52 protein-coding genes and 2 tRNA genes (2 of these 54 cut by a window edge) are annotated in these 57,671 nt (G+C 40.8%); 23 read left to right on the forward strand and 31 right to left on the reverse strand.

What is annotated here, in order from left to right; translation table 11 throughout:
- Together R2Q66_RS16035 and R2Q66_RS16040 are read left to right on the forward strand one after the other, a co-directional pair.
- Window positions 1-1,488: the 3' portion of a DUF2207 domain-containing protein gene (locus R2Q66_RS16035; protein WP_316750789.1), read on the forward strand. The gene continues 459 nt to the left of window position 1, outside the view; only the last 1,488 of its 1,947 coding nucleotides appear in the window; its start codon lies off the left edge, out of view; its stop codon occupies window positions 1,486-1,488.
- An 89-nt stretch (window positions 1,489-1,577) separates the two neighbouring features.
- Entirely contained in the window at window positions 1,578-2,762 is a 1,185-nt protein-coding gene (locus R2Q66_RS16040; protein ID WP_316750791.1) for a DUF4419 domain-containing protein, read from the forward strand.
- Between the two features lie 127 nt (window positions 2,763-2,889).
- Here the strand turns inward: R2Q66_RS16040 and R2Q66_RS16045 are convergent.
- The 4 genes from R2Q66_RS16045 to R2Q66_RS16060 all read right to left on the reverse strand — a co-directional run bounded on the left by R2Q66_RS16045 (window position 2,890) and on the right by R2Q66_RS16060 (window position 4,636).
- Window positions 2,890-2,963, reverse strand: a tRNA-Arg gene (locus tag R2Q66_RS16045).
- A gap of 91 nt (window positions 2,964-3,054) precedes the next feature.
- Window positions 3,055-3,128: transfer RNA gene (locus tag R2Q66_RS16050), tRNA-Arg, on the reverse strand.
- Window positions 3,129-3,237: 109 nt separating this feature from the next.
- Window positions 3,238-3,702 carry a redoxin domain-containing protein gene (locus tag R2Q66_RS16055; protein ID WP_316750793.1) on the reverse strand — a complete coding sequence of 155 codons (465 nt, stop codon included), beginning with the start codon at window positions 3,700-3,702 and terminating at the stop codon, window positions 3,238-3,240.
- Window positions 3,703-3,721: 19 nt separating this feature from the next.
- Window positions 3,722-4,636 (reverse strand): SDR family oxidoreductase, encoded by a 915-nt coding sequence (locus tag R2Q66_RS16060; protein ID WP_316750795.1) that lies wholly within the window; start codon window positions 4,634-4,636, stop codon window positions 3,722-3,724.
- Window positions 4,637-4,875: 239 nt separating this feature from the next.
- Here R2Q66_RS16060 and atpD point away from each other — a divergent pair, with 239 nt between their 5' ends.
- From atpD to R2Q66_RS16130, 14 genes are all read left to right on the forward strand, one after another.
- Complete coding sequence (atpD, locus tag R2Q66_RS16065; RefSeq protein ID WP_265841116.1) at window positions 4,876-6,381, forward strand: F0F1 ATP synthase subunit beta; 1,506 nt, start codon at window positions 4,876-4,878, stop codon at window positions 6,379-6,381.
- A 22-nt stretch (window positions 6,382-6,403) separates the two neighbouring features.
- On the forward strand, window positions 6,404-6,646 hold the full coding sequence (gene atpC / locus R2Q66_RS16070; protein WP_265841115.1) for an ATP synthase F1 subunit epsilon: 243 nt from the start codon (window positions 6,404-6,406) through the stop codon (window positions 6,644-6,646).
- Between the two features lie 680 nt (window positions 6,647-7,326).
- Entirely contained in the window at window positions 7,327-8,217 is an 891-nt protein-coding gene (locus tag R2Q66_RS16075) for a branched-chain amino acid transaminase (RefSeq protein WP_316750799.1), read from the forward strand.
- 7 nt (window positions 8,218-8,224) lie between these two features.
- Window positions 8,225-9,922 (forward strand): dihydroxy-acid dehydratase, encoded by a 1,698-nt coding sequence (ilvD, locus tag R2Q66_RS16080; RefSeq protein ID WP_316750801.1) that lies wholly within the window; start codon window positions 8,225-8,227, stop codon window positions 9,920-9,922.
- 35 nt (window positions 9,923-9,957) lie between these two features.
- Entirely contained in the window at window positions 9,958-11,697 is a 1,740-nt protein-coding gene (ilvB, locus tag R2Q66_RS16085) for a biosynthetic-type acetolactate synthase large subunit (protein WP_316750803.1), read from the forward strand.
- Between the two features lie 9 nt (window positions 11,698-11,706).
- Window positions 11,707-12,324: an acetolactate synthase small subunit gene (gene ilvN / locus R2Q66_RS16090; RefSeq protein ID WP_316750805.1), complete on the forward strand. Its 618-nt coding sequence runs from the start codon at window positions 11,707-11,709 to the stop codon at window positions 12,322-12,324.
- 81 nt (window positions 12,325-12,405) lie between these two features.
- A complete protein-coding gene (gene ilvC, locus R2Q66_RS16095) occupies window positions 12,406-13,887 on the forward strand; it encodes a ketol-acid reductoisomerase (protein ID WP_316750807.1) in 1,482 nt (493 codons plus the stop codon).
- 58 nt (window positions 13,888-13,945) lie between these two features.
- Complete coding sequence (leuC, locus tag R2Q66_RS16100; RefSeq protein ID WP_316750809.1) at window positions 13,946-15,361, forward strand: 3-isopropylmalate dehydratase large subunit; 1,416 nt, start codon at window positions 13,946-13,948, stop codon at window positions 15,359-15,361.
- 11 nt (window positions 15,362-15,372) lie between these two features.
- Window positions 15,373-15,957: a 3-isopropylmalate dehydratase small subunit gene (leuD, locus tag R2Q66_RS16105; protein WP_316750811.1), complete on the forward strand. Its 585-nt coding sequence runs from the start codon at window positions 15,373-15,375 to the stop codon at window positions 15,955-15,957.
- On the forward strand, window positions 15,957-17,462 hold the full coding sequence (locus R2Q66_RS16110) for an ATP-binding cassette domain-containing protein (protein ID WP_316750813.1): 1,506 nt from the start codon (window positions 15,957-15,959) through the stop codon (window positions 17,460-17,462). Before leuD ends, R2Q66_RS16110 begins: the two co-directional genes overlap by 1 nt.
- A gap of 3 nt (window positions 17,463-17,465) precedes the next feature.
- Window positions 17,466-18,557 carry a 3-isopropylmalate dehydrogenase gene (leuB, locus tag R2Q66_RS16115; protein ID WP_316750816.1) on the forward strand — a complete coding sequence of 364 codons (1,092 nt, stop codon included), beginning with the start codon at window positions 17,466-17,468 and terminating at the stop codon, window positions 18,555-18,557.
- A 12-nt stretch (window positions 18,558-18,569) separates the two neighbouring features.
- Window positions 18,570-20,078, forward strand: a complete 1,509-nt coding sequence (locus R2Q66_RS16120; protein ID WP_316750818.1) for a 2-isopropylmalate synthase — start codon at window positions 18,570-18,572, stop codon at window positions 20,076-20,078.
- 1 nt (window position 20,079) lies between these two features.
- The gene (gene ilvA, locus R2Q66_RS16125) at window positions 20,080-21,330 is read left to right on the forward strand and encodes a threonine ammonia-lyase IlvA (RefSeq protein WP_316750820.1); all 1,251 of its coding nucleotides are present in this window, start codon (window positions 20,080-20,082) and stop codon (window positions 21,328-21,330) included.
- 213 nt (window positions 21,331-21,543) lie between these two features.
- Window positions 21,544-21,960 carry a hypothetical protein gene (locus R2Q66_RS16130; protein WP_316750822.1) on the forward strand — a complete coding sequence of 139 codons (417 nt, stop codon included), beginning with the start codon at window positions 21,544-21,546 and terminating at the stop codon, window positions 21,958-21,960.
- 39 nt (window positions 21,961-21,999) lie between these two features.
- Here R2Q66_RS16130 and R2Q66_RS16135 read toward each other — a convergent pair whose 3' ends face one another.
- From R2Q66_RS16135 to hemA, 13 genes are all read right to left on the reverse strand, one after another.
- The gene (locus tag R2Q66_RS16135; protein ID WP_316750824.1) at window positions 22,000-22,992 is read right to left on the reverse strand and encodes an ABC transporter ATP-binding protein; all 993 of its coding nucleotides are present in this window, start codon (window positions 22,990-22,992) and stop codon (window positions 22,000-22,002) included.
- An 88-nt stretch (window positions 22,993-23,080) separates the two neighbouring features.
- Window positions 23,081-23,881 (reverse strand): outer membrane beta-barrel protein, encoded by an 801-nt coding sequence (locus R2Q66_RS16140; RefSeq protein ID WP_316750827.1) that lies wholly within the window; start codon window positions 23,879-23,881, stop codon window positions 23,081-23,083.
- Window positions 23,882-23,904: 23 nt separating this feature from the next.
- Window positions 23,905-24,657: a hypothetical protein gene (locus tag R2Q66_RS16145; RefSeq protein ID WP_316750829.1), complete on the reverse strand. Its 753-nt coding sequence runs from the start codon at window positions 24,655-24,657 to the stop codon at window positions 23,905-23,907.
- A complete protein-coding gene (locus R2Q66_RS16150) occupies window positions 24,638-25,171 on the reverse strand; it encodes an RNA polymerase sigma factor (RefSeq protein WP_316750831.1) in 534 nt (177 codons plus the stop codon). The genes R2Q66_RS16145 and R2Q66_RS16150 overlap by 20 nt, the downstream gene beginning before the upstream one ends.
- Window positions 25,172-25,292: 121 nt before the next feature.
- On the reverse strand, window positions 25,293-25,838 hold the full coding sequence (gene hemJ, locus R2Q66_RS16155; RefSeq protein ID WP_316750833.1) for a protoporphyrinogen oxidase HemJ: 546 nt from the start codon (window positions 25,836-25,838) through the stop codon (window positions 25,293-25,295).
- A 67-nt stretch (window positions 25,839-25,905) separates the two neighbouring features.
- Window positions 25,906-26,928, reverse strand: coding sequence for a uroporphyrinogen decarboxylase (hemE, locus tag R2Q66_RS16160; RefSeq protein WP_316750836.1), 1,023 nt, complete (start codon window positions 26,926-26,928; stop codon window positions 25,906-25,908).
- 15 nt (window positions 26,929-26,943) lie between these two features.
- A complete protein-coding gene (locus R2Q66_RS16165) occupies window positions 26,944-27,459 on the reverse strand; it encodes a hypothetical protein (RefSeq protein WP_316750838.1) in 516 nt (171 codons plus the stop codon).
- Window positions 27,459-28,163, reverse strand: a complete 705-nt coding sequence (locus R2Q66_RS16170; protein WP_015809248.1) for a response regulator transcription factor — start codon at window positions 28,161-28,163, stop codon at window positions 27,459-27,461. Before R2Q66_RS16170 ends, R2Q66_RS16165 begins: the two co-directional genes overlap by 1 nt.
- 5 nt (window positions 28,164-28,168) lie before the next feature.
- Window positions 28,169-29,035 carry a HAMP domain-containing sensor histidine kinase gene (locus tag R2Q66_RS16175; protein ID WP_316750841.1) on the reverse strand — a complete coding sequence of 289 codons (867 nt, stop codon included), beginning with the start codon at window positions 29,033-29,035 and terminating at the stop codon, window positions 28,169-28,171.
- A gap of 30 nt (window positions 29,036-29,065) precedes the next feature.
- Entirely contained in the window at window positions 29,066-30,439 is a 1,374-nt protein-coding gene (hemL, locus tag R2Q66_RS16180) for a glutamate-1-semialdehyde 2,1-aminomutase (RefSeq protein ID WP_316750843.1), read from the reverse strand.
- Between the two features lie 11 nt (window positions 30,440-30,450).
- On the reverse strand, window positions 30,451-31,419 hold the full coding sequence (hemB, locus tag R2Q66_RS16185; RefSeq protein WP_265841092.1) for a porphobilinogen synthase: 969 nt from the start codon (window positions 31,417-31,419) through the stop codon (window positions 30,451-30,453).
- A 15-nt stretch (window positions 31,420-31,434) separates the two neighbouring features.
- Window positions 31,435-33,015: a hydroxymethylbilane synthase gene (gene hemC / locus R2Q66_RS16190; RefSeq protein ID WP_316750845.1), complete on the reverse strand. Its 1,581-nt coding sequence runs from the start codon at window positions 33,013-33,015 to the stop codon at window positions 31,435-31,437.
- A gap of 24 nt (window positions 33,016-33,039) precedes the next feature.
- Window positions 33,040-34,266 carry a glutamyl-tRNA reductase gene (gene hemA / locus R2Q66_RS16195; RefSeq protein WP_316750847.1) on the reverse strand — a complete coding sequence of 409 codons (1,227 nt, stop codon included), beginning with the start codon at window positions 34,264-34,266 and terminating at the stop codon, window positions 33,040-33,042.
- 173 nt (window positions 34,267-34,439) lie between these two features.
- Here hemA and R2Q66_RS16200 point away from each other — a divergent pair, with 173 nt between their 5' ends.
- Window positions 34,440-35,264, forward strand: coding sequence for an alpha/beta hydrolase family protein (locus R2Q66_RS16200; RefSeq protein WP_316750849.1), 825 nt, complete (start codon window positions 34,440-34,442; stop codon window positions 35,262-35,264).
- A gap of 179 nt (window positions 35,265-35,443) precedes the next feature.
- Here R2Q66_RS16200 and R2Q66_RS16205 read toward each other — a convergent pair whose 3' ends face one another.
- From R2Q66_RS16205 to R2Q66_RS16230, 6 genes are all read right to left on the reverse strand, one after another.
- Complete coding sequence (locus tag R2Q66_RS16205) at window positions 35,444-35,959, reverse strand: DUF2911 domain-containing protein (RefSeq protein ID WP_316750851.1); 516 nt, start codon at window positions 35,957-35,959, stop codon at window positions 35,444-35,446.
- A 57-nt stretch (window positions 35,960-36,016) separates the two neighbouring features.
- Window positions 36,017-37,984, reverse strand: coding sequence for a (E)-4-hydroxy-3-methylbut-2-enyl-diphosphate synthase (gene ispG, locus R2Q66_RS16210; RefSeq protein ID WP_316750852.1), 1,968 nt, complete (start codon window positions 37,982-37,984; stop codon window positions 36,017-36,019).
- Between the two features lie 63 nt (window positions 37,985-38,047).
- Window positions 38,048-38,668, reverse strand: coding sequence for an RDD family protein (locus R2Q66_RS16215; RefSeq protein WP_316750853.1), 621 nt, complete (start codon window positions 38,666-38,668; stop codon window positions 38,048-38,050).
- A 58-nt stretch (window positions 38,669-38,726) separates the two neighbouring features.
- Window positions 38,727-39,680, reverse strand: a complete 954-nt coding sequence (locus tag R2Q66_RS16220) for a LiaF transmembrane domain-containing protein (protein WP_316750855.1) — start codon at window positions 39,678-39,680, stop codon at window positions 38,727-38,729.
- A gap of 38 nt (window positions 39,681-39,718) precedes the next feature.
- Window positions 39,719-40,540, reverse strand: coding sequence for a PspC domain-containing protein (locus R2Q66_RS16225; RefSeq protein WP_316750857.1), 822 nt, complete (start codon window positions 40,538-40,540; stop codon window positions 39,719-39,721).
- Between the two features lie 33 nt (window positions 40,541-40,573).
- The gene (locus R2Q66_RS16230; protein ID WP_316750859.1) at window positions 40,574-41,263 is read right to left on the reverse strand and encodes an SDR family oxidoreductase; all 690 of its coding nucleotides are present in this window, start codon (window positions 41,261-41,263) and stop codon (window positions 40,574-40,576) included.
- A gap of 185 nt (window positions 41,264-41,448) precedes the next feature.
- Here R2Q66_RS16230 and R2Q66_RS16235 point away from each other — a divergent pair, with 185 nt between their 5' ends.
- From R2Q66_RS16235 to R2Q66_RS16245, 3 genes are read left to right on the forward strand one after another with little or no spacing between them, the layout of a single operon-like run.
- Window positions 41,449-42,183, forward strand: coding sequence for an MlaE family ABC transporter permease (locus R2Q66_RS16235; RefSeq protein WP_062547023.1), 735 nt, complete (start codon window positions 41,449-41,451; stop codon window positions 42,181-42,183).
- Window positions 42,180-42,932 carry an ABC transporter ATP-binding protein gene (locus R2Q66_RS16240; RefSeq protein ID WP_316750863.1) on the forward strand — a complete coding sequence of 251 codons (753 nt, stop codon included), beginning with the start codon at window positions 42,180-42,182 and terminating at the stop codon, window positions 42,930-42,932. Before R2Q66_RS16235 ends, R2Q66_RS16240 begins: the two co-directional genes overlap by 4 nt.
- A gap of 13 nt (window positions 42,933-42,945) precedes the next feature.
- A complete protein-coding gene (locus tag R2Q66_RS16245; RefSeq protein WP_265841081.1) occupies window positions 42,946-43,833 on the forward strand; it encodes a class I SAM-dependent methyltransferase in 888 nt (295 codons plus the stop codon).
- A 105-nt stretch (window positions 43,834-43,938) separates the two neighbouring features.
- Here the strand turns inward: R2Q66_RS16245 and R2Q66_RS16250 are convergent, their stop codons facing one another.
- From R2Q66_RS16250 to R2Q66_RS16275, 6 genes are all read right to left on the reverse strand, one after another.
- Window positions 43,939-44,967 carry a hemin-degrading factor gene (locus tag R2Q66_RS16250; protein ID WP_316750866.1) on the reverse strand — a complete coding sequence of 343 codons (1,029 nt, stop codon included), beginning with the start codon at window positions 44,965-44,967 and terminating at the stop codon, window positions 43,939-43,941.
- Window positions 44,968-44,972: 5 nt separating this feature from the next.
- Window positions 44,973-45,755, reverse strand: coding sequence for a heme ABC transporter ATP-binding protein (locus R2Q66_RS16255; protein WP_316750868.1), 783 nt, complete (start codon window positions 45,753-45,755; stop codon window positions 44,973-44,975).
- On the reverse strand, window positions 45,756-46,802 hold the full coding sequence (locus tag R2Q66_RS16260) for an iron ABC transporter permease (RefSeq protein ID WP_316750870.1): 1,047 nt from the start codon (window positions 46,800-46,802) through the stop codon (window positions 45,756-45,758).
- A complete protein-coding gene (locus R2Q66_RS16265) occupies window positions 46,799-47,659 on the reverse strand; it encodes a hemin ABC transporter substrate-binding protein (RefSeq protein ID WP_316750872.1) in 861 nt (286 codons plus the stop codon). The genes R2Q66_RS16260 and R2Q66_RS16265 overlap by 4 nt, the downstream gene beginning before the upstream one ends.
- 87 nt (window positions 47,660-47,746) lie before the next feature.
- A complete protein-coding gene (locus R2Q66_RS16270) occupies window positions 47,747-49,168 on the reverse strand; it encodes an HmuY family protein (RefSeq protein ID WP_316750874.1) in 1,422 nt (473 codons plus the stop codon).
- 22 nt (window positions 49,169-49,190) lie between these two features.
- On the reverse strand, window positions 49,191-51,467 hold the full coding sequence (locus tag R2Q66_RS16275) for a TonB-dependent receptor (RefSeq protein WP_316750876.1): 2,277 nt from the start codon (window positions 51,465-51,467) through the stop codon (window positions 49,191-49,193).
- A gap of 196 nt (window positions 51,468-51,663) precedes the next feature.
- Here R2Q66_RS16275 and R2Q66_RS16280 point away from each other — a divergent pair, with 196 nt between their 5' ends.
- Window positions 51,664-52,716 carry a hypothetical protein gene (locus R2Q66_RS16280; protein ID WP_316750878.1) on the forward strand — a complete coding sequence of 351 codons (1,053 nt, stop codon included), beginning with the start codon at window positions 51,664-51,666 and terminating at the stop codon, window positions 52,714-52,716.
- A gap of 89 nt (window positions 52,717-52,805) precedes the next feature.
- Here the strand turns inward: R2Q66_RS16280 and R2Q66_RS16285 are convergent, their stop codons facing one another.
- Window positions 52,806-53,282, reverse strand: a complete 477-nt coding sequence (locus tag R2Q66_RS16285; protein WP_316750880.1) for a DUF6702 family protein — start codon at window positions 53,280-53,282, stop codon at window positions 52,806-52,808.
- A gap of 71 nt (window positions 53,283-53,353) precedes the next feature.
- Between R2Q66_RS16285 and R2Q66_RS16290 the strand changes: the two genes are divergently transcribed.
- Together R2Q66_RS16290 and R2Q66_RS16295 are read left to right on the forward strand one after the other, a co-directional pair.
- Window positions 53,354-53,938, forward strand: coding sequence for a HupE/UreJ family protein (locus R2Q66_RS16290; RefSeq protein WP_316750882.1), 585 nt, complete (start codon window positions 53,354-53,356; stop codon window positions 53,936-53,938).
- Between the two features lie 47 nt (window positions 53,939-53,985).
- Window positions 53,986-56,313: a M1 family metallopeptidase gene (locus R2Q66_RS16295; RefSeq protein WP_316750885.1), complete on the forward strand. Its 2,328-nt coding sequence runs from the start codon at window positions 53,986-53,988 to the stop codon at window positions 56,311-56,313.
- Between the two features lie 316 nt (window positions 56,314-56,629).
- Here R2Q66_RS16295 and R2Q66_RS16300 read toward each other — a convergent pair whose 3' ends face one another.
- Window positions 56,630-57,671, reverse strand: the final stretch of a protein-coding gene (locus tag R2Q66_RS16300; RefSeq protein WP_316750887.1) for a DNA gyrase/topoisomerase IV subunit A. It continues 2,102 nt past the right edge of the window; 1,042 of the gene's 3,144 nt are visible here — the last part of the coding sequence; its start codon lies beyond the right edge, outside the window — the gene reads right to left on this strand; the stop codon is at window positions 56,630-56,632.

Consider the following 57,671-nt stretch of genomic DNA (forward strand, 5'->3'; position numbering starts at 1 on the left):
AGAAACTATGATGAGATTTACTGGAATGTTACGGGTAATGACTGGGATTTTGAAATAGAAAAAGCCTCTGCGACCATTGTCCTTCCTGAGGGAGCGCTACCAGGAAATACCGCTTGTTATACTGGCACTGGTGGTTCAACGGGCAAAAACTGCAGCATTACCATCAATCCCGACCATTCTATCAGCTTTCAAACTACAGAAAGTCTGCCCTCAGGAAGTGGATTCACTGTGGCCTCCGCTTTTACCAAAGGAATCATACACAGGCCCTCTAATTTCGAACTTTTTTACCAGGACTACCTGAAAATAACCCTGACACTACTGCTGCTGGTTGGTCTTGGAACTTACTATTACATCAGCTGGTCGCGTTATGGACGTGATCCTCAGGAGCCGGTTATCATTCCTAGTTTTAATATTCCAAATGATTGGTCCCCAGCCCTGCTCCGTTATTTTTACATCAAAAAAATAGATGATAAGTCTTTTGCCATCTCAGTCATCAATATGGCTGTTAAAAAAGTCATCAAGATCAGCAAAGGAGTGGCGGATCCTAAAAAAGAAGATTACGCTGTTGAAAAATCAACGGGTTCAACAGATGTACTGTCGAAAGAAGAAGATGCCATTTACGTTCGCTTCTTTAACAAAAGAAACAGGATATACATCAATAAATCGAATGGATCGACCATCAATGCCGCAAAAAATGCACATAGTGACCGATTGAAGCCACAGCTTGACTTAAAAAGTTTCTTCATTAGTTATAAAAAACATTTAATCAAATCGACGCTGATTACCCTGGCTGCATTTGTTGTATTCATGGTTTTTGTAGAAACTGGTACGCCTTTGATGATGCTTTTTTTCCTTCCATTTATCCTTATCGGAGGATTTTGCTTCTTTGGAGGATTCAAAATGATCCGCGAATCTATACCTGTAGGAATTTTCCTGATCATTTGGGGAGCAGGCTTCGGTGGTGCTCCGCTGTACATGCTGCTGACTAACCTGGGCAAATTGCCCATCGTTTCGCTCGTATTTATTGGCGTCAGCATAACGATGTATGTGTTATATATTTATCTGATCAAAGCCCCTACAACAATTGGAACCGATGCGATCAGTAAGATCAAAGGATTTAAAATGTATCTGGAAACGGCAGAGGAACATCGCTTAAACCTATTGAATCCGCCAGAACATACCCCGGAATTGTTTGAAAAATTCTTGCCTTATGCGCTTGCATTAGATGTAGAAAATGCCTGGGGAGCCAAATTTGAAGCACTGCTCAATGCCGCCGATTATTGTCCTGATTGGTATGAAGGCGACAAATTCTATTATCCTCAGATTACCAAAGGTTTTATGGTGCCATTTAGCAGCGCGGTCAGTGATAGTAAGCCCGATACAGGTTCTTCTTCCGGATCTTCTGGTAGTTCAAGCTGGAGCTCTGGAAGCAGTGGTGGCGGTTCTTCTGGTGGAGGAGGTGGCGGCGGAGGCGGCGGTGGATGGTAACAGATAAGTGGTCAGCGCTGAGAGTCGTATTTATTGCAAAAAAATATCCTTATGTTTAAATAACATTAACGCTTCACCAAATATTTGCAATGAACAAAGTTTACATTTTGATCCTCACTCTTACGCTTGCCGTTGGTAAGCTATACGCTCAATCGGAAACATATAAAATTGAAGAATTGAGTAAGGCCGAAAAATTACTAAGGGCAGTTCCCAGTAACAGTTTATTGTTCAAAAACACCAAAAAGAACCTGATAAAGATTTCGGACATGGATAACCTGGTGGATTTTGGAACACACCCGGTCATGGTAGGTTATTTACAATCTTACCAGAACCATTATCCGGTGACGATCAGTCCGGATATTGCCTGGTTATTGATTTGTCAGGGATTCGCCAATCATGTGAACAGTGATCCGGAGAAAATCAGAAAGCGATTGGTCAAGTTCAAAGGAAAAAAAACATTAATAGTGCAACGGAATATAGAAGGATTGAAAAGCCTGTCAGATTTCCCCTGGGACTCCGTATTCCCTGAATTTACCGCGCAGATTTCGGACTTTACGGGAAAAGAATTGATCGGGAACTTGTCGGCTGATTTTACGACGACCACAGCAACTTCCTTGGTGGCAAGTCAAATTACGATCATGGAGTCTATGAAGGAGTTTTTCAATTACAAGGTCGTAATGATGGGTTGCGGTATTTCTGAAGTAACCGTTGAAGGAAGTGTTAAAGACTGGGAAAAGATACTGACTCGCCTGGATTACCTGGCTAAATACGACCTGAAATGGTGGACATCGGAATTGAAACCCGTTATTCAGAAGATCATTGATACCAAAAAAGGAAATCTTGATAAGCAATTCTGGATGAATATGGTTAAATACCATACTGCCGGAGCATATGGTTCATATGATGGCATTGATGGTTGGCTATTAAAATTTTATCCCTATCATAAGGTCTCCCCTTCTTCAGCGCCAGCAGACTACTTCGCGAAGCATGGAGTTGTGCAGCCTAATCTTAATGTTACTGAAATTAACATTAATCCCCCTGGCGCTTTGTCTTTAGGAAGATCGGATTTCAAAGAGATTAAAAGCATCAATGTTTTACCAAGGGAGTTAGCCATTGTGCCGTTTATTTTCGAGATAAAGGATAATACCGGAACGATCCAGAAGACTTTAAAGATGGAATTCTGGGCCGGATTTATGGGTATTAAACAAGATAAAACTACGTTTAATGTGAAACCGGAAATTGGCTGGGCGGTGAATCAGTTAGCCGAAGAGTAACTGTACAATTTGTAACGGTTTCGATTTAGATCTGCCAATGTTCCAATCTCAGCTGTAGGAACACTGCAGATAACATCAAATACTATAAACGCAAAAAGCCTTAGATTTCTCTGAGGCTTTTGTTCTGTGCACTTGTAGGGATTCGAACCCCAAACCTTCTCATCCGTAGTGAGATGCTCTATCCAATTGAGCTACAAATGCAATTGTCATTTGTGTTGTATCGATATGGGTTTTACAACCTGTAATCGAAGAAGTCAACAAAAAAAACCTTAGATTACTCTAAGGTTTTTCGTGCACTTGTAGGGATTCGAACCCCAAACCTTCTCATCCGTAGTGAGATGCTCTATCCAATTGAGCTACAAATGCATTTCCTTTAAACGTTGTTTCGTTATTGGACTGCAAAAGTAGTGTTTGAAATTGAAAATACAAACTTTATTTAAAAAAAACTTCAAACACTACTTCTTAAAAACTGCGATTAGGCTTCAATTGAGCGTTTAATTGCGTCAAAATCAGGCATATTCCCTGCATCTTCCAATACTTCTGCATGGATAATTTTTCCTTCTTCATTGATGACAAAAGCTGCTCTTTTTGAAATTCCTTTCATATTAAAGGCGAAATCTTCGTAAAAAGCACCGTAAGCCTGCGATACTTCCTTGTTAAAATCAGAAAGTAAAGGGAACTGGTAGCTTTGATCTTCTTTAAATTTAGCCAGAGTAAAAGGAGAATCCACAGAGATACCAACTACATCTGCATTCATACCTTCATAATAACCGAAGCTATCTCTCATGGTACATAACTGTGCAGTACATACACCTGTGAAAGCCAATGGGAAGAAATGGATGACCAATTTTCTGCCTTTATAATCCGCTAAGGAAACTTCTTTCAGGTCTGAGCTGAATAATTTAAAATCCGGGGCTTGATCGCCAACTTGTAATGCCATAATGTATTTGTTTTATAGTTTAAACGGTTTCTATTGCTAGTAATTGTTGATTTAATAATTCCAGGCCTTCTTCAAAGCTGTGTGGTGCATAACCCAGGTCACGGATGGTTTTATCTAAGATAAAGCCTGTCTTTGCCGGGCGTTTAGCGGTTTGGTTTAAGGTTTCGGCAGAAATCTCTTTTATCAGCCCTTTATCAAGGTTCCAGAAATCAGCAACTTTAGCCACCAGCTCAGAGATACTCATCATATCTTTCCCTGAGGCATTATATATACCTTGCGCATTTTTTTCTACGGCAAGTAAGCAGCAATCGGCCAGATCTTCTGCGAGTGTTGGCATGCGCCATTGATCGTTGACTACATTAATAGGTTGTCCTTTTTCTAAAGCACCTTTAGCCCACAATATAATATTACTACGGCTCATGTCGCTCACGATACCATATACAATAATGGTTCTTAAAGCTGCCCATTTGATTTTAGACTGTTTTAATGCTTCTTCGGCTTCTACTTTGGTTTGTCCGTAATAACTTAGGGGGCAGGTAGGCGCTTCTTCATCGTAAGGGCCATTTAAACCATCAAAGACGAAGTCGGTGGATAAGTGTATCAACTGGACATCATACTTTTCACAAACGCCAATAAGTGTTTCCACTGCTGCCACATTTAGGGCATAAGCCTGCTCTTTTTGATCTTCGCAAGTATCCACATTGGTCATTGCTGCGGTATGAATGATGGCATCGGGTTTATATTTCGAAACAATTTCTTCCACATTTGCGGCATTCAGGATATCCATTTCTGCATAAATATATCCTTCTTTAATTGGGTAACGGTTCCCCCCTTTTGCGGTCGCAATAAGATTAAATTGTTTTGTTGCGAGCACTCTTTCCGTGATTTTCTGCCCTAAAAGGCCATTGCTACCCGTTACTAGTATTGTTTTCATGAATTTTTGCTATTTCCTGATGAGGTATAATCCGAGTCAGAAACTCTCTTTTTAACGTCAAAAAGGGCTTGTTTCTACCTTGATTTATACCCGCTAAAATATTGATTTAAAAACTGTGGAAAAACTTTTTATTTATATATGCAATTTATGTTGAAAAATCTTAACTTTGCAAACCGAATTGTGGGCTCTAAAAACGGCCTTTAACATTTTGATATTTATAATTTTACCCAAAACAATATATGCCTAACATTGGAAAAATAGCGCAGATTATAGGACCGGTAGTTGACGTGAGTTTTGCTGACGATGCTCATTTACCTCAAATTTTCTCTGCATTAGAGATTGAAAAAGAAAACGGTCAAAAGGTCGTTTTAGAAGTTCAACAACATCTTGGTGAAGACCGCGTACGTGCAATTGCAATGGACTCAACCGACGGTTTGGTTCGTGGCATGAAAGCAGTAGATACTGGCGCACCTATCAAAATGCCTGTTGGTGATCAGATTAAAGGTCGTCTATTCAATGTTGTTGGTGATGCTATCGATGGTATCAACACGATTGATAAAACTAACGGTAGACCAATCCACAATGCTCCGCCAAGATTTGACGAGCTATCAACTGAATCAGAAGTACTATTTACTGGTATCAAAGTAATCGATTTATTAGAGCCTTACGCTAAAGGTGGTAAGATTGGTTTATTCGGTGGTGCTGGTGTTGGTAAAACTGTATTGATCATGGAGTTGGTAAACAACATCGCGAAAGCGTATGCTGGTTTATCAGTATTTGCTGGTGTAGGTGAGCGTACACGTGAAGGTAATGACCTTTTACGTGAGTTTATCGAATCTGGTGTAATCAACTATGGTGAAGAGTTCCTTCATTCTATGGAAAAAGGCGGATGGGATTTAAGCAAGGTTGACACTGAAAAACTAAAAGACTCTAAAGCAACATTGGTATTCGGTCAGATGAACGAACCTCCTGGTGCTCGTGCTCGTGTAGCTTTATCAGGATTAACAGTTGCAGAATACTTCCGTGATGGTGATGGCGAAGGCGCTGGAAAAGACATTCTTTTCTTCGTTGACAATATCTTCCGTTTCACTCAGGCAGGTTCTGAAGTATCGGCACTTTTAGGTCGTATGCCTTCTGCGGTAGGTTACCAACCAACTCTGGCAACAGAGATGGGATTAATGCAGGAACGTATTACTTCAACTAAACGTGGATCAATTACATCTGTACAGGCTGTTTATGTACCTGCGGATGATTTAACGGATCCAGCTCCGGCTACAACGTTTGCCCACTTAGATGCAACTACAGTATTGTCTCGTAAAATCTCTGAGCTAGGTATTTATCCTGCGGTGGATCCATTGGATTCAACTTCAAGAATCTTATCTCCAGCGGTATTAGGTGACGAACACTATAACACTGCACAACGAGTGAAAGAAATCTTACAACGTTACAAAGAGTTACAGGATATCATCGCGATCTTAGGTATGGACGAATTATCTGAAGAGGATAAATTAATCGTTCACCGTGCGCGTCGTGTTCAACGTTTCTTATCTCAACCATTCCACGTAGCTGAGCAATTTACAGGCTTAAAAGGTGTGTTGGTTGACATTAAAGATACCATCAAAGCATTTAACATGATTATGGATGGTGAAGTTGATGAATATCCAGAGGCTGCATTTAACTTAGTAGGTGGTATCGAAGATGCAATCGAAAAAGGTAAAAAACTATTAGCTGAAGCAAACGCTTAATTAAAGCGCATACACTTTGAATATGACACTAGAAATATTAACACCAGATAAAAAAGTCTTTGAAGGCGAAGTAACAGCTGTTACTGTACCAGGTACCATGGGTTCATTTCAAATTTTGCATGACCATGCTCCTATTATCTCAACCTTAGAAGACGGTCCAGTAATTGTTAAAACTAATACAGGTACTCAAACCTTTAATATTAAAGGTGGCGTAGTAGAGGTTTTGAAAAACAAGATTATTGTTCTAGCCGAAGGGGTTGCTTAATATTTAAAGCATAATAAAAAAAAGGATGTCCGAAACGACATCCTTTTTTTTGTGCCCTGATTTTTGAGCAGCGGATTTTATGGGTTTACAATTTCTGCGGGCTATGGCTCTCCCCTGTTATAAAAATAGCTGTTTTTTGATCCGGTTATTTTAGTCTGGAAAGCCACCAATTTTTATTTGGTCACCTACCCATTTTTTAGTCGTATTTTCTTCAAATTTTTTGACCATTCTCCGATTTTAGGCAGAAAATGACCTGGAATACAATGCAAGCATAACACCCATACCGAATACCAATATCATAATTGGTATAGTAGCATCCACGTAAAGAAGTTAAAACACCTTATTTTCAGAAATTATATTTGTTTAATTAAACGAATACAAGAATTATATTTTTTTTCATTTATTTTTGTATAGCTATTGATAGTATAGATCACAACGACTAAATTGGATTTACAAAGCAACAACAAATAAAGCTGATTAATACAAGACCTAAAATGAACTTTAACATCACCGCCTTAATTATTGTCATTATTAATGTGATTCTTCTGCTGGTAATTCAGAAGGATAAGGCGCTGCAATAGAATATTTTAAATACAAAAATAAACTCAAGCGCCCCCCACAAGTGGCGCTTTTTTAATGAACCAATACCAGAACCAACACTATACCTAGAGCCTAAACCAATGAAATACTTTAATTCAAACACAGTGTTATACTTAGACGGCAAGTTCCACAAAGCCGCCAACACGACTGCCGATATCTACGGGCAATCGCTGCACTATGGTTATGCTGTATTTGAAGGAATCAGGGCCTACCAGACACATAACGGAACCAGAATATTTAAGGCCAGAGAACATTTCGAAAGATTGAAAAGATCGGCAGAATTGGTAAACATGCCTTTTCCATGGGATGTTAATGATTTGATTAAGCAAACGTATAAGTTACTTCAATTGAATAACCTGAAAGATGCTTATATCCGCCCATTGGTTACCTGTGCACCGAATATGTCGTTGGTTGCAGCTACAGAAGTCTCTATTATGATCTGTGCCTGGGAATGGGGTGCTTATTTAGGTAATGGCCAGTTAAAAGTTGGTATCTCCAGCTATGAACGTCCAAATCCAAAGTCCTCTCCTATTGAAGCTAAAGTAAGTGGCAACTATGTGAATTCCATCCTAGCCACTACAGAAGCAAAACGTAATGGATTTGATGAAGCCCTTTTATTAGATATGCATGGCAACATCGCCGAAGGTTCAGGCGCAAACATCTTCATTGAGAAAAACGGAAAATTATATACACCACCGCTGGGTAATATCCTTGCAGGAATTACCCGTGCTACTGTGATTGAGCTATGCCACATACTGGATATCGAAATCATAGAAAAACACTTGTCGGTAACTGACTTGAAACATGCAGACAGCGCTTTCTTCTGTGGAACCGCTACAGAGATTGCAGGAATTGCATCAGTAGATGAATATCAGTTCCCATTGAGATGGACTGATAGTGTTGGTGCCACTATACAACGCACTTACAAATGTTTAGTGTTAGAAAAACAAAATTACGAAGTAATCATATAATATTAATATGTCACAATCACCAGAATTAAACCGCTACAGTAAAGTATTCACGCAGGACCCAACCCAACCTGCTGCACAGGCCATGTTATACGGAATTGGCTTGACCAAAGAAGATATGGACAAAGCCCAGGTCGGCATTGCAAGTATGGGATACGATGGAAACACCTGCAACATGCACCTAAATGATTTAGCCAAAATTGTTAAAGATGGTGTCTGGGATAACGGAATGGTCGGTTTAACCTTCAATACCATCGGCGTAAGCGATGGTATGTCTAACGGTACAGATGGAATGCGTTATTCTTTGGTTTCCAGAGATGTGATTGCAGATTCAATTGAAACCATTTGTGGTGGACAATATTACGATGGCGTGATTGCATTACCAGGTTGTGATAAAAACATGCCGGGTTCTATCATGGCCATGGGCAGATTAAATCGCCCTGCGATTATGGTATATGGTGGTAGTATCCACTCCGGAAAATATAAAGGAAAGACTTTAAACATCGTTTCTGCTTTTGAAGCCCTTGGCGAGAAGTTAGCAGGAAATTTAGATGAAGAAGATTTCCAGGGTATCATTCGCAATACTTGTCCGGGCGCAGGTGCTTGTGGCGGTATGTACACGGCAAATACCATGGCTTCGGCTATTGAAGCTTTAGGAATGAGCTTACCTTATAGCTCTTCTTACCCTGCATTAAGCGAGGAAAAGAAAGCTGAATGTTTACATGCTGGTAAAGCCATCCGTGTTTTATTAGAGAAAAACATCCTTCCTTCGGATATCATGACGGAGAAAGCATTTCACAATGCGATTGTTACGGTGATGGTATTGGGCGGTTCTACAAATGCAGTATTGCATTTAATCGCGATGGCAAAATCAGTAGGATTAACCTTGAAACTGGAAGATTTCCAGGCGATCAGTAATTCTACTCCTGTATTGGCAGATTTGAAACCTAGTGGTCAGTATTTAATGGAAGATGTTCATGAGATTGGTGGTGTTCCTGCCATTTTAAAATATCTTTTGAAAGTAGGATTGATTCATGGCGACTGTATCACTGTAACTGGGAAAACGCTTGCTGAAAACGTTGAAGCGGCTTTAGACTTAAATTTTGATACTCAAAAAGTAATTCTTCCGGTAACTAACCCGATCAAAGCAACTGGTCACCTTCAAATGCTATATGGTAACATCGCAGAAAAAGGTTCGGTAGCAAAGATTTCTGGTAAAGAGGGAGAAAGATTTGAAGGTCCGGCGCGTGTATTTGACGGTGAGAAATCACTAATCGCAGGAATTCAAAGTGGTAAAGTGAAAAAAGGTGATGTGGTGGTGATCAGACAGGTTGGTCCTAAGGGCGCGCCTGGTATGCCTGAAATGTTGAAACCAACTTCTGCTATTATAGGTGCAGGTTTAGGAAAGTCAGTTGCTTTAATTACTGATGGTCGTTTCTCTGGTGGTACGCATGGTTTTGTGGTAGGTCACATTACTCCTGAAGCATGGGATGGTGGAAATATCGCTTTTGTGCACGACAATGATATCATCATTATTGATGCTGTAAACAACACTTTACACCTTCAGATTACGGAAGAAGAAATGGAAAACCGTAAAGCAGTCTGGAAACAATTGCCACCACCGGTAAAAGGCGGTGTGCTTTACAAATACCTGAAACAAGTAAGTGACGCCAGCGAAGGCTGTGTTACTGATGCCTACACTCACTAATCAATTTAAGAAACCCCATACTTAAAAGAAACACAATGGACATAGCACAAGAGGAAGCAACCACCTTAACGGAACCTAAGAAAACAGTAAATGTTTCTGGTTCTGTGGCTTTATTGGAAGGACTAATCGCAGAAGGTACGGATACCATTTTTGGTTATCCAGGTGGTGCCATCATGCCTATTTATGATGCGTTATACGATTACAAAGAGAAATTAAAACATATTTTAGTACGCCATGAGCAAGGCGGTACGCATGCCGGACAAGGTTATGCACGTACTTCTGGAAAAGTGGGTGTCGTATTTGCAACGAGTGGTCCGGGTGCTACCAATCTGGTAACAGGTTTGGCAGATGCACAGATCGACAGCACGCCGATGGTTTGTATCACCGGTCAGGTGTATGCACACTTATTAGGTACGGATGCTTTCCAGGAAACGGATGTGATTAACATTACCACTCCGGTAACGAAATGGAACTACCAGATTACGGATGCTAACGAGATTCCTGCGGTATTAGCGAAAGCTTTTTACATTGCACGTAGTGGCAGACCGGGTCCGGTTTTGATCGATATCACTAAAAACGCGCAGTTACAAATGTTCGATTACGCAGGATATGTTCCTTGTGATCACGTACGTAGCTACCGTCCAAAACCAAATGTTCGTAAAGAATATATTGAGGAGGCTGCTAAATTAATTAATGCCGCTAAAAAACCTTTCATCTTGTTCGGTCAGGGAGTTTCTTTAGGATTTGCAGAACAGGAATTTAAAGCTTTCGTAGAAAAAAGCGGTATTCCTGCGGCATGGACGATCTTAGGTGCTGGTGCGATTGCTACTGACCACCCTTTAAATGTTGGGATGTTGGGTATGCACGGTAACTATGGTCCTAATGTACAGACCAATTCTTGTGATGTACTAATTGCCATCGGTATGCGTTTCGATGACCGTGTAACCGGCCGTTTAGACAAGTATGCGAAACAAGCGAAAGTAATTCACTTAGATATTGACCCTGCTGAGATTGATAAAAACGTGAAAGCTGATGTTCCGGTTTGGGGAGATTGTAAAGAAACTTTACCGCTTTTAACTGCTTTAGTTGAGGAGAAAAAACATACCGATTGGTTGGCAGAATTCAGAGCTTTCGATAAAACGGAGCAGGAAGTTGTGATTGAACCGGAATTGAATCCTGGTACAGGAGAATTGACTATGGGTGAGGTGATCAATCAATTGAACATTTTGACTAAAGGGGAAGCTATTATTGTGACTGACGTTGGTCAGCATCAAATGGTAGCTTGTCGTTATGCTAAATTTAACCATACCAGAAGTAATGTAACGAGTGGTGGTTTAGGAACGATGGGCTTCGGCTTACCCGCTGCGATCGGTGCTAAATTTGGTGCTCCAGACCGTACTGTGGTTGCAGTAATTGGTGATGGAGGTTTTCAAATGACTTGTCAGGAATTGGGCACCATCATGCAGAGTGGCATTGATGTGAAGATCATGATCTTAAATAACAGATTCCTGGGCATGGTTCGCCAATGGCAACAATTATTCCATGAGAAACGCTATTCTTTTGTGGACATCACCAGTCCGGATTTCGTGAAACTTGCCGATTCTTATTATATCGCCGGTAAAAAAGTTTCTGAACGTGAAGATTTAGTGAGTTCATTAGAGGAAATGTTAAACCATAAAGGTTCTTTCCTTTTAGAAGTAATGGTAGCCCAGGAGCATAATGTGTTCCCTATGGTTCCTCAAGGTAGCAGTGTAAGTGAAATCAGACTTAAATAATTAAAGATCATGAGCAATTCCCAGGATATAGAAATAAATGAAAAACAGGAATTTACAATTACTGTATATACCGAGAATCAAATCGGGTTATTGAATCGTATTGCCATTATATTTTCGAGAAGAAAAATCAACATTGACAGCTTAAACACCTCCCCTTCGGAGATTGAGCACATTCACCGTTTCAACATCGTGATTACCGAAACGGAAGATGTGGTACGTAAACTGGCTCGTCAGATTGAGAAACAAGTAGAGGTATTGAAAGTATATTTCAATACGAACGAGGATATCATCTGGCAGGAAATGGCGCTTTATAAAGTGCCAACAGATACGATTGCAGAATTGGTATCGGTAGAACGTTTACTTCGTGAAAACGGTGCAAGAGCGGTAGTGATCCGTAAAGATTATACGGTTTTTGAAACTACTGGTCACCGTGAAGAAACGGATAAACTGATCGAAGTTTTACAACCGTTTGGCCTGATCGAATTTGTGAGAAGTGCAAGGGTAGCGATCATTAAGAACAGCGATGGTTTTAACCGCAAACTCAGAGAATTTGAGCGCAGAGAACCAGGACAGGAAGTGATTGAAAATGAATTCCTGGATGCCGAGAAAAATGTATTTAGCATGTAATGACCAAACTGATGCTTAGGCATCTTCATTAAAATAAACATAATTTAAAAAGAACCTTTACAACAAAATAACTATAAAAAGATGTCAAATTATTTCAACACGTTACCTCTTAGAGAAAAATTAAACCAATTAGGTGTATGCGATTTCATGGACAGTTCAGAGTTTCTGGATGGTGTGAATGCACTTAAAGGAAAAAAACTGGTGATCATCGGTTGCGGTGCACAAGGATTAAATCAAGGTTTAAATTTAAGAGATAGCGGTTTAGATGTTTCTTATACTTTACGTAAAGAAGCTATCGAAGGTAAAAGAGATTCCTGGAAAAATGCTACGGAAAACAATTTTACAGTTGGTACTTACGAAGAATTAGTTCCTACAGCAGATGTAGTGATCAACCTAACTCCGGATAAACAACACACAGCAGTAGTTACTGCAGTTATGCCATTGATGCAAAAAGGTGCTACTTTATTGTATTCACATGGTTTCAACATTGTAGAAGAAGGCATGCAGATCCGTGAAGACCTTACGGTAATTATGGTGGCTCCAAAATGTCCGGGTTCTGAAGTAAGAGCAGAATATGTACGTGGTTTTGGTGTTCCTACTTTAATCGCAGTACACCCTGTGAATGATCCGGAAGGAAAAGGTTTATTACAGGCTAAAGCTTATTGCGTTGGTACTGGTGGCCATAAAGCAGGTGTTTTAAAATCATCTTTCGTTGCGGAAGTAAAATCTGATTTAATGGGTGAGCAAACCATTCTTTGTGGTTTATTGCAAACTGGTTCTATCTTATCATTTGATAAAATGGTAGAAAAAGGAATCGATCCGGGTTATGCTTCTAAATTGGTTCAATATGGTGTGGAAGTGATCACTGAAGCTTTGAAACAAGGTGGTATCACTGCAATGATGGACAGATTAAGCAATGTAGCTAAAATCAAAGCTTTTGAAGTTTCAGAAGAATTGAAAGATATTATGCGCCCATTGTTCCAAAAGCATCAGGATGATATCATGAGTGGTGAATTTAGCCGTATCATGATGGAAGACTGGGCAAATGGTGATAAAAACTTATTGGGATGGCGTGCTGCAACCGGCGAAACTGCTTTTGAGAAAACTCCGGCAGGTGATGTTAAAATCGGTGAGCAGGAATATTTCGATAACTATACTTTAATGGTTGCTTTCGTTAGAGCTGGGGTTGAATTGGCTTTCGAAACTATGGTTGAAGCAGGTATCAAACCTGAGTCGGCTTACTACGAGTCATTACACGAAACTCCATTAATCGCAAACACGATTGCACGTAAGAAATTGTTCGAAATGAACCGCGTAATTTCTGATACTGCTGAATACGGTTGCTACTTATTTGATCAGGCTTGTAAACCATTACTTGCTGATTTCATGACTAAAGTAGGTACTGATTTAGTAGGTAAAAACTTTAATGAAGGTAAAGATGGTGCTGTGGATAACAGAGCATTAATTGCAGTAAATGAAGTGATTCGTTCACATCAGGTGGAACTTGTTGGTGCAGAGCTGAGAAAAGCGATGACCGCAATGAAAACAATTAAAACTGCCTAATATCAACTGAATGGCTGAGGTTTTTATCGCCTCAGCCATTTACAAAGCAATAAATAAGATGTCAAAAACATTAGTAGAAAAAATTTGGGATGCGCATGTTGTAAAAAGCGAAGCTGGTTTCCCTGATATTTTATATATCGATACCCATTTGATTCATGAGGTAACTTCACCTCAGGCATTTGATGGTTTACGCAAAAGAGGTTTACCTGTTTTCCGTCCGCAACAAACTGTTGCAACTGCAGATCATAACGTTCCGACTTTAAATCAGTTACAACCGATTAAAGAGGAGCTTTCCCGTTTTCAGGTGGATATGCTGACTAAAAACTGTGCTGAATTCGGAATTGAGCTGTATGGTTTGGGTCACCCTTTTCAAGGGATTGTCCATGTAATCGGTCCGGAATTAGGGATTACCCTTCCAGGAAAAACAATGGTTTGTGGCGATAGTCACACTTCTACGCATGGTGCTTTCGGTGCGATTGCTTTTGGTATTGGTACTTCACAGGTGGAGCAGGTTTTTGCTACACAATGTTTGCTGCAACAAAGACCGAAAACGATGAAAATCGAGGTGAACGGTGAGTTGGGTAAAGGTGTTTCTGCTAAAGACATTATTCTATATATTATCGCTAAGATATCTGCTGCCGGTGGTACAGGTTATTTTATCGAATATGCAGGGTCGACGATTGAAGCTTTAAGTATGGAAGCGAGAATGACGATCTGTAATATGAGTATTGAAATGGGTGCCAGAGGAGGTTTAATTGCCCCTGACCAGATCACATACGATTATATCAAAGGAAGAGAATTTGCTCCGGCAGGCGAAGCCTGGGATAAAGCGCTTGCTTACTGGAAAACATTATATAGTGATGCTGATGCGAAATTTGATAGCGTATTAACGTTTGACGCTGCAGACATCAGCCCGATGATTACTTACGGAACAAATCCGGGTATGGGTATGGGCATTGCCGCACACATCCCTGCTAAAGGTGATCAGGCTGTTTCTGAACAGGCTTCTTTCCAGAAGGCTTTGGATTATATGGGCATCGAAGAGGATACTGAATTGGTAGGAAAAGCTATTGATTACGTGTTTATCGGTAGCTGTACCAATTCAAGAATCGAGGATTTACGTGAAGTGGCGGAATTTGTAAAAGGTCGTCAGAAAGCGGAAAATGTGATTGCATGGATTGTTCCGGGTTCTAAACAAGTGGAACAACAAGCGATTGCTGAAGGTTTGGATAAGATCTTTGAATCGGCAGGTTTTCAATTGCGTGAGCCAGGCTGTAGTGCTTGTTTAGGGATGAATGAGGATAAAATTCCGGCAGGAAAATACTGTGTTTCGACTTCTAACAGAAACTTTGAAGGTAGACAAGGTCCGGATTCCCGTACATTTTTAGCCAGTCCGCTAACTGCAGCTGCTGCTGCAATTACTGGTAAGGTAACCGATGTAAGAACTTTATTGAACGAACCTGTACACGCTTAATCCGAAGAATCATGAGAAAATTTGAAAAATTAACCTCGGCAGTTGTGCCTTTAAACATAGAGAATATTGATACGGATCAGATCATTCCGGCAAGGTTCTTAAAGGCGACTACGCGTGAAGGTTTTGGGGAAAACTTGTTTCGCGACTGGCGTTACAATGGTGATCAGACCTTAAAAACTGATTTCGTATTGAACAATCCTTCGTACAGCGGAAGAATCCTGGTTGCAGGAAAGAACTTCGGTTGTGGCAGTAGTCGTGAACACGCCGCATGGGCGATTCAGGATGCTGGTTTTGATGTGGTGATCAGCAGCTTCTTTGCTGACATCTTTAAAGGTAATGCCTTGAACAATGGTTTATTGCCTATTCAGGTAACTGAAGCGTTCTTAGCAGAGATCTTTAATTCGGTTGAAAAAGACCATGCAGCGGAACTGGAAGTAGATTTAGAAAATCAAACGGTAACTATCGTTGCTACTGGCGCTCAGGAAGGTTTTGAGATCAATGCCTATAAAAAATCCTGCTTAATCAATGGTTATGATGATATCGATTTCATCTTGAACCAAAAGCATTTAATTGAAGAATTTGAACAAAAAAAATAATGTCTAATCCCGTCGTCCATATCAACAACCTTAATTTAGCGTATCAGCAAAAGCCTGTTTTACAGGATTTATGCTGGACGATAAATCGCAATGACAATTGGTTGTTATGTGGCGAAAGTGGTAGTGGAAAAACTACTTTAGCAAAAGCAATTGCTGGTTTGATTCCTACACTTGAGGGCGACATACAGCTGAATTTTGATCTTTCTGCTGCTTTACCGGCAAAGGTACATTATGTGGCCAACTGGTTTCAGTTTAAAGATCTTGAGGGGGCTTCTAATTTCTATTATCAACAGCGTTACCAGAGTTTGGCGACTGCCATTACCGCTACAGTAATCGCAGAATTAACGCGCTTTGGGGAGGATCAGCAACTTTCATTTGATACTTTATCGCCACTTTTAACCGCTTTAGGTTTTGCGGCTTTAAAAAATTCTGCGCTTTTACAGTTATCTAGTGGGGAGCATAAGAAATTGCAATTGATTAAGGCTTTATGGTCTAAACCTCAGTTGTTGATTTTGGATCAACCATATAATGGGTTGGACAAGCGTTCCCGTGAAAACTTAAATGATTTATTGACCGAAGTATCGGAAAATGGAACGCAGTTGATCATTATTGGTAATGAAACGGAGTTGCCAACTACCGTTAATCGCTTTGCGGTTTTAAAGGAAGGCAAGTTAAAGGAAATTGCTGCTCCTTTAGGTTTTGATGAAGCACAGGAAGAATTAATCAAACCTTTACCTTCTTTTCTTCAACAAGAAGATAGTTCAGGTTCTACTGCTGCTTATAGTCCGTATGGTGGTTCTGCTTCTGCTGATCATATCATCAAAATGATTGATGTGAACATCAGATATGGAGATAAGCAGGTGTTAAAAAACATCAACTGGGAGGTGAAAACTGGTGAAAAGTGGCTTTTACAGGGTCATAATGGCTCTGGAAAATCAACTTTGTTAAGTTTAATCAGTGGAGATCATCCTCAGGCTTATGCTAACAACTTTTATCTTTTCGGAAATAAAAGAGGAACTGGTGAAAGTATCTGGGAGATCAAAGAACGCATTGGCTTAATCTCACCGGAGTTACACTGGTATTTCGACGCTTCTGCTACCGTTTGGCAAAGCATCGCCTCTGGCTTTTATGACAGCTCAGGATTGTATTGCAGTCCGGGGTCTACAAAACATGCCCAGGTAGATGAATTGATCCAGTATTTCGGATTATCAGCCTACAAAAACACTTTGATGAACGAGCTGCCTTTAGGTAAGCAACGCTTAACCTTACTGGCCAGAACGATTGTCAAAAAACCAGCAATATTGATCCTTGATGAGCCTTGTCAGGGTTTAGATCAGCAACAGACACAACATTTCAACAGATTGGTAGATGAATTGTGTAAGGATGGCACCACGTTAATTTACGTTGGTCATTTTGAATCACAACTTCCGGCCTGCATAGAGAAAAGAATATTATTAGAAGACGGTGCAGTAAAATCCGTTGAACACTTATTACAAAGCATTTAGAAAATGAAAAAAAATATATTAGTCATTCCTGGTGATGGTATCGGGCCTGAGGTCACTACCTGGGGTAAAGCCGTATTAGAAGAGATTGCAAAAGGTTTCGGACATGATTTCAGCTATGATGAGGCACTAATGGGCCATGCTGCAATTGAAGTAACCGGTAGTCCTCTACCTGATGAAACTTTAGAGAAAGCACAAAAAAGTGATGCGATTCTTTTTGGTGCAGTTGGCCATGCGAAGTATGACAATGATCCTTCTTTGCAGGTTCGTCCGGAGCAAGGTTTGCTTAAAATCCGTAAGGAATTAGGTTTGTACGCCAACTTACGTCCGATTTTATTATTTGATGAGTTGTTAAATGCTTCCAGCATCAAAGCTAATATATTAAAAGGTACAGATATCCTGTTTTTCAGAGAGCTAACCGGAGATGTTTATTTCGGAGACAAAACCCGTTCCGAAGATAAAAACACGGCTTCTGATTTAATGATCTACCACCGTTATGAGGTAGAAAGAATTGCACACAAAGCGTTCGAAGCTGCGATGAAACGCAGAAAGAAACTTTGTTCTGTAGATAAAGCCAATGTATTGGAAAGCTCTAGATTATGGAGAGAAACCGTACAAAATATAGCAAAACAATATCCTGAAGTAGAAACTTCTCATATGTTCATTGACAATGCAGCAATGCAATTGATCAAAGATCCTAAGCAGTTTGACGTGGTATTAACGGCCAACTTGTTTGGTGATATCTTAACGGATGAGGCTTCACAAATTGCCGGTTCTATGGGTATGCTTGCTTCTGCATCTGTTGGAGAAAGCACTGGTTTCTTTGAGCCGATCCATGGTTCTGCACATGACATCACCGGAAAAAATCTGGCGAATCCACTGGCATCAATCCTATCTGTTTCTCTAATGCTGGAAATCGGTTTCGGACTATTGGAAGAAGCAAAAGTGATCATTGATACCGTAGATCAGGTATTGAAAGAAGGTTACAGAACAGGCGACATTGCCGATGAAACAACCAACCCTGACCAGATCCTTGGAACGAAGGAAATGGGACAATTGGTCTTAAAATATATTGCACAGCATATTAAATCTAACTAAACACCAAGAATTATGTTACACGATCCTAATAGAGTCTATGTGTTTGACACCACCTTACGTGATGGTGAACAAGTACCGGGCTGCCAGTTGTCAAGCCCAGAGAAAATTCAAATTGCAAAAGCGCTCGAAGCACTTGGTGTAGATGTGATTGAAGCTGGTTTCCCTATTTCAAGTCCTGGAGATTTCCAGAGCGTAGTAGACTTATCAAAAGCGATAAGAGAACCGATTATCTGTGCATTAACACGTGCCAATAGAAAAGACATTGATTCCGCAGTTGCGGCATTACAATACGCGAAGAGACCAAGGATCCATACTGGAATTGGTGCTTCGGATATGCACATTAAATACAAATTCAACAGCACAAGAGAAGAAATTCTGGAAAGAGCGGTTGCAGCAGTAAAATATGCGAAGCAGTTTGTGGAAGACATTGAGTTTTTTGCAGAAGATGCGGGTCGTGCAGACAATGCTTATTTAGCGCAAATGATTGAAGCGGTAATTGCTGCCGGTGCAACGGTAGTGAACATTCCTGATACGAATGGCTACTGTTTACCAGATCAATATGGCTCTAAAATTCTTTATTTAAAAGAGAACGTTAAGAACATTGATCAGGCGATTATCTCTGTTCATTGTCACAATGACTTAGGTTTAGCGACAGCAAACAGTCTTGCAGGTTTAATCAACGGTGCCCGTCAGGTAGAATGTACCATTAACGGTATCGGTGAGCGTGCAGGTAACACGGCATTGGAAGAGATCACCATGGTATTGAAAACACACCATGCGTTGAATCTAACGACCAACATCAACAGCAAACATTTCACTGAAATCAGTGGTATGGTGAGCCGTATGATGCACATGCCGGTACAACCGAACAAAGCGATCATCGGTCAGAATGCCTTTGCACATAGCTCTGGAATTCACCAGGATGGTTTCTTGAAACACAGAGAAAACTATGAGATCATCAATCCTGAGGATGTTGGTTTAAATTCAGCAGATATCATTTTGACGGCACGTAGCGGTCGCCATGCCTTGAAACACCATTTAGAGCGTTTAGGTTATGAGATCGACCGTTTAAACCTGGATCAGGTTTATGAGCGTTTCTTAATCTTAGCGGATGAGAAGAAAACGATCTGCGATGATGATATTCTTTTCTTAATGAGTGATGGCGAAGAAGGTGCGGTTAAAAATGGTTACAAACTGAACTTGTTGCAAGTACTTTGTGGTGATCCATTAAGCCCTACTGCGAGCATCAGATTAGAACATGAAGGTGTGGAGAAAGAAGCGATGGCTACCGGAAACGGCCCGGTTAACGCGACGATTAAAGCGATTCAGAGCATTGTTGGCAAGGATATCTTATTAAATGAATTCACCATTCAGGCAATGCACGGCGGCAGCGATGATGTGAGCAAGGTAAACATGAAGGTTTCTTACGAAGGAAAATCTTATGTGGGCTACGGTTTTAGTACAGATATCGTAAAAGCTTCGGCCAATGCTTATCTGGATGCAATGAATAAATTTATCTAAAATGAGTGTAGAAAAAGAAGTGATACTGGATTTTCTGGCGGCAGCAGAACGATTAAAAGGTACGGTAAAACGTACCCCTTTGGAATATAATGCAGGACTTTCTAAAACATACCAGGCAAATATTTACCTGAAAAGAGAAGATTTGCAATTGGTACGCTCTTATAAATTAAGGGGTGCTTACAATATGATCAGCACCCTTGAACCTGAGCAGGTAGCAAAGGGTGTAGTTTGCGCCAGTGCTGGAAATCATGCACAGGGTGTAGCACACTCCTGCAAAAAGCTGAACATCAAAGGGGTTATTTTTATGCCGGAAATTACCCCTAAACAAAAGGTTAAACAAACAGAAATGTTTGGTGGCGACCATATTCAGATCATTCTGGTAGGTGATACGTTTGACGATTGCTTAAAAGAAGCCCTGGCATATACCGCAGCGCATGGGATGACTTTTGTCCCTCCTTTTGACAATACCAAAGTGATCGAAGGTCAGGGTACGGTAGGTGTAGAAATTTTCGAAGACCTTCCGGAATTGGATATGGTGATCATGCCGATTGGCGGTGGTGGCCTGGCTTCAGGTGTTGGCAGCTATCTGAGAAATCTGAAACCTGCTATTGAACTGATTGGTGTGGAACCAGAAGGTGCGCCTTCTATGAAACATGCCCTAAATAGTGGTGCGCCTGTTTTATTAGGTGATATCGACCGCTTTGTAGACGGTGCCGCTGTGAAAAGAGTAGGTAACCTTACTTTTGCCTATTGCAATGAATTGTTAGATCAGATGTTATTGATTCCGGAAGGAAAAATCTGTACAACCATTTTGAAACTGTATAATGAGGATGCTATCGTGGTAGAACCTGCTGGTGCATTGGCAGTAGCCTCTTTAGAGCAGATCAAGGATCAAATTATCGGTAAAACGGTAGTTTGTATCGTTAGTGGTGGTAACAACGATATTGAAAGAATGCAGGAGATCAAAGAGAAATCATTACTTTTTGAAGGATTGAAACATTATTTCATTGTCCGTTTCCCACAGCGTCCGGGAGCTTTAAAACTATTTGTAAACAATGTTTTAGGTCCACATGACGACATCACCAGGTTTGAGTTCATTAAGAAAACAAACCGTGAAAACGGTCCTGCCTTAGTTGGTATTGAACTGGCAGAACCAACAGATTATGATGCTTTATTACAAAGAATGAAGGAGTTTAAGTTCGAAATTATTGAACTGAACAACGATCAGACGTTGTTTGAGTATCTGGTATAACAGCTTATTAATAGCCCCCCTATAGATTTGGATAGAAGGCCGTATCACCCCCCGGTGATCGGCCTTTTGTTATTTAATTACAATTCGCTCGTTAACTAGATTATAACTATATTACAATATATTGTATCCGAACTTAACTACGGTACAAGTAAAAACAGAATTGTATTTTTATGGCAAAAGATTTGCTATACGAACATCAAACACACAAATCACATGAGAAAAATATTACTATTATTACTTTGCACGGCCACACTAGGTCTGTCTTCGTGCAAGAAGGAAGTGATCGTTGATCCGGGACTTCCAAACGAGACGATTGAAATAAAGATCAAACCAAATGAATGGATTCCTAATTCAAATCGCACTACTTTAACCGCAATCATTAATATGCCTGAACTTAATCAGGAAACCTTTTTAAATGACGGTTTAATTGTTTCGCTTTATACTGATAATGCGATTCCGGAATACAGTGCTATGCCGTTTGTATTTGGAGGGGAAACTTATTCCTACACGGTAAAAAGAGGTGCAATTATCATTGACATTCAAACTACCGGAAACTCAGCCATCTTACCTACCCCACCTGATAGGGACATGGCTTTAAGAGTCACTTTTGTGACTTCCACTTTAAGATAAGACCTGAGTTTTTCTAAAAACAGCTCAAAACTGATCTGTTTATAACGATAAGAAACGACCAATGTTCGCCTGAACGTGGTCGTTTTTTTTATGGACTCCCCTGTTCAATTGAATGGCTCTGATTTTCACGCCATTTCTTTCGAGCAACAATTCTTCATAAAATCCTTTATAATACACGTCTTTCACCTCAAAGCGTCTGCTGTTCCAGGAGTTGTTCAGTTCTACCCATTCCGGATAAAACACGGCATGACCTTCTTTCAACTCTAAGCCCAGTTTATGTGCTTCTTCAGGGTTTAAAACGACAGCATTACCAAGCATTCTGGCGGTATAAATATGTTTTGGTTCCTGATAAATATCGACCGGTTTACCGCGTTCTATCAAATGACCATCTTTCATAATCAATAGCTCGTCGGCAAGGAACAATCCATCGGCGGGGTCATGAGAAACCATGATGACCGTTACTCCCGTTTCCGCAGCGATTCTTTTAATGTCTGCGCGAAGCTGATTTTTAAGTAAAGCATCTACCTGACTGAAAGGCTCATCAAGTAGCAAAACAGAAGTATCAGTTACTAAAGCTTTGGCAATTGCTACTCTTTGTTGCTCTCCCCCACTTAATTGCGTGATTTTTTTATCTTTCAAGTGATCAATACGCAAATGAGCCATCATTTCCATCGTTTTCTGATGTTTATGATGTACATCTGTATTGGCCATCATGGAAGCGATGTTATCGTATACTTTGGCGTAGATATTCAGGGAGAAATCCTGGGTCACCATTTTCATTTGCTTATGTCCCGGGATAAGTAGTACATCCGGGCCCCAAACCTTTTCCTCCTGATAGAAAACATCTCCCTCATCTATAGTCAATAAGCCATAAATACATTTCAACAAAGTCGACTTACCACTGCCACTTTCGCCAATAATGGCGATGATATCCCCTTTATTGATGTCGAAGCTAATGTTATGAATTCCCGAAGCCTGTTCCTGCTGATACTCCTTACTGATGTTTTTAACGCTGATGATTGTTTCCTTCACGTGGTAAAGATAAAGTATTTCACCTTGCCACAAAAAAATCCCGCAACCTTAGCGGCTACGGGATCAGTTATATTTGTGTGTGTGTTGTTTAGTTTAATCCTAAGGTGACCCCAAAAGACATATTTCTAAGTCCTTTCTGTGCTGTAGTGGTAAACATATCATTAAAATAATACTTGGTAAAGACACCAAAACCACCATAGCCAATGCGCAAGGTACCACCATAACGGAATGGCTCAAAGTTATAGTCGTCCTTAAACTTCTCTTTTCCGTTTTCTTTGCTTATTTGTTTCACTTTCGCATTTAACAGGAAACCGACTTCTGGTCCGAACACAAAGGTAAAACGTTTACCATTAGCATTTTCTTTGCTACGCAATTCAAAGTTCAATGGAATGTGGACATAGCTGTTAGACAACCTGTTTTTAGAGAATTGTATGGATTCTTCTTTGTAAGACATGGTTGGGCTATTTTTATCCAGGGTGATGTTCTGTTTCAGGCGAATCATGGTCCAGTCGAAACCACCAGCCATATAGATTTTGAAATTAGAATTAAAGCGGTAGCCCAACTGTAAAACATCAAATGAAACTGTGCTGGTTTTTCCACCGGTATAATCCAGGAACTCATTTTCTTTTGATAAAGAGAAGCTGCCATTATCTATCAATCTCGAGAAACCGATATCCAGACGGGTTAGCGTGATTCCCCCTGTAAAACGTCCGTTAGCTGATTTCACTTTTTCGGTACTGTCTTTACTATTGATGCTGATAGAGATCAGGCCATTATCCAGTCCAAACGATGATTTCTTTTTAACGCTATCCTGCTGTGCAAATGCAGCTTGTGCCATAACACCGGCAAGCCCGCTTACCAAAAGTGTTGTCCATACTAATTTCTTCATATTATTGGTTTGAGCTGTGTGTATTATTTGTTCCTTTTCGGATTAAACTTTAAAATCCCAATGTTTAGTGCGATTAAGGAAGAGTTGTCATCGTCATCCGTTTTAAACTGTATCAATTTCTTATCTCTTTTATCCAGTTTATCTACCACAAAATTAATGACATCGCCTACATTCCTAATGCCTTTTCTTTCTTCTCTACCTTCTGTTTCCGTAATCACCTGATCTCCGTTTTGAGCATCAGGCAGGATTACTCTGGCGATCACATTTTCGGTGATCAGATCTGCTGACATTGGTTTTATTTCTTCATTCAAAGCCGAAGCCGTATTAACTTCAACTGCTTTTAACTGATGACGTCTGATCTTTTCATTACGTTGCACAGCCATCAAATTATTTTCCTCAACCAGGTTCCTAAGTTTCAGTTTTGGAGCGATTACCAAGGGTGCACTTTGTTCGGAAGTAGCTGATTCTGTAGTAGAAGCTATAGTAGAGCCCATAACTGCATCATTATTTACGGCAGCCTTATTTTCCACAACTGATGCGATGTCATCGCTACCCTGCAATTGCACTTTTTCTGTTTCCGGAACTAACAATCCAACAGCTACCGCGATGACTACTACCGCAGCCGCGGCTACCCAATAGACTGGAAAAACACCTTTTTTCTTTGGCGTCAGTTCTTTTTCAATATTGCTCCATAAATCTGAAGAAGGACGTATTTCTGCTCCTTCAAATTTATCTTTAAACAACTGATCGAAATCTTTATCCTGCATAGCTTGCATAACCTATACCCTCCATTTTTATAATCTCCTCTCTTAATATCGCCCTTGCTCTCGACAACTGCGATTTACTTGCTCCCTCAGAAATCCCCAATATTGCGGCAATTTCTTTATGAGAATATCCTTCTATGATGTACATGTTAAATACCATTCTATAGCCATCGGAAAGCTTTTGAATGAGTTTCAGTAAATCCTGCATACCCAATCTGCTAAAATCGAAACCGGTACAAGGCTGCTCGTAAGCATCCTCTATCGGAACCACGCTCAGGCTGCGTAAATTTTTTCTATAACTCTCAATTGCGGTGTTTACCATAACCCTTCTCATCCATCCTTCAAAAGACCCATCTCCTCTATACTCACTTATCTTTTGAAAAATCTTGATAAAGCCCATTTGCAACACATCTTCCGCCTCCATCCGGTCTTTTGCATAACGCATGCACAGCACCAGCATTTTAGATGAGGTTTGCTGGTAAAGCGCTTCCTGCATCTTTCGCGTGCCGGCTTTACAGCCTTCCATGAGTTCATTTATTGTGTACTGCGTCAAAATCATCTGTTTGTTTGGTGTATAGAAGATGAGCATCACCACCAAAAGGTTGCATGCAGCAGGAAAAATAAAGAAAAATAATAGAATTGGGGGATTAGCAGTCGTGCTTTTTACGGTAAGATTTGTACCATTTTACAGCCATCATGATGACACAAGAGAATACGATCAGACCAATCAGGCCATAAATCCAATTTACTGCACTTTTAAGCACTACAGTAAAAACAATAGCAACTAACAGGACTGTGGCCACTTCATTCCACAAACGCAGCTTGAAGGAGCTGATTTTGCATTTGCCTTGTTTCAATTGATTCATGATCCGCTGACAAATGAAATGATAGATCAAAAGAAGAACTACAAAAGCAAGCTTTACATGGAACCAGCCTTGAGTCATCAGGTAAGGTTTTAGAATAACCATGGTTACCCCTGCTGCTACGGTCAGGACCATTGCGGGTGTGGCAATGATATTCCAAAGCTTGGCTTCCATGCGTTCATATTCCTTTTGAAGGATATTGCGTTCCAGCTCTGGTCTGGTTTCCGCTTCTACATGGTAGATAAATAATCGAACACTATAAAACAACCCCGCCATCCAGCTAACTACAAAGATGATGTGCACAGAGAGTACGTAATAATAGTATTCCATTTTGTTTCTTTTTTGATCATTAAAAAGGCCATCTGAAAAGCGAGTTTTACAGATGGCCTGAATTATATTAGTATCTGAATTCTTTAACTACTTCGATTGCATATTTCACGTTATCGAATGGGATGTCTGGCATGATACCATGACCAAGGTTAAAGATAAACCCTTTTTCACCACGCATACGTTCGAACAACTGAAGGATAGTTTTCTTAATTACAGGTTTATCTGCGTATAATATAAACGGATCCAGGTTACCCTGAACCGCCATACCCGCAGGCAGGCTTTGTTTAATATTCAATAAATCTGCGTTCCAGTCTACCGAGATCACATCAGGTTTAGCCTGTGCCATGATCGGTGCAAATACAGAACTACCTTTACAGAAAGAGATCACAGGGATATCTTTTCTATTCAGGTTTGCAATGATTTCCTGGATATAACGGTGAGAAAATTCCTGATAATCGTTCCATGACAATGCCATAGCCCAGCTATCAAAAATCTGAATTGCGTTTACACCTGCAGCAATCTGAAGGTTCAGGTAATCTGCGGTTACTTTAGCGATTTTCGCTAATAAACGGTGTGCAACTTCAGGTTGATTGTGCATCAACATTTTAGTCAGCTTGAAATCCTTAGAAGAACCACCTTCAACCAGGTAGCTCATTACTGTAAACGGTGCACCAGCAAAACCGATCAATGGAATACTACCATTTAAACGTTGTTGAATCACTTTAATGGCATCCGCTACATATTGTAACTTATCCAGACAATCTACATTTAGGTTGTCTACATCTTTCTCGTTACGTACAGGATTGGCAAATCTAGGGCCTACACCTTGCGTAAAGCTCAGGTCACCGCCCATAGCTTCTCCGGTTACTAAAATATCAGAGAAAAGGATGGCAGCATCGATACCCAGTAAATCAACAGGTAACATCGTTACATCCGCTGCAAGTTCTGGCGTTTTGCACATCTCCAGGAAAGAGTATTTGTTTTTGATTTCCCAGTACTCAGGCATAAAACGGCCAGCCTGGCGCATCATCCATACCGGTGGACGTTCTGTTTGCTTCGAAAATGCGGCATCTAAAAATAACGTGTTCATCTATATTGTGTTTGTTTATAATCGATTTGCTTCTTGCTCAATTTTACTAATGATCTCTTGCGCTCTTGGGGTTGTAGCCAGCTCTTTAGCCCGCTCAATGTATACCCTTGTACGCTCCAGGTCTTTTTTCCGCAGGGCGAGATTGGCCAGGTGGATCATCACAAAAGCCTTGTCGTTCTTGCCACCTAATGGAAAGCGACTGGCGATTTGAAAATGACGCTCGGCATCTTCATATTCTTCTCTTTTAAGCGCAATATTGGCGCGCATAAATTCGTAGTATCCCCTTCTGTTTCGCGCTAAGCGATCCGGATTGGGCACCTCTGCAAGTATCTTCTCTGTCCTTTCGTAATCTCCGTTTTTAAAATACTTAGAGGCCAATAATATCGAACTGTGTTTGAAATGGCTCCAAATCACAAAGGCAAAGAAAAAACCGGCCAATACAGCCAGTTGAATTTGATCGTAAAAAAGGCACACTCCCGCGGCAATCACGAAGAGTGCCATGAGGGCATACCTGCCTTTATTATTATACATTAATGGATATCTGTGAATTTATAACCTACACCTCTGATGGAATGGAAATAAACCGGGTTCTTCTGATCTGGTTCGAAATACTTACGGAAAGTAAGGATAAAGTTATCGATCGTACGAGTCGAAGGATACACATCATAGTTCCATACCGTTTCCAGAATCTGCTCACGGGATACTGCTTCGTTCTTACGTTCGATCAGTAATTTCAGTAGCATCGTTTCTTTCTTGGTTAGCGGAACAATAACACCATCATCCTGTTTCAATTCGAAAGAGTTGAAATAGATGGTTTTATCACCGATTTTATAAGAATTGATTTCTTTCAGGTCATCAGCTTTCATGCTGCGTTTCACTAAAATACCAACTCTAAGGATCAGCTCTTCTAAGTTGAAAGGTTTAACCAGATAATCATCAGCACCTTTTTTCAATCCCATTACACGGTCTTCACTAGTGTTTTTGGCCGTTAGGAAAAGGATAGGTACTTCGGTGTTTTCTAATCTGATGGTTTCACAAACCTGGAATCCGTCCATTTCAGGAAGCATTACATCCAGAATAATCAGGTTAAAACGTTCTTCTTTAAAAACTTTTAAAGCCGTCTTACCATCCTTTACTGCATGAACTTTATAGCCTTCAAGTTCAAGGTTCAATTTTATAGCATCTAACAAGTGGTCTTCATCTTCGACCAGTAATATTCTTAATTTCTGTTGCATAATGATCAACTAAATGTAATTTCAAAAATAGCACCATGCGGTACGTTATCTCTAACGCTAATATCAGCGTCGTGCATTTGTAATACTTCCTTAACAATAAACAGGCCTAATCCTGTTCCTTTTGATTTTCTTACATTCTCATTACCAACGCGATAAAATTTATCAAAAATCAACATTTTTTCCTGATCTGGAATACCAGGGCCCTTATCAGCGACCCTTAAAAAGGGGTGACCGTCCTTTACTGTCAATTCGACATCTATTTCCGCACATGGACCTGAATATTTGACAGCATTTTCAATCAGGTTCGTGACCACAGAGGATAAAGAAAACTGATCTCCAACTACCTTAATACCAGGAGTTATCGCTACTGAAATCACCTGTTCGCAACCACAAGAGTGGATTTGCAGACGATCCGTTACCTTACTCACCAGCTCAGAGAAATCAAACTCTTCTTTCGGGAAAGATAAAGAGCCATTTTCAATTTTCGTAGCCAGTAACATGTTTTCTACCAGGTCGTCCAGACGCTCAATATCCTTTAGGGAATTGTTCAGTAAGGAAGTTTGTCTGGCTTTATCAAGGTCGCGTTTAATGATCGTTTGAACAGACAATTTAATTGCCGCCAAAGGCGATTTTAGTTCATGCGTTACAGAAAGTAAAAAATTCTGCTGCTGTTCTCTCAAACGGTCTTCTTTTTTAATGGATTGGTGTAAAAAATAAGCACCTATACACAGTAGAAAAAGGAATACAGATCCCTCCCCCATCACCATGGCCATTCTGGCAGGCTCCAATCTTACGACCAATGCTCCCCAGGAGATCAACTGTACTAAAGAGTACAGTAACATGAAATAAAAGATGACTATTGACTTTTTCAAAGCAGCAGTTTTTATACTATTTAAATATATTTATTTGTTTCTGAAAACCACATCAAGACTGTCGAAGATTGCTCTTTTAGCTTTCTCCAGCTCGATTTTAGTATGTGCTGCAGAAACGAATCCTACTTCATATCCAGATGGACCTAAGTAAATTCCTCTATTCAGCAATTCTCTGTGCATCAGTTTAAATTTCTCCATGCTAGCCGGATCAATATCTTCGGCCGACTGGATTTTATCTTTATCTGTAAAAGCCATCCAGAAGATAGAACCTACATGGAATACTTTCAACTTGTAGTTTCTGGCTGTTGCAAAGCGTTGGATGCTCTCTGCAAATTCTGTCGCCTTATTGTTTAATTCTTTGTAGAAACCTGAACGTAGTAACTCCGTTAATTGTGCGATACCAGCGGCCATAGCTACCGGATTTCCCGATAAAGTACCTGCCTGATAAACGCCACCATCCGGAGAAATATGTCCCATAATCTCCGCAGAAGCACCATACATACCTACAGGTAATCCACCACCGATAATTTTACCATAAGTAACAATATCAGGTTTCACCCCATAATAAGCAGCAGCACCTTCAAAACCGATTCTGAATCCAGTGATCACCTCATCAAAAATTAACAAGGCATTGTTTTCTTTACAGATTTGCTCCAGGGCTTTAATATATTCAGGATCCTGCATTAACAAACCGTTATTTGCTGGAATACCCTCAATAATTACCGCAGCTACTTCGCCTTTAAACTGCTCGAAAGCCGCTTTAATAGCTTCAACATCATTCAAAGGGATCACAATCGTTTCCTGAGCGAATGATTTAGGTACACCTGCAGAAGAAGTTTCACCGAAAGTAACCAGGCCCGAACCTGCTTTTACCAATAGTGAATCAGTATGACCGTGGTAGCAACCTTCGAATTTGATGATTTTATCTTTTCCGGTATAACCGCGGGCCAATCTGATGGCAGACATTACTGCTTCAGTTCCTGAGCTCGTGAAACGGATTTTTTCTACGAATTTGTTGTTTTTAATGATCAGTTCCGCAAGCTCGTTTTCTAATGCTGTTGGTGCGCCGAAGCTCATACCACTCTGCATTACTTCCGTCACTTTTTCCCTAACCTTAGCGTTGTTATGACCCAAAATTAATGGACCCCAGCTTCCGCAAAAATCTATAAATTGATTACCATCGGCATCCCATACGAAACAGCCATCTCCTTTTTGAATAAACAAAGGAGTGCCATATACTGATTTAAAAGCTCTCACCGGAGAATTTACCCCTCCAGGGAAATAGTTCTTTGCTTTTTCATACAGTTCTGCCGACTTTTCTCTCGAAATATCAGGTTTACTACCAGTATTCACCGGCACTTCGCCTTCATTTCCTGAAAACATTTTTTTTAAAGATTCTAACATATATTTTTTACTTACAACCAATTCTTTTCAACCATATCCCTGATGTGATACGTAGTAATGATACTAGCACCGGCACGCGCAAAGGCATGCATGGTTTCCATCACTACTTTCTGCTCATCAATCCATCCTTTTTCCGCAGCAGCTTTTACCATCGAATATTCTCCCGACACGTTATAACAAGCGATCGGCAAATCTGTATGTTGCTTCAGGTTGTGCATCACATCAAGGTAAGCCAAAGCTGGCTTCACCATCAACACATCTGCGCCTTCGCTCTCATCCAGTAAAGCCTCTCTTAGCGCTTCGTTACCGTTTCTAAAGTCCATTTGATAAGCTTTTCTGTCGCCCTTGCTAGGCGCACAGTCTGCCGCTTCACGGAAAGGACCGTAATAAGCAGAAGCAAATTTTGTAGCGTGCGACATGATCGCCGTGTTTACAAAACCTTGTCCATCCAATAAATGTCTCATTGCGGAAATCCTGCCATCCATCATATCTGATGGCGCCAGCATATCTGCACCTGCTTCCGCATGTGCCAATCCCATTTTAGCAATTACCTCCACTGTAGGGTCGTTCTGAACGTAATCGTCCTTCATAATCCCACAATGTCCGTGCGTGGTATAAGAACAAACGCAAACATCGGTAACTACGTACAAATCTTCTCCAAAGTTTTTCTTTAACAGGCGTACTGCCGAAGGAACCAGGGAATGATCATGATAAGCTGAAGCTGCGTCGTCTGATTTCTCATCACCAACACCAAACAGCATGATTTTGTTCACACCAAGTTTCAATCCTTTTTCCACATCCTTCAATAAAGTATCTTCAGAAAAATGGCTGATGCCTGGCATTGCTTCTAAAGGATGAATTACATTTTTCCCCGGTACAATGAAGTACGGATAAATGAACATGTCTTTAGATAACCTCGTTTCAGCTACCATTTCCCTCACTAAAGGATTCTTTCTCAATCTACGCGGACGGTGCACCATATTAAATTTACTTTATTATTTTATGTCTATTCCGAATACAGCTTCCGCCAATCCGATCTCATCAGGAGCATATGGCTGAGTATAGGTTACCCCCATCTCATCAAATTTCTTTCCTGTGGAGTTTCCGATGGCAATTACGCGCTGTCCCGGTTCTAATAAGTTTTCTACAAAATAAGCATCAACATTAGAAGGGCTGGTAAAGATCAGCACTTCCGCATAAGTCTGGTCTACATCTTCTTCGATTACAGTCTCATAAATTGGCAGATCCACCACTTTCGTATCCGGTGTTAACGCTTTTTGTATACTCTGTAATGAATCTTGTGCTCTTGGGAACAATACGGTTTGTCCGGCTACCAATTTGGCAAAAAGTCTAGCTACTTCATCAATATCACCACCTTCACCAACATAATCTGCCAGGTGTCCGGTTTTTCTTAAAGAATCTTCAGAACCTCTACCTGCTACACCAAACTTCACATGTTTAGGCAATAAAGGTTTCAATGCGAAGAAATACTCTACGCTATTGCGGCTGCTAAAGAAAATCCAGTGGATATGTTTCAGATAGAAAGGATCCAATACCGTTACAATTGGGAACGTACGGATCAATGATCTGGCTTCAATATCGATTTTATGCTTCTCTAATGCTTTTCTAAAATAACTGTGTTCGCCGATTTCTCTGGAGATAAATACCTTTGAAGGTAATTTCCTATCCGGATTAAACTTCGCGACAATCTGTTCAGCTACACCTTCCAGGCCATCTACGCGACAAAAGAAACGGTCAGGAAAGTGCTCATCAGTCTCCGCTTTGGAAGTCCAGATTTCATACTTACCATCTTCTTTTTTGCAATAGCATCCTAAAGGCATGTGACAACCACCTTCAAATAGGTTTAAAACCTTACGTTCCACACCAATGGCGTCGATGGTTTCCTGATGGTTTAATGCGCTTAACAACTCCGCCAATTCCGTATCATTTTCTCTGATCTGGATGGCTAAAGCACCTTGTGCAGGTGCCGGAACTAATTCCGTTGTATCTACCACTTCCACATGAAATTCTGAAAGGTCTATGTTTAAACGGTTCACACCAGCTTTAGCCAGTAAAATCGCATCATAATCCTCATCCCTTAACTTCTGGATTCTTGTAGGTACATTACCTCTTAAATCTTCAATATTCAGGTCAGAACGCAGGGAGAGCATTTGTGCTTTACGTCTGTTGGAAGAAGTACCCACCATAGCACCCGTTTTCAGGGAAAGCTTTTGTTTGGTGTCTACACAATCTTTCAGGATCAATAACAGCTCTGAGGGATCCTCACGCTCTGTTACCGCCGCAATGGTTAATCCAGCAGGGTGTGTAGTTGGCAAATCTTTATGGGAGTGTACGGCTATATCAATGGTACCACCTAAAAGTTCTTCTTCCAGCTCTTTGGTGAAAAAACCTTTACCCTCCAGCTTATCCAGCCTAAGGTTTAGAATTTTATCTCCCTGAGTTTTGATGATCTTTAGTTCGGCCTCGGCTCCAATATCTGCAAGTCTGTCTTTAATAAAATTGGCTTGCCATAAAGCCAGGTCGCTACCTCGCGTACCAATAATAAGTCTTTTCACGTTAATGATAATTTTTGGGCAAATCTAGCTATTCTTTACCAATATCTCCTTTGCCATGACCATTGGAATGCTGATACACTTCTTTTCCATGTAATTCATCACTTTTTCCAATACCAGTCTTGAGTTTTCATCAAGACCGCTGATCTCTTCGGCAAAGACGCCATTGATAGCAGTATGCTTAATTTCCTTGATTTTCTGAGGAACACTACTCATTGCAATCTCTATCTTGCGTTGACGTAATACCAATTCAAAGTCTTTGATATTTTCTTCTATGATGTGCTCGGCATTCACCAGCTCATCATAACGTTCCTGAATATTTTTGCGTGCAATCTCTTTTAGAGATTCGACTTCTATAAAATGGATAGGGAATTCTGCTACCACTTCCGGAGCGGTATCATTAGGAATTGCTAAATCGACAATTATCTTTTTGCCAGTTTCCCCCTGTAGAAGTTTTGTATAGATTTCTTTGGTGATGATGGGCTCAGTTGCACCTGTACAGGTGATGATCACATCAAATCCCCCGCTGAAGTTTTCCAGCTCGGACAGCGGGTAGGCTGTACCGTTTAATTCTTTAGCCAACCCCTCTGCATTTTCAATTGTTCTATTGAAAATCGAGAAATTGGAATACTTATGTTTTTTAAGGTACTGAGCGATGTTTTTATTCGTCTCACCCGCACCAATAATTAGCAGTCTTGAATTGCTGACAATTTTCAGGTCCCGCAATTTACGATAAGCCAGAGACACCACTGAAACCGGATTTTTCGAAATATTGGTATGTGTATAAACTTCTTTCGCCGTTTTCACTACCCTATTCATGATCATGCGCATATAATCCGCAGTAAATCCAGCTATGCGACAAGCTTCATAAGCTTTTCGTACCTGTGCAAGAATTTCCTTCTCCCCTACTACCAAACTCTCTAAAGAGCAGGAAGTACGTAATAAATGATTAAAAGCTGCCCCTTGTTCGTACACCACAACGTTTTCAACAAACTTGTCCATGTACTCTTCAGGCAATCCCATATTCAATACCGTAAGGAAACGTGTAATGTAGGCTTTGTCCAGATGATGGGCAGAAGTAAACACAAATTCCACCCTGTTGCAGGTTCCGATGTAGAATATTTCTTTAACATCTAACTCCGATTGAATGTTCCTCAATCTGTCGTCTAATGTCTGCTCACATATCACCAATTTACCCAATGCTTTCAGGTCAATATGTTTATGCGTAAAAGCAATGATTTTTAAATATTCCAAAATGTCGTATTCTGTTTTTTTTTAGTGTAACAAAAGTAACAACCGAAGCTTATTTCACTGTCATTATGGAGTAATTAAGAACTATTTAAAACGATTCCAAATAAAGCTGGAAGGTAGAAACATCTTTTCCTTAACTTTGTTATAGAGGTAATATACAAAGAAAGCACATCTACATGATTAAAAACGAGCAATTTACCATAACAGGGTCTTTAGGAATGCCTATAATCGGAGATTACACAGTTGATGATACACAGCCAAAAACAGCCCTAATAATTTTCGTTCACGGCTTTAAAGGCTTTAAAGATTGGGGTGCACATCAGTTAGTTGCCCGATATTTCGCCGAAAACGGGTACCCTTACCTCAAATTTAACCTGTCGCACAGCGGAGTTAGTCCGGAAAACCCAAATGATGTGACAGATATGGAAGCTTTTGCAGCCAATACAATCAGTATGGAACTCGCGGATTTGAACTCCGTAATTAATTATGCGGAGCAGAGTTATCATCCCGAAAAAATCTATTTGATTGGACATAGCAGAGGTGGCGGATTAGTGGTTATTCAAACTATGAAAGACGCTAGAATTACCAAACTGATCACCTGGGCTGCTATTGCTGATTTCTCCGGTTTATGGAAAGCGGAACAGGAAGCTGACTGGATGAAAACAGGGAAAATTTATGTCGAGAATGCAAGAACTAAAGAGAAAATGCCATTGAATAGTACTTTGTTAGCAGATTTTAAAGCGAATAAAGAGGCCTTTGACATTATTAAGGCAGCAGAGCGGATTACTGTTCCCTGGCTGATCCTGCATGGTGATGAGGATGTCAATGTAAAATTCAGTGTGGCGCAGGAGTTGGCACAAAAGCAGTTAAAAGCAGAGATTTATAAGATTGAAGGGGCAAATCATGTTTTTGGCGCCAGTCACCCGTATCAGGAAACGCATTTACCAAAGCATTTACAGGAAGTGTGTGATAAGAGTCTGGAGTTTTTGAGGCAGGATTAGTTAGGATACAGAGTTAGGAGACAGGAAGTAAATGGCAGACAGGGAGTAGAAGACAGAAAGTAAAAAAAGAGATAGATGACTCAAAGGCTGGAACCTTTGCCCTGAAGGGGGCAAAATTCCTAGGCCTTTTCCTTCACCTGTCTCTTTTTTTCTTGACAATGGTTCGATTTTACTGCCTTTTATTTTACACGGAAAGCAACTGATTGATCTCCCCATAGCAGGGTTACTTTACCAGATTTATCGATTTTGAAAGTCATTTGTTCTGTGAATACCGGAGATTTTGTTGGTTTTACAGTTACACGTAAAGCATCATCTGCTTCGGCGTATTTTGTACCCCATTGTTTCCATGTTTTATTGAAGATAATGATCCATTCTTTTTCTCCGGGGATGGTGTAAACACCGTATTTGCCGGCAGGAAGAGTTTTACCTTCTACTTTTACGTCTTTGCTAACTTCAAAAGTAGTGGCATCATTGGCTCCGGTACGCCAAACTTTGCCATAAGGGGCAATTTCTTCACCGATTTTACGGCCTTTTACAGAAGGCTGGCTGTAATCAATGGCAATTGTTGCACCAGAGCTGATCGTTTCTTTAACGCTAGCTGGTGGACTCGCTTTCTTCTTCTCCTGAGCAGTTGCTGTCAGGGTAAAGAAGCCCATAAATAGGGTTAATGCTAATAATGTATTTCTTTTCATCATCTTTTTGGGTTTTGATCCAACTAAGATGATGAAAATTTAAAGAATGAACAGCAACAATTAACTTACATAGACCCATTTGCCATCTTCTTTAATCAGGTCGATTAAATCATCAAGGGCACGTGCTGCATTTACATTTTTCTTTACGACTTCTTTACCACGGTACAGGGTGATTTTTCCGGGACCGATACCTACATAACCGTAATCAGCATCGGCCATTTCGCCCGGACCGTTTACGATACAGCCCATGATACCAATTTTGATACCTTTCAAATGATCGGTACGTGATCTGATCAATTGAGTCGTTTCCTGTAAGTCGAACAAAGTACGTCCGCAGCTAGGGCAAGAGATATATTCTGTCTTGGAAATACGGGTACGGGTAGCTTGCAGGATACCAAAGCTGGTAGAATTTACCAGGGCAAGTCCAACATTTTCCGCAGCACTGATCCAGGTTCCGTCACCCAGGCCATCAGTAAATAGCGCACCAACATCTGTAGCAGCGTATAACATTAAATCATCTGCATTCAGCTCAGGATAGTTTCTTTTGATAATTACCGGAAGCTGGATTTTATCGTTCAGTAAACGGATAAAGAAAGCACGTTGTGCAGCCATACCATGTTCGGCGGTGGTTTCTAATACCAATACGACATTATCCTTGTCTTTTAATGGCAACAAGTCTATCGTTTCATTGGCATCAATATGTACTAGGTTCAATTGCGCATCCTTTACTACCGCAGCATCGTATTCTGCATAGCTCATCAAAGGATGACAGTTGTTTTTATCTTTTAGATTTAACCAGGTCTGGTAGTTATAAATCTGCTTCAGATTTCCCGGAAATGAAAACGAAGGAAGTGAATCGCCCAGATAAACCAAATCGCAAGCCTGATCGGCCATATTGTATTTATCCAGTCCGGCACTATATTTATAGCCTACCGAGGTTAAAAAGTAAGGGTCTTTTAAGTTTTCTTTAGATACATCCAGCATTACAATTGGATGGTTACTGCCGCCGATATGTTGTACAGGAACCGTAATTCTACGGTTGTACTCATAGGGTTGATAAGGCAGAGTTTTGATGGTAATTTGTTCCCTGGCAGGAGCTAAATCAGTATGCAGAGCCCTTTTTTCATAGCGCATAGCCATTGCTTTAGCAACAGGTGCCTCAAATTCAGGATCTTCGGTCAGGGACACACGAATGGTATCTCCTAAACCATCTTCCAGCAAAGTACCAATTCCGACAGCCGATTTAATCCTGCCATCTTCCCCGTCGCCGGCTTCGGTTACTCCCAGGTGTAGCGGATAGTTCATCCCCTCTTTAACCATGGTTTCTACCAGCAAACGGTAAGCCTGCACCATAACCTGAGTATTACTCGCTTTCATTGAGATCACCAGATTGTAATAATTCTGGTCTTCACACATCCGGATAAACTCCATCGCTGATTCTACCATTCCCCTTGGCGTATCGCCATAATGGCTCATGATACGATCCGATAAAGAGCCGTGATTGGTACCAATTCTCATGGCGGTACCATACTCTTTACAGATTTTCACCAATGGGATGAATTTCTTATAGATCCGATCCAGCTCTGCCTGATAGGCTTGCTGCGTGTATTCTATACTTTCAAATTTCTTCTTATCTGCATAATTTCCCGGGTTCACCCTTACCTTTTCTACAATCCTTGCAGCAGATTCTGCGGCATTAGGAGTAAAATGGATATCGGCAACTAAAGGCACGTTGTAGCCACGGTAACGCAATTCTTTTTTGATGTTGGCCAGGTTTTCGGCCTCTTTGATGCTGGGTGCGGTAATACGTACGTATTCGCAACCAGAGTTTACCATACGAATGGTTTGTTCAACGGTCCCCATGGTATCCATGGTATCGGTGGTAGTCATCGACTGAATCCGGATTGGATTTAATCCGCCCATAGGCACATCACCGATGTTGACTTCACGCGTTAGAAACCTTGAATATTGGGTTAAACTATTGCAATACCCACCAATTAACTCTTTTTGAACAGCTACTTCTTCCATCAATTTAAGATAAGAACATCAGTTTACGATGTCAATATGAAGCAAAGATAAAGATTATGTTGGTTAAATCAGTCTATCCTTGATCACAAGCGTCTCTGCAATCAGGTCATGAAAACATTGCTGTTTCCTGTTGAGGAAACTATATAGATAACCAAAGAAAACCGGAAGTACTGATAAAGCTTTAGCTGCATTGCGGCCGTAAGAATTCCCAAGGCTGATCCGGTTGCCTTCCATATCGGTAACGCGGATATTCAACAAAGCCTTACCTATGGTTGCCTGTTTAATGCCGGCCTCGGCGATACTGCCATAGAAAAACTTAGCCAGAGGAATCAGTGGCAGACCGATTACAATCGCTGCAATCCGTTCTCCCTTTTCCGTAATGAAAATAAAGCCCAGTAACACTAAAAGTGCATAACACAAAGTAATCAGGAAATAGTCAATTACGCTAGCCAGCAAACGTTGGTCAAAAGAGGCAAAATACTGGGGTGCAGTCTTACGATAAGTAAAACCAAGAAGCTCACGCAGTTCCGGGAACTCATGAGCTTCTTTATAATCATCCATTCCAGGCTTCCTGACAAATGTTCCCGGCAGGATGGATAATGTCTTCAGCAGGTCTAAAGGATAAGGTCCCGTTGGCTTTCCATTGATCACAACGGTATATTCTGGGCTAACCCCGTTTTCCATGCTTTATTTATTTTTATATGATGGCCATGCAATCATGAACCATCCTTTAATTTATAGTTTAGTAACGTGAGACCTCAAAACTACTCAGTCCACCATCAAAATTAATGAATATCTTGTTGGTTGAAGTACTGTAATTTGGCGTTTCATAAGTACCGTCTTTCATTTTTGTGAATCCGGTGAAATCTTTGGCAGAAAGACCAGTTTTAGTTTTTATCCTGCAACCAGATTCTGTAGGGATATTAATTTTAACATCCGCGATTCCGGTTTTCACATTCACATCAGTGATCGGTAATCTACTGCCAAGTTTGATCTCCAATGCCGCAGCACCACCATCAAAGTTGAATGAGCGTACTTTATACTCGCTCAGGTCGAAATCTACTTCTCCTGCACCCATATTCATGTGCATCTCCCATTCCGGGTTTTTATTCAAATGAAAATCAACATCATTGCCACCTTCATTCATCGACCAGCCAGATTTACCTTTCATTTTGAAAGTAACCGCAGTTGTGCTGTCTGTCGTGCTTTTAGTCAGGGAGAATTCCCCGGCTTTTTTCTCTACATGCGCTTGCAGCAGACTATCTGTTTCTCCTTTTAGTTCAAATGAGGTTCCTCCACCGGAGATATTGAATACCACTTTTTTATTCAGTGCCTCATCATACGCTTCAGAGAAGTTCAACTCATCAAAGCCTCTGTCGCTCGAATCGCTATGTTCATCAGCATTCATTTCTTCCGTAATCTGATCTCCGAACCAGGTACTGCGATCTTCTGGTCTTTGCTGCCCTTTAACGAACAACATCGACAAAGTGATCACTAAAACCCCTATGGAAACCAGGCCACCTACCTGCGATTTGCTCCTGCTGAATAAGATATTTACTCCTGCAATGATCAGGAAGATTGGCCAGAAACGAATCACATTCCGCCAGTAAAAATCAATGATATGAAAGTTTTCCAGAAGTAATACGCCGCCGATAAACAACAGTACGATACCCCACATTATTCTATCTGTTTTCATCTATCTATATTTTTAAAATGAATAGCTATACCTTTATATTAATCACGTTTAGTAAACCTGTCGTCTGCAGGTGGCACAGTTCCTTCCGGATCAGTACCTGGTGTGGAACTGTTCGTATCATTTGACACCTCATCAGCTGATGGCGTAACCACTCCTTCGGTAGCTACCGTTGGATCAACAAGATCAACCGGTGTAACTGGTGTTTCAGGTGTTCCCGGACTGGCAGGTGTTACCGGATTTGCCGGATTAGGAGCAAAACCATCACCTTGTTGCTCTTTCCAATTGTCCCAAGCCGTTTTATTCTTGCCTTTCATAATGAAACTCGCACCAATTGCTACAAAGACCAATGGCCATAATTTGCTCAGGCTAAACCAGAACGGAATGATGTTAAATTCATTCATCAGGAAGTAAATCCCGATCACGAGCAGGAATAAACCGCCTACTGTCCTACCGGTTTCATTATTTGTTTTACCGAAGGGCTTGGTAAAGTCTTCCATTTTAGGACTTGCTTTGAAAGGATCTTCATTTATAGTAGATGAAGTCCAGCTGCTCCCTGAACCAGCAGGGTTTTCCGTTTTTGGCGGAGCTTGCGAGAAGCTTCCCGGCGTACTAAAAGGATTATTTGGTTGTCCTTTAAAAAAGTCGTTGAATTTGGAGAACCTCATGGTCGGATCAGTATTTACAGGAACAACGATCCACATCACAATGTAAACCAGAACCCCTGTGCCCACCAAAAATATAGTAGAAAGCACAAACAACAGCCTGATAATAGTTACATCTACCTCCATATAATCCGCAATCCCTGAGGATACACCTGCTAAAACCTTATCGTGTTCATTTCTAAATAATCGCTTGTCCATAATTATATCCTCCTTTTCTTATTTATTTTTTCTTTAAAACTGTAACGGTTTTAAGGTTACTTCATCTACGTTTACACCGGCACTTAAGTTTAAAACCGTGTGTATCGCAGCGGCAATATCTTCCGGTTGTACAAAACGTTCCGCTGGAATTTCTGTCCCTTCCCAGGAAGCTGTTAAGGTAGAACCTGGCAAAATTGCCGTCACTTTAACATTGTATTTCGACAACTCCTCCCGGCATACATCATTAAGACTGAGCAAGGCTGATTTAGTTACACAATACCCACCGGCATTTGGTATGATTTCTTTACTTGCGATCGAGCAGATGTTAAAAATATGCCCTGACTGCTGATTACGCATGATTTTACCGAAGTATTTAGACAGATAATAAGGAGCCAACAGGTTCAGATTCAACTGATTCTCAAAGGAATCATCTACCTCATCAAGCATAGAACCCGGCAAATAAACCCCTGCATTATTCACTAAAACATCGATACTGGCATACTCCCCCTTTACCGCATCACAAAACGCAGCTACTTCAGCTTTATTCCCCAGATCGGCTACAAAAGTAAAAACGGAAACTCCGGTATAACTTAAATCGGCGCTAAAAGCCTCCAGTTCAAGTGCATTCCTTGCACAAATGGCAAGATTATATCCATTTTCAGCTAGTTTAATGGCAATAGCCTTTCCAATTCCTTTGGTAGCTCCGGTAATTACTGCGTTCATCTCCTCTAAATTTGTCAGCAATATTACATAAAATGCCCTATAGTATATAGCCATATCCATACCTAAACGTGGTAAAAACGAGCAGTAAACGAAATATTTATTTAATAAAATAAGCAATGACCCAACAATTTTTGTTGTTTCTTTGTAGTAATATTGCATTATTACCATAGCTAATATTTCATTAAATGAATTTCACCAATTTTGGCAGATACATACTCTTATTAAAGGCCGTATTCAGAAAGCCTGAGAAGTTAAGCATATACATGAAGGCCATCTTCAAACAAATGGACTTTATCGGCGTAGGTTCACTAGGACTTATTTCTATTATTTCCACCTTTATTGGTGCGGTAATGACTTTACAGATCGCCTTTCAGCTGGTTAGTGATTTTATCCCTAAAACCATTATCGGTTCTGTAAACAGAGACTCCAGCATTCTGGAATTAAGTCCAACGATTACAGCAATTGTACTGGCTGGTAAAATCGGCTCTGCCATCTCTTCGGAGATTGGTACCATGCGCGTAAGTGAACAGATTGACGCCTTAGAAATTATGGGCATCAACTCTCCGGGATACCTGATCTTACCAAAAATCCTTGCCGGCATTACGATGGTTCCCCTATTGGTGATCATCTCAATGGTATTGAGTATTGGTGGTGGATTTATTGGTGGTACTTTATCAGGAGCAGTTTCTGCGGCTGAGTATATTCAGGGGATCACTACAGATTTCAACCCTTACACCATTGTAGTAGCCTTAGTTAAAGCTTTCGTATTCGGTTTTATCATTACTTCAGTTCCTGCCTATGAAGGGTTTTATGTCAAAGGTGGCGCATTGGAAGTAGCTCAGGCAAGTACCAGAGCCGTAGTAGTAAGTTGTATTACTATTCTTGCATGTGATTACATCGTAACCCAGTTATTACTATGATCGAAATCAAAGATATTTACAAATCATTTGGCGACAATGAGGTTTTAAAAGGCATTTCGGCCATATTTAAGCCAGGAGTAACCAACCTGATCATTGGCGGTTCCGGTTCCGGAAAAACCACCTTATTAAAGTGTATGATTGGTTTACACCATCCTGAAAAAGGAAGTGTAGAGTATGACGGACGTGAGTTCACGACCATGAACTTTGAGGAAAAGATCGAGATCAGAAAAGAAATCGGGATGCTCTTCCAGGGATCAGCACTTTTTGATTCCATGACGGTAGAGGAAAACATCATGTTTCCTTTAAATATGTTCACTGATCAGCCACGTTCTGAAAAACTGGACCGTGTAAACTTCTGTCTGGAAAGGGTAAACCTGGTTGGCAAAAACGCTTTATTTCCTGCGGAACTTTCCGGAGGGATGAAAAAACGGGTGGGTATTGCCCGTGCCATCGCCATGAATCCTAAATACCTGTTCGTAGATGAGCCAAACTCTGGTTTAGATCCTAAAACATCTATCGTTATCGATGAGCTGATCAAAGAACTAACCGAAGAATACAATACCACTACTGTCGTGGTTACCCACGATATGAACTCCGTAATGGGAATTGGAGATTATATCCTATTCTTACACGAAGGGAAAAAATTCTGGGAAGGATCCAACAAAGAGATCGCCCACACTGATATTCAAGAACTAAATGATTTTGTTTTTGCCAGCCGTTTTATGAAAGCTGCAAAAGACAAATTTTAATACCCATATTTTTATGATAAGCCTGTTAACACCCACACACTGGAAAGATTACGAGTTGATTGATTGTGGTGATTTTGAGAAATTAGAACGCTTTGGAAACCTGATTTTATGCAGACCTGAACCTCAGGCTGTATGGAAAAAGATGATGTCTGAACAAGAATGGAAAAAATTAACCCATATCAGGTTCAAAGGTCGCTCGGCAACAACCGGCGAATGGACAAAAAGCTCTGCACACCTGCCTGACCGCTGGAATGTGAACTATAAAAACGATGATGTAAGTATCAACCTGCGTTTAGGTTTAACTTCCTTCAAACACGTTGGCGTATTCCCTGAGCAGGCAGTAAACTGGGATTACATCTCTTCCTGCGTTAAAAAATTTAAAACACCAACGCCAAAAGTCCTTAATCTTTTCGCTTATACCGGTGCAGCATCATTGATCGCGAAAGCGGCAGGTGCAGACACTACGCACGTAGATTCTATCAAACAGGTAGTGAACTGGGCCAACGAAAACCAGGAACTTTCGAACCTTAAAGATGTACGTTGGGTAGTAGAAGATGCCTTGAAGTTTGTAAAAAGAGAACTGAAACGCGGTAAAAAATACAATGGTATCATCTTAGATCCACCAGCTTTTGGTCATGGACCAAACGGCGAGAAATGGAAACTGGAAGACCATATTCAAGAGATGATGCAGGATGTAGTGCAGTTATTGGATGAAGAAGAACACTTCTTAATCCTAAACACTTACTCTTTAGGTTTCTCTTCTGTCATTGTAGAAAATCTGATCAAAACTTCTTTCCCACAGGTTCAAAACCTGGAGACCGGAGAATTGTACTTACAAGCTACCTCTGGTATTAAATTGCCATTGGGTGTATTCGGAAAGTTTAATCATTTCGGTAAATAAGCAAGCAATTACCATCAGCTATAAAAAAAACAAAGCGTCGGGGCCTAATCCGACGCTTTAAACACACCTAAACCCAAGCAACCAATATGGAGGGTAGTAGATTTTTTAGCTGACTACAGCCAGTTCATTGGCGATAAATCTCCAGTTTTCATCTTCAGGAATCCCTGGCTTACGCTTTCCGAAAAACTGAACAATAATCTCTCCTTTATCATCAAATACTTCTATACTCGTTACAATACCATCTTTTGTCGGCTTTTTAACCAACCATACCGAAGCAATGGCATCTGTTCTTAAATGTAAATTGAAATCCGGATCAAGCACATTGAACCATGGACCTGTTTCTACTTGCTTTTTAACCAATCCCGTGTGGATTTGAATACATCCTGCACTGCTGGTAAATACCATAATCTGCAAATCCGTTTCTGAGGCTTTTTGCAAAATCGCTTTTAAAGAATCTACCGTGATCGAAAAGGCATGGCCTTCAGGCGCTAAACGAAGTGCCTGAGTTCTGGTTAAAGCATAGGTCCTCAAAAGACCATGAAAATCATGGGTATCTTCTAAAGCCAACCAGGCTTTCTGGAAACTTTCCACGGCTACTTCTTCATCCGCAACTTCGGTTGCCGCAACTTTTGCCGCAGCAATTTCTAAGGGTGCTTTCTGATCTTCCGCAGTATATTTAGCGACTAGTTCTTCATAAGCAGCTTCCAGACTGTCTTCCGTCAGGTAAATTTTATGTACCGCTTCTCCGTCTTTTCCGAAGAATTGTAAGCTTTTTCTGTTGTTTTCATTTACGGCAAAGCCGGATGCCCATTGACCCATGAATAACCTCAGGTCGATATCAGGATTTACGGCAAGGCCCATTGATCCGCGGAAAGTAACTTTATGGTAAACCCCTTTGCGCTCATGAACGCAATTGTCATTACGCGTTAAAGCCATTACTTTTCCTAAAGCTTCTACCCCTTGCAGGATTTCAGGAAACTCATCCTTTAAACGGATGGCGGTATCCCCTACCGTAGTGGCCACTAAAGCGGCTTCGGCAGTACCAAGCGCTCTGGCTGCATCTCTGATTCTTAGTTTAGGATTTTCTACTTTGAAAGCTTCCCATTGCTTTTTTAAATCTAATATCTTTTCCATAATTCTTACTTTAATATTGTTGCTGGTACAACCAGCGGACAGTTATAACCTTCACATGCCATCAGCTTTACTTTTATACTGAAGGTTTCGTGTATATTTTCACAGTTGATCACTTCTATTGGTAAACCTTCGGCCACCTTTTTTCCCTGTTTCAGCATCATGATGCGGTCTGCAAAACGGGAGGCAAAATTAATATCGTGTAAAATACAAACCACACAATAACCACGGTCTGCCAGTTTCCTGGCCAGCTCCATAATCTGTTGCTGGTATAATAAATCTAAGCCATTGGTAGGTTCATCTAAGAACAAACAGGCATCGGGACTATCGTAAATCTGTGCGATTACCCTGGCCAGTTGCACCCTTTGCTGCTCCCCGCCCGAAAGCGTATTGTAATCTCTGGAAGCCAGGTGGCTGATGCCTGTTTCCTCCATCGCCTCGCGGACAATCCGAAAATCATCTTCGGTAGGTTTTTGCTTAAAATGAGGATAACGGCCCATTAAAACCAACTCATTCACCTGAAAAGAGACCAATAAGGTATTGTGTTGCGACAATACCGCGCGTGTTTTTGCCAGGTCCTCCAGCCGATAATCAGCTAAAGCTTTACCCTGGATGGTAATTGTTCCGGAGGAAGGGCGTATCTCGCGACAAAGCAATTTCATCAACGTACTTTTCCCCGCCCCATTGGCACCTAAAATTGCTAGTAACTCCCCTTTATGGGCGTCAAAGCTCAGTCCATCCAACAATTTCTTCTCTCCTACCTTAAAACTCAGTTCTCTTACCTTGATCATTTATGGGTTAGTTTTATTTCTTTCCGTAATGATGATATATATAAATACAGGGGCACCAATCATGGCTGTTAATATGCCAATTGGCAATTCTGCCGGTGCCACTACTGTTCTGGCAATTAAATCTGCCAGGGTTAACAAAGCTGCACCCAGCAATGCCGATCCCGGAACCACCAACCGATGGTCGGCCGTAAAAGTCATCCTTAAAATATGTGGAATAATTAGTCCGATAAAGGCGATCATCCCCGCCACTGCTACCGAAGCCCCAACAGCCATAGTGGCCAGACAAATCACCAGTCTTTTCACCACTTTCACATTCACGCCCATGTGCATGGCCTGCGCTTCTCCCAATGCCAGTGCATTCAAAGATTTAGCTAAAAAAGGCAAGCCAATTACCGGAATCAAGACGAAAGGCAATAAAGTCGTTACGGTTGGCCAGCTGGCACCACCTAAACTCCCCAGACTCCAGAACGTGATGTTGCGGAGTTGTGCATCCGTAGCCATATAAGTTAGCAAACCGGTAAAGGCTCCTGCCATCGCATTAATGGCTATTCCTCCTAAAAGTAAGGTGGTGATAATCGTTTTTCCGTTTCTCATAGCAATGCGATAAACCAACATTGTGGTTAGTCCGGCACCAACAAAAGCGGCAATGGATAAGGCATAAAAGCCAAGAATACCAGTTAATTCTTTAAATATTCTGGTCTCCAGTACGATCATGACCACCGCAAATAAAGTGGCTCCGGAAGAGATACCGATTAAACCGGGTTCCGCCAATGGGTTTCTGAAAAGCCCCTGAATGGCTGCACCGGAAATCCCGAGTGCTGCACCAATCAATACACCCAAAACTACCCTTGGCAAACGCAGGTTTAAAAACACGGCGGCCTGCTGAGACTCAAAATTCTGTTGTCCGGATAAACCGGTATGATAGGCAATGATGGACATCAACTCTGAAAAACTAATGGGTACCGCCCCCACACAAGACGAAATAACCATCGTTAAGATCAAAACGATGGTTAAACTTAAAAGGATATATCCTGTTTTTTTGATCACTTTATCTTTTCTGCTAATGAAGTTACCGCCAGACCTAAGCGCGGACCAAAACTGGTCAGCATTTCGCCGGGCATAGTCACCACTCTTTTATTTTTCCCTGCGTTGGTTTGAGCTACACCCTGTACATCCAATAATCCGGAAACACCCCCCAAACTCTCTAATCCATCATCAAACAGCAACAATATATCAGGGTTTGCTTTCACCAATGCTTCAGAAGTTAAAGGTTTGTACTCTTCAAATTCTGTAATGGCATTCACACCACCTGCCATTTCAATCACCTTTTCTACCGGTGTACCTGTACCGCCAACCATCATTGTTCCCGTACCACGTGCATAAATAAACAGCACTTTTGGCTTTTTACCAGGCTTAACATGTGATTGCGCTACTGCCAGTTGAGTTTCAAAAGCATTAGCCAGTGAATCTGCTTTAGCCGGATGTTTTAGACTATCCGCCACTGCATGAATCAGCCTTTTCGTTCCTTCGGCAGTAAATTCCTGATCAAAAAGAATCAAACGGATACCTGCTGCTTTAAACTGCGTAGCCAGCTGTGGACTCATTTCTTTAGCCATGCCTACTACGATATTTGGTTGTAGGGATAACACACCTTCTGCGTTAATTCTCCGGTTATGTCCTACTTTAGGCTTGCTTTTCAGGCTCTCCGGGTAATTACTGGTAATATCTGTCCCTACAATATTTTTCTCCAGACCAAGGCCGGCAACAATCTCAGAAATCGTCCCGTTAAGGGAAACAATTTTGACACTATCCAGCGATGGATCGGTTGTGTTTTTGTCGGCGCCGGCATTACAGGCATTTAGTGCCATTACCCCGCAAAACAAAATGATTAGTTTGTATTTCATGTCTTTGTTTTTTAAACCGGCAGCAGGATAAAAGGATGAGCTTCCGGCATCCACCGAAAGCTTCCTACAACCTAAACTAACCAAATTTTAGCCCTTCTTAACGAGTTTATACTCAATCACCGGCTCACCGCGTTTACCGCCATCGCCAGCTCCCATTGATATGAACTTCAGTTTATATACATTTCCTGATGCGTCTTTAATCACATAAAAACGATCCGATTTAACTCCTGTTGCCGGACTGGTAGAGCGCCAGTCTGAACCAATCACATTACGATCTGCTTTGAAACTTGTTGCAGCGATATTACTTTCATTATAGTTGGCATAAGAAACGGTAGTTGTAGCTACCTGCGCAGCCTGTGCACCACCTAAATTGTTTAGAAAAACAATATCAGAGAATCCGTAAGGATAAGTCGTTCCTCCTGCTGCGCCGTAATAGATAGACCAGGTCCAGGCCAGATCCCATTTCGCTTTTGCAGGTTCTACATTCAATACATTGGCTACCGTAGTAAAGTTGACAAATACATAGTTGTTTGCTGCATCTTTAACCAGGTCTATCGTTTTGAAAGTTGTTTCTTTCAATTTAGCATACTGTAAGGTATAACCGTTTACTTTTCGAAGGACACGAATTTTCAATAAGTTGTCTAATGACAATTCTGAAGTATGGCTTCCTCCCGAAGGGTTAACGATAAAGACTTTATTGTCAGCATCAGTAGCAGAAACACTGGCAATCACATCTTTGGTGACATCGCCATAAACGTTGTCGATATTTACAAATGGGTGGACTGTTGGAGATTCCGAAGTACCTAAAGCGATAGCCAGATCATCTAATACCACGTCAGCTGCAGTTACTGCATTTAAATCTGTTTTACCGGCAATTTTAACCGCTGAGGTACCATTGGTATTGTTCAGTCTTACGCGGAAATCAGTTCCCGAAGAAAAACCAAGTACCCAGGCATCTCTTTTCACATTGACCATCGAGTTGCTACTTAAATCTACGTATACCGTATTTAAAGCGCTGCTTCCAGCCTCTGTTCCGAAAATCCCTTTTAGTGTCAGTTGAGAGCCTTCAGAAGTGATAGCAGAGAAAGTCAACTCTGTTTTCACCGTGCTGCCCATCACCAGCGGACTTCCGGCTGCGCTAATGTTAAAAGCGATAGTTTCAGTTCCATTAAGCACTGCGTTGGCTACTTTTTTCACTTTAAAAGAAACACTTGTTGCACCGGCAGGGATACTCAATGTTAAGGCATTTGCTGTTGCTGCGGGTTCAGTAGTATATTCTGTTCCGTAAGTTAGGCCGGTTCCCTGAAGGTTGACCGTTACCGCTACGGCAGCATCCGTGGCTCTTGCCAGGTTTATTTTCAAGACCGCTTCCGCTGATGATGCTTCAAGACCCTGCTTTGCTGCTTCAAAATTGATGGTATTGTCTGGCATTGGCGGATCTGATTTTTTGCAAGACGTTACCGTCGCTATCATCGTGATCATAAAGAGGAAATGGAGAACTTTTTTCATAATATTTTGATTTTATAATTGATTACTTTTTAGCCCAGCTCATGGTTAAGCCTAGGAAATAAGAGCGCCCATAGCCGAATGGATTGCTGCCATCGCTCACATGCGCGCCTGACTCTACACCGGTAGTGCGGATTCTGGTTACATTTAACAGGTTTCTTACCCCTCCGTTGATGCTCAGGTATTTATTAATGGTTTTATTTAAGGTCAGGTCTGCAATATGGTAAGCAGCCATTTTACTTAACCTGGCAGTGGTCCCTTCCGCAGTCTGACTCAATATATAAGCCGATCTCTCCCCTGTAAATTTGTAGAATAAACTTACATTGGTATTGATTTTTGGCACCAGATAAGAGATGTTGGAATTGATTTCCGGCGTCCATACAAACTTCGGCGTGCTTCCTAATTCGTCTTTTTCTTCCGAATACATATTGTATTGTCCGATATAAGCGAATCCTAAACTTGCCTGTAAGCCTTTCCAGTATAGGGTATTGTTCCACTCCCCGCCTGTAGTTTTGTTTTTAGCGATATTGAGGTAGGTATTAACATTTGTGGTCCCTTCTACCAGTCCTAAATCAATCTTGTTTTTATAATCGTTGAAGAAAGCACTTACCGTTGTGTTTAGACGTAAATCAGGCGTCGATTTTACTGCCCAGGAAAGTGATCCATGGTAGCTATTCGAGTATTCGGCTTTCAGGTCAATGTTTCCTTTAATATCATGATTGCTGTCTTTCATATAAAAATAAAGCTCTCTTAACATAGGCGCTCTAAAGCCTCTGGCATAAGACAGGCGTAGATCCAGGTCTTTATTCAACTTGATTTTAGTATGTAAGGAAGGAATAACCGGTGGCGCATCATAAATCGAGTTCTTAGTGAGTCTGAAACCTGGTTTCAACTGAATCGCCTCATTTACCTGCCATTGTGTGGATAGGAAAAATGAATAATCATTGATCACCGGTGAGCCGTTGATCCTGCCACCCTGACCAGCATTCCTATTGAATTCAAGCCCCGGTTGCAAAGTCAGTTCCGGTGATATTTTATACTGAACTGTACTTCTAAAAAACAGCGTACTTAACTCATCCAGATCTTGAGCACCTTGATCGGTGGATAAGGTTTCTTTGCCTGTTGCCAGTTCTAAATCGGTAGACAATGTCCGGCGGCTATAATCCGTATACGCGCCAGCGGCATCTATGCTTACCTTATCATTTACAAATAATGAGCCTTGCAATTGGTGAAACCAGCGCTTAGAAATGTATTCTTTATCTGATACTTTAGGCGAGTTACTGATTGGCCCTAAAAGCTTTAAACTTTCGTCGGCTCCATTAAAACGGTACCAGATATCTAATTTTCCGTTTTTATATCCGGCAGCTGCCGAAGTTAACCATTGGTTTTTAGGCAACCATTCTTGCTCACGACCGGTTTTTAGCCCCTGCCATCCGCCAAAATTATTTCGGCTACCGGAAGCAGCAGCATGCCAGCCATTTTTCTGCCAGTTGAAACCTATAAATTCGTTATGTATTCCTTTGCCATCAAAAGCATTGTATTCTTTCCCTGCGGTTTCTTCCTGTACCCTTGCTGTTACCGAAAACTGATCATGTCCGCCTCTTTTGGTAATGATATTGATCACCCCTGCCATGGCATCCGTGCCATAGATCACAGACATTGGCCCTTCTACAATTTCTATCCTTTCTACAGTGTTGACATCAATTTGTCCGAGGCTTTCTTTTTCTACGCCCCGATCCATCATCGGAATCCCATCAACCAGAATTTTAATCCCCGCTCCGGAAACACCCATTAATTCGGGTGTACTAATTCCAGTTGGTCTATCCGTAGAAAAACGAATGCCCAGCTCGGTATTTAAGATGCTCTTCAGCTCTGTTGCTCCACGAAGACGAATCATTTCACTGCTAATCGTCCGCACATTATAAACGGAATTACGTAAAGATTGAGGTTCGTATTGACCGGTAATGACCACTTCATTGAGTTCGTAGGCATTTTCTTTTAAACCGATAACCGGAAGATTTTGATCCTGACCGGCCGATACTTTCAGAGGCCTTTCTATTTGTTTTTTAGTAACCGATTGAAAAATCAGTATTTGTGCGCCCTCAGGAGAAAATATTTTAAATGTTCCTTCGGCGCTGCTGTAAGCAATACCTTTTTGTCCTTTAAGGAATACCAACACATTTGCCGCTGGTCTGCCATCTGCTGTATTTACAGTGCCGGAGATAAATCCACCTTTTTCCTGTGCATTAGCCGTAATTACGGAAATAAAGAGCAAAATAGGTAGTAGCAGCAATCGTGTCATTGTTTAATTATTTAGAATGATTTCAAATAGTGATGCAAGTATAAGGACTTATTTAGAATTATTCCAAATATTATTTAGAATAATTCTAACAAAGGTTAGAAGCAATAGCGCTTTGCTTTATTAAACTGCTTTTTTATTACTTTAAAGAGTGTTATACTTGTAACAATATTTATCTTTAAAAAACAATTACCTTTATATGAAAATACCTCAATTAGCAGGACGAGTTTTGATAGGAATGGCATCGCTGGGTGTATTCATTAGCTGCACTTCTGACGCAAAGAAAACGAATGATAAATCGACGACTGTTACTGCCACAGGCGATACGGTAACTACTCCGGAACCGGAAGTAGGAAGTGTACGTGAACCGGTAGATACCGCAAAATATGATGCTTTAATCAAAAAAATGGCCAATGGCGACACTACAGGCAACTGGGGGGCAAGAAAAGGTCCTTATCCACTGGCTGGTGCTATTTTGCCGTTCAAGCGTATTGTAGTTTATTACGGTAACCTTCACTCTAAAAAAATGGGTGCTTTAGGTGAATATGCCCCTAAAGAAATGTGGAGCCGTCTGAATAAGGAAGTGAAACATTGGGAAAAAGCAGATCCATCCACACCTGTACAACCAGGCGTACACTACATTGCTTCTGTAGCAAGTGGTACACCAGGAAAAGACGGGATGTATATCAACCGCATGGGTGATAAACAAATCGACTCTGTATTGAAAATCGCTAAAATGCAAAATGCAATCGTATTTTTAGATATACAAGTTGGCTTAAGCTCTATTCAAAAGGAGTTACCAAGATTAGAAAAATATCTTCAAATGCCTCAGGTACACCTGGGTATTGACCCTGAATTCTCGATGAAAGACGGTAGCAAACCAGGAAAAAGAATCGGTACTTATGATGCTGCCGATATCAACTACTGTACAGAATACCTTGCTAAATTGGTTAAAACACACAATCTTCCTCCTAAAGTTTTTGTTGTACACCGTTTCACCCGTAAAATGGTGACGAACTACAAAAACATTAAACTTCGTCCGGAAGTTCAGGTGGTCATGCACATGGATGGATGGGGTGAGCCAGATCTTAAAATCGGAACTTACCGTCACTTTATTTTCCCTGAGCCGGTTCAGTTTACAGGATTCAAATTGTTCTATAAAAATGATTTAAAGAAAGCGCCAAACAGATTGATGACTCCTGAAGAGTTGTTGAAACTGAAACCAGTGCCAGTGTACATACAGTACCAATAATAGCATTGCTATACTCATTATAAAAAAGGAGGTCTTAACAGACCTTCTTTTTTTTTGGCACGCCTATCAGTCAGCTATTACATTTAATACTAAAATACCAGGCTTGCAGAACTTTTAGGGTTATCAAGTTTGGTGCTTTTCCTTTTACCATTTACCGTTACATGGATCATATTAGATTGAGATTCGTGTTCGGCAAACAGCACATCATTCTTAATTTCGATATTTTTGATGGTGGGTAAGGCTACGGTTTCGAAGTAACACCAGGCAGCATCCTCTTCTATTTCATAACCCAGATATTTAAGGACTACCGGCTGTTGGTTCACTTTAATTTGCAGATGCTTTTTCAGGTAATCTGCAATTAACAAATCTACTTTTTTACGATCAACGGGTTTAAGGATATTGACCCTTTCTTTATACTGATGATCCAGGGATTTTTCCAGATCATCGAAGAAAACACGTACACTAACTTGTGCTGTTTTTGTCTTGGGATCTTGCGTAATTTCCGTTACACTCACATAAAATGGGTGAAAGATAGGGAACAGATAAATCAGTAGAATATGTAACATAGATGGCCTGAATGCCCCGAAATTAGAAAAATGTTTGTATAATTAATTCAAAATTAAGAATTCAATTAACAATGCAAGATTTTTGGCTCTATTTCCAGTTAGGCTGGCAACACATTTTAGACTGGCAAGGATATGATCACATCCTTTTTGTAGTCGTCCTCTGCGTAACTTACGCCATCAGCGACTGGAAGAAGGTCCTGATTTTAGTAACCGCATTCACTGTTGGTCACAGCATTACCCTCGCTTTAAGCGTTTTTAAACTAATCAATATTCACACTCCCCTGATTGAATTTTTAATTCCAGTGACCATCCTGATTACTGCAACAGGGAATATTCTGAACAAAAGACCAAAAAATGGGGCAACAAACTTAAAATACCTGCTGGCTTTATTTTTCGGCCTGATCCATGGATTGGGATTCTCTAATTATTTGAGAAGTTTACTTGGAAAAAGCAGCAATATCGTCCCTGAACTTTTGGCTTTTAATCTCGGATTGGAATTCGGTCAGGTAATCATTGTGATTGGCATTCTTTTACTTTCTGCCATCCTGATTGGCGTATTAAAAATTAAGCGCTGGGACTGGAATTTCTTTGTTTCATCCGCTATATTTGGCATCTCCTTTATTATGGCTGCCGAAAGATTTTCTGCCGCCTTTTAAATAAAAAAAAACCATTACACCACCAACCAATACTTTACATACATCAAATGAAAAGAAACCTACTGCTCCTTGCTTTACTCTTTATCAGCATACACGGTTCTGCACAATATTTAAACAATCCGGGCTCCAACCACGGCAATAAGTTTGAACAACTGGGAACCATTATTTCTGACCCAAATTCTTACCGTTCCGCTTCCGGTGCACCCGGCCCTGCCTATTGGCAACAACGCGCAGATTACGTAATCAATGCAGAACTAGATGAAAAAAATCTTCGCCTGAAAGGCTCTGAAGCCATTACTTATTACAACAACTCTCCAGACCCACTAAGTTATCTATGGGTGCAGCTGGATGAGAATGAGCATAAATCTACAAGCGACAACAAGCTGACTGAAACCAGTAAGATGACCGACAAAATGGATTACCAGAAATTAGCAGGCATTATAAACAGTCCGAATGATCTGGGTGTAAAAATCATTAAAGTAACTGATGAAAAAGGAACTCCGCTTCCCTATACCATCAACAATACCATGATGAGAATCGACCTGCCGGCAGTTCTTCAACCTAAAGGCAAATACAAGCTTAACATTTCCTGGACTTATAATATTTCAAACCGCATGACCGTTAACGGCAGAGGCGGTTATGAATATTTCCCGGAAGATGACAATTACCTGTTTACCATCACCCAATGGTTCCCAAGAATGGCGGTTTACTCCGATTATCAGGGATGGCAAAACAAACAATTCGAAGGAAGAGGTGAGTTTGCACTGGTTTTTGGAAACTACAAAGTAAACATGACTGTTCCGGCAGATCACGTAGTTGGTGCAACCGGCGAATGTCAGAATTATGCGCAAGTGCTTAACAGCAATAGTCTGAAACGATGGAATGCTGCACAAACGGCAAAAGCTCCGGTTGAAATTGTAGACCTGAAAGAAGCAAAAGCTGCTTTAGCTAAAAAAGCCAGTGGTACAAAAACCTGGACTTATGTTGCAGAAAATGTAAGAGATTTTGCCTGGGTATCTTCCCGAAGATTAGTATGGGATGCGATGGCCACCCATATTAACGGTAAAAAAATCATGTCTATGTCGTACTATGGTCCGGAAGCTTACCCGATTTACAGTAAATACTCCACTAAAGTTATTGACCATACCTTAAAAGTATATTCCAAACACACCATCCCTTACCCTTATCCGGTGGCTATTTCAGTAGAAGCGGCAAACGGAATGGAATACCCGATGATCTGTTTCAATCATGGTCGCGCAGAAAAAGACGGCACCTATACCGAATCCACTAAATATGGGATGATTGGCGTGATTATCCATGAAGTAGGGCATAACTTTTTTCCGATGATTGTCAACTCTGATGAACGCCAATGGTCATGGATGGATGAAGGCTTAAACACCTTCTGTCAATATCTCGCAGAACAGGAATGGGACATCAACTATCCTTCTCAACGCGGGCCGGCACATAAGATTGTTGATTACATGAAAATGCCAAAGGATCAGTTAGAGCCAATAATGACTAACTCTGAAAACATCATCAACTTTGGTCCTAATGCGTATGCAAAACCGGCAACCGCTTTAAACATCCTCAGAGAAACCGTAATGGGCAGAGAACTGTTTGATTATGCCTTTAAAGAATATGCGAAAAGATGGGCTTTTAAACACCCTACGCCTGCTGATTTATTCCGTACGATGGAAGATGCCTCGGCAGTAGACCTGGATTGGTTCTGGAGAGGTTGGTTTTTTGGAACAGATCCGGTAGATATCGCCTTAAATGATGTTCGTTATTACCGCATGGACAGTAAAAAACAACAGCTGGAAAATAAGGAAAATCAAAAATCATTTGATAAAAACAATGACAACCTCAGTAGAGATCGTAATAGAAAAGAAGGGATAAAATTTGCAGTAGAACAAGACACTAGTCTATTGGATTTTTACAATAAATTCGACCGTTTTGAGGTGACTAAAACCGCAGACGCCGAATTTCAGCAATACTATGGCGCGCTATCTGATGAAGAGAAAAAGCTTTATGAAAGCAAAAAGAACTTTTATGAACTTGAATTCTCCAATGAAGGTGGTTTGGTGATGCCAATCATCATTGAGTGGACTTTTAAAGACGGCACCAAAGAAATAGATCGTATTCCGGCCTATGTATGGAGAAAGAATGAAAACCAGGTGACTAAGGTTTTTGCAAAAGACAAGGAAGTTATCGCGGTTCAGTTAGACCCTTACCGTGAAACGGCAGATATAGACGAGAGTAACAACTCCTGGCCAAGGAAGGCCCAACCTTCAAGGTTTGAGCTGTTCAAGCAGCAGCAAGCACCAAGAGGAAGTTCTACAGGTAATAACCCGATGCAACAAGCCCGACAAAAATAAATAAGGCTTTCCCGATTTTCATTTAGGTGATTATAAAAATTTATAGGATTACAAAAAAGAAGCTGTATCACAAAAAAAGTGATACAGCTTCTTTTTTTTGGTATTTGGGCTCGGATAGCCCAAATACTGCTCTGGATCTGGTCGGAAAGAGCGTTAATTTTAGTTAGGGTTGCCTAAACTATAGGAAAGGGTCTGGATAGTTAAACATACACCAAACTATGAACAACCTATGCTGACCCCTTTCTATACTCTATCTGAAGATGCCACTCTTCCCGACCACAACCCGACCACTTCCTATGATGTCTTAAATTGGGTTTTAAAACAACCCCAACTGACCTTTATTGTCTATATCCACATCATCAGGATTGGTGATCTCTAAGATGATCTCCTTAGCGGGCTTCGCCTCTTTATCCGTTTTTGCAGCGTTCCATGCCTTCTTAGGCTTTTCTTTTTCGACTGGTACTACCGGCATTGTTGCTTCCTCAGCTGCTGGCCCTGTTTCCTCTGTAACTGGCGTTATCTCCTCAGTTTCGGCTAATTTAGCCTTAACTGGTACTTCCAAAGCCTCTTCTTCTTTCTCCACATCAGCTACAACAGCACTAACAGGCTCTTTCTTAGCGGTATTAAACGGCTTTTTAACTACCGGTTTAGATTTCTTCTCCACAGCCTTATCAACAGAGTTATCAACATTCTGATCCTGAATAACCTCTTTTACCAACAGGTTTTCCACAACAGCATCTGCTGTGTTTTCCTCAGCGTGATCAGTAGCATCCTCCGTTTCGGCAGCTTCGCTATCCTCAACAACTGAATCTTCCTCAGCTGAATCTGCTTCATTTGTAGCGGCACTATCGTCCGGATCAACAATATCCGGATCAGTTGGGTCTGTATCTGTACTTTCTGGTTCTTCGCCAGACTCCTCTTCTGTACTATTATCGACCTTCCCTACTTCTTCCAATTCGTCCTCTTCATGGTTAAAGATTTCGATATGCTGAACATCATGTTGTGTTAAACGGTTTCCATTTGCACGGATTCCTTTTAGATCAATAAATTCAGCAAGCAGGATTTCCAGGGTCTCCGGAGTCTGTGTTTTACCTTTTAACACATCTACCTTTAACATCGCCTCAGGGTTACTGGTTAAGTAAAGGAACTTAGATCCGTTTTCTTCCGAAATCAGACTTAGTTTTTTTCCTACCCCAATTGGTTCGAAAACAAAGCGTTTCACGAAGTGATTCTTTGCTTTACCTTCATACTGAACTACAGTAAAAGGCTTTTCAGGATCATATTTCTGAATCAGGATCAGATCTGCATCAAAGTGATTGGTTAAATCAAAAGTACTCAGCTCATACCAACCGTCTTTA

The sequence above is a fragment of the Pedobacter gandavensis genome (genome assembly GCF_032677645.1).
Lineage (GTDB): Bacteria > Bacteroidota > Bacteroidia > Sphingobacteriales > Sphingobacteriaceae > Pedobacter > Pedobacter gandavensis_A.

Bases quoted from the DNA above. Each gene is read 5' to 3' on its own strand.
- R2Q66_RS16040 (WP_316750791.1), top strand. From the start codon at position 1,578: ATGAACAAAGTTTACATTTTGATCCTCACTCTTACGCTTGCCGTTGGT.
- R2Q66_RS16055 (WP_316750793.1), bottom strand. From the start codon at position 3,702: ATGGCATTACAAGTTGGCGATCAAGCCCCGGATTTTAAATTATTCAGC.
- R2Q66_RS16060 (WP_316750795.1), bottom strand. From the start codon at position 4,636: ATGAAAACAATACTAGTAACGGGTAGCAATGGCCTTTTAGGGCAGAAA.
- atpD (WP_265841116.1), top strand. From the start codon at position 4,876: ATGCCTAACATTGGAAAAATAGCGCAGATTATAGGACCGGTAGTTGAC.
- atpC (WP_265841115.1), top strand. From the start codon at position 6,404: ATGACACTAGAAATATTAACACCAGATAAAAAAGTCTTTGAAGGCGAA.
- R2Q66_RS16075 (WP_316750799.1), top strand. From the start codon at position 7,327: ATGAAATACTTTAATTCAAACACAGTGTTATACTTAGACGGCAAGTTC.
- ilvD (WP_316750801.1), top strand. From the start codon at position 8,225: ATGTCACAATCACCAGAATTAAACCGCTACAGTAAAGTATTCACGCAG.
- ilvB (WP_316750803.1), top strand. From the start codon at position 9,958: ATGGACATAGCACAAGAGGAAGCAACCACCTTAACGGAACCTAAGAAA.
- ilvN (WP_316750805.1), top strand. From the start codon at position 11,707: ATGAGCAATTCCCAGGATATAGAAATAAATGAAAAACAGGAATTTACA.
- ilvC (WP_316750807.1), top strand. From the start codon at position 12,406: ATGTCAAATTATTTCAACACGTTACCTCTTAGAGAAAAATTAAACCAA.
- leuC (WP_316750809.1), top strand. From the start codon at position 13,946: ATGTCAAAAACATTAGTAGAAAAAATTTGGGATGCGCATGTTGTAAAA.
- leuD (WP_316750811.1), top strand. From the start codon at position 15,373: ATGAGAAAATTTGAAAAATTAACCTCGGCAGTTGTGCCTTTAAACATA.
- R2Q66_RS16110 (WP_316750813.1), top strand. From the start codon at position 15,957: ATGTCTAATCCCGTCGTCCATATCAACAACCTTAATTTAGCGTATCAG.
- leuB (WP_316750816.1), top strand. From the start codon at position 17,466: ATGAAAAAAAATATATTAGTCATTCCTGGTGATGGTATCGGGCCTGAG.
- R2Q66_RS16120 (WP_316750818.1), top strand. From the start codon at position 18,570: ATGTTACACGATCCTAATAGAGTCTATGTGTTTGACACCACCTTACGT.
- ilvA (WP_316750820.1), top strand. From the start codon at position 20,080: ATGAGTGTAGAAAAAGAAGTGATACTGGATTTTCTGGCGGCAGCAGAA.
- R2Q66_RS16130 (WP_316750822.1), top strand. From the start codon at position 21,544: ATGAGAAAAATATTACTATTATTACTTTGCACGGCCACACTAGGTCTG.
- R2Q66_RS16140 (WP_316750827.1), bottom strand. From the start codon at position 23,881: ATGAAGAAATTAGTATGGACAACACTTTTGGTAAGCGGGCTTGCCGGT.
- R2Q66_RS16145 (WP_316750829.1), bottom strand. From the start codon at position 24,657: ATGCAAGCTATGCAGGATAAAGATTTCGATCAGTTGTTTAAAGATAAA.
- R2Q66_RS16150 (WP_316750831.1), bottom strand. From the start codon at position 25,171: ATGGAAGGCTGTAAAGCCGGCACGCGAAAGATGCAGGAAGCGCTTTAC.
- hemJ (WP_316750833.1), bottom strand. From the start codon at position 25,838: ATGGAATACTATTATTACGTACTCTCTGTGCACATCATCTTTGTAGTT.
- hemE (WP_316750836.1), bottom strand. From the start codon at position 26,928: ATGAACACGTTATTTTTAGATGCCGCATTTTCGAAGCAAACAGAACGT.
- R2Q66_RS16165 (WP_316750838.1), bottom strand. From the start codon at position 27,459: ATGTATAATAATAAAGGCAGGTATGCCCTCATGGCACTCTTCGTGATT.
- R2Q66_RS16170 (WP_015809248.1), bottom strand. From the start codon at position 28,163: ATGCAACAGAAATTAAGAATATTACTGGTCGAAGATGAAGACCACTTG.
- hemL (WP_316750843.1), bottom strand. From the start codon at position 30,439: ATGTTAGAATCTTTAAAAAAAATGTTTTCAGGAAATGAAGGCGAAGTG.
- hemB (WP_265841092.1), bottom strand. From the start codon at position 31,419: ATGGTGCACCGTCCGCGTAGATTGAGAAAGAATCCTTTAGTGAGGGAA.
- R2Q66_RS16200 (WP_316750849.1), top strand. From the start codon at position 34,440: ATGATTAAAAACGAGCAATTTACCATAACAGGGTCTTTAGGAATGCCT.
- R2Q66_RS16205 (WP_316750851.1), bottom strand. From the start codon at position 35,959: ATGATGAAAAGAAATACATTATTAGCATTAACCCTATTTATGGGCTTC.
- ispG (WP_316750852.1), bottom strand. From the start codon at position 37,984: ATGGAAGAAGTAGCTGTTCAAAAAGAGTTAATTGGTGGGTATTGCAAT.
- R2Q66_RS16215 (WP_316750853.1), bottom strand. From the start codon at position 38,668: ATGGAAAACGGGGTTAGCCCAGAATATACCGTTGTGATCAATGGAAAG.
- R2Q66_RS16220 (WP_316750855.1), bottom strand. From the start codon at position 39,680: ATGAAAACAGATAGAATAATGTGGGGTATCGTACTGTTGTTTATCGGC.
- R2Q66_RS16225 (WP_316750857.1), bottom strand. From the start codon at position 40,540: ATGGACAAGCGATTATTTAGAAATGAACACGATAAGGTTTTAGCAGGT.
- R2Q66_RS16230 (WP_316750859.1), bottom strand. From the start codon at position 41,263: ATGAACGCAGTAATTACCGGAGCTACCAAAGGAATTGGAAAGGCTATT.
- R2Q66_RS16235 (WP_062547023.1), top strand. From the start codon at position 41,449: ATGAATTTCACCAATTTTGGCAGATACATACTCTTATTAAAGGCCGTA.
- R2Q66_RS16240 (WP_316750863.1), top strand. From the start codon at position 42,180: ATGATCGAAATCAAAGATATTTACAAATCATTTGGCGACAATGAGGTT.
- R2Q66_RS16245 (WP_265841081.1), top strand. From the start codon at position 42,946: ATGATAAGCCTGTTAACACCCACACACTGGAAAGATTACGAGTTGATT.
- R2Q66_RS16250 (WP_316750866.1), bottom strand. From the start codon at position 44,967: ATGGAAAAGATATTAGATTTAAAAAAGCAATGGGAAGCTTTCAAAGTA.
- R2Q66_RS16255 (WP_316750868.1), bottom strand. From the start codon at position 45,755: ATGATCAAGGTAAGAGAACTGAGTTTTAAGGTAGGAGAGAAGAAATTG.
- R2Q66_RS16265 (WP_316750872.1), bottom strand. From the start codon at position 47,659: ATGAAATACAAACTAATCATTTTGTTTTGCGGGGTAATGGCACTAAAT.
- R2Q66_RS16270 (WP_316750874.1), bottom strand. From the start codon at position 49,168: ATGAAAAAAGTTCTCCATTTCCTCTTTATGATCACGATGATAGCGACG.
- R2Q66_RS16275 (WP_316750876.1), bottom strand. From the start codon at position 51,467: ATGACACGATTGCTGCTACTACCTATTTTGCTCTTTATTTCCGTAATT.
- R2Q66_RS16280 (WP_316750878.1), top strand. From the start codon at position 51,664: ATGAAAATACCTCAATTAGCAGGACGAGTTTTGATAGGAATGGCATCG.
- R2Q66_RS16285 (WP_316750880.1), bottom strand. From the start codon at position 53,282: ATGTTACATATTCTACTGATTTATCTGTTCCCTATCTTTCACCCATTT.
- R2Q66_RS16290 (WP_316750882.1), top strand. From the start codon at position 53,354: ATGCAAGATTTTTGGCTCTATTTCCAGTTAGGCTGGCAACACATTTTA.
- R2Q66_RS16295 (WP_316750885.1), top strand. From the start codon at position 53,986: ATGAAAAGAAACCTACTGCTCCTTGCTTTACTCTTTATCAGCATACAC.